Annotated in this window: 54 protein-coding genes, 1 tRNA gene and 1 rRNA gene (2 of these 56 running past the window's edge); 33 read left to right on the forward strand and 23 right to left on the reverse strand. The window is 35.3% G+C overall.

The window, feature by feature from the left end:
- Positions 1 to 248 carry the 5' portion of a hypothetical protein gene (locus QXK50_04580; GenBank protein MEM2008438.1) on the reverse strand. It extends 160 nt beyond the left edge of the window, so the window shows 248 of its 408 coding nt (coding positions 1-248); its start codon is at positions 246 to 248; its stop codon lies beyond the left edge, outside the window.
- A gap of 163 nt (positions 249 to 411) precedes the next feature.
- Between QXK50_04580 and QXK50_04585 the strand changes: the two genes are divergently transcribed.
- Positions 412 to 3,987 carry a hypothetical protein gene (locus tag QXK50_04585; GenBank protein MEM2008439.1) on the forward strand — a complete coding sequence of 1,192 codons (3,576 nt, stop codon included), beginning with the start codon at positions 412 to 414 and terminating at the stop codon, positions 3,985 to 3,987.
- 53 nt (positions 3,988 to 4,040) lie between these two features.
- Here the strand turns inward: QXK50_04585 and QXK50_04590 are convergent, their stop codons facing one another.
- On the reverse strand, positions 4,041 to 5,399 hold the full coding sequence (locus QXK50_04590) for an aspartate aminotransferase family protein (GenBank protein MEM2008440.1): 1,359 nt from the start codon (positions 5,397 to 5,399) through the stop codon (positions 4,041 to 4,043).
- A 250-nt stretch (positions 5,400 to 5,649) separates the two neighbouring features.
- On the opposite strand from QXK50_04590, the gene QXK50_04595 reads away from it, so the two are divergent.
- The 3 genes from QXK50_04595 (at position 5,650) to QXK50_04605 (ending at position 8,534) form a co-directional block, all read left to right on the forward strand.
- A complete protein-coding gene (locus tag QXK50_04595; protein ID MEM2008441.1) occupies positions 5,650 to 6,669 on the forward strand; it encodes an adenylosuccinate synthetase in 1,020 nt (339 codons plus the stop codon).
- 7 nt (positions 6,670 to 6,676) lie between these two features.
- Entirely contained in the window at positions 6,677 to 8,113 is a 1,437-nt protein-coding gene (locus QXK50_04600) for an NAD(P)/FAD-dependent oxidoreductase (GenBank protein ID MEM2008442.1), read from the forward strand.
- Positions 8,114 to 8,246: 133 nt separating this feature from the next.
- Positions 8,247 to 8,534 (forward strand): hypothetical protein, encoded by a 288-nt coding sequence (locus tag QXK50_04605; GenBank protein MEM2008443.1) that lies wholly within the window; start codon positions 8,247 to 8,249, stop codon positions 8,532 to 8,534.
- 119 nt (positions 8,535 to 8,653) lie between these two features.
- On the opposite strand, the gene QXK50_04610 is transcribed toward QXK50_04605, so the two are convergent.
- The 3 genes from QXK50_04610 to QXK50_04620 all read right to left on the reverse strand — a co-directional run bounded on the left by QXK50_04610 (position 8,654) and on the right by QXK50_04620 (position 11,572).
- Positions 8,654 to 9,715, reverse strand: coding sequence for a hypothetical protein (locus tag QXK50_04610; GenBank protein ID MEM2008444.1), 1,062 nt, complete (start codon positions 9,713 to 9,715; stop codon positions 8,654 to 8,656).
- Between the two features lie 136 nt (positions 9,716 to 9,851).
- On the reverse strand, positions 9,852 to 10,757 hold the full coding sequence (locus tag QXK50_04615; GenBank protein MEM2008445.1) for a type II secretion system F family protein: 906 nt from the start codon (positions 10,755 to 10,757) through the stop codon (positions 9,852 to 9,854).
- 2 nt (positions 10,758 to 10,759) lie between these two features.
- Positions 10,760 to 11,572: a type II secretion system F family protein gene (locus QXK50_04620; protein MEM2008446.1), complete on the reverse strand. Its 813-nt coding sequence runs from the start codon at positions 11,570 to 11,572 to the stop codon at positions 10,760 to 10,762.
- Positions 11,573 to 11,857: 285 nt separating this feature from the next.
- Between QXK50_04620 and QXK50_04625 the strand changes: the two genes are divergently transcribed.
- Positions 11,858 to 12,280 (forward strand): archaellin/type IV pilin N-terminal domain-containing protein, encoded by a 423-nt coding sequence (locus tag QXK50_04625; protein MEM2008447.1) that lies wholly within the window; start codon positions 11,858 to 11,860, stop codon positions 12,278 to 12,280.
- 233 nt (positions 12,281 to 12,513) lie between these two features.
- Positions 12,514 to 13,866, forward strand: a complete 1,353-nt coding sequence (locus QXK50_04630; GenBank protein MEM2008448.1) for a glycosyltransferase family 2 protein — start codon at positions 12,514 to 12,516, stop codon at positions 13,864 to 13,866.
- Between the two features lie 34 nt (positions 13,867 to 13,900).
- On the opposite strand, the gene QXK50_04635 is transcribed toward QXK50_04630, so the two are convergent.
- Positions 13,901 to 14,545: a DUF5591 domain-containing protein gene (locus QXK50_04635; protein ID MEM2008449.1), complete on the reverse strand. Its 645-nt coding sequence runs from the start codon at positions 14,543 to 14,545 to the stop codon at positions 13,901 to 13,903.
- Between the two features lie 140 nt (positions 14,546 to 14,685).
- On the opposite strand from QXK50_04635, the gene thiC reads away from it, so the two are divergent.
- Both thiC and moaC read left to right on the forward strand, forming a co-directional pair.
- On the forward strand, positions 14,686 to 16,014 hold the full coding sequence (thiC, locus tag QXK50_04640) for a phosphomethylpyrimidine synthase ThiC (protein ID MEM2008450.1): 1,329 nt from the start codon (positions 14,686 to 14,688) through the stop codon (positions 16,012 to 16,014).
- A 44-nt stretch (positions 16,015 to 16,058) separates the two neighbouring features.
- Positions 16,059 to 16,484, forward strand: a complete 426-nt coding sequence (gene moaC, locus QXK50_04645) for a cyclic pyranopterin monophosphate synthase MoaC (GenBank protein MEM2008451.1) — start codon at positions 16,059 to 16,061, stop codon at positions 16,482 to 16,484.
- Positions 16,485 to 16,800: 316 nt separating this feature from the next.
- Here moaC and QXK50_04650 read toward each other — a convergent pair whose 3' ends face one another.
- The gene (locus QXK50_04650; protein MEM2008452.1) at positions 16,801 to 17,061 is read right to left on the reverse strand and encodes a hypothetical protein; all 261 of its coding nucleotides are present in this window, start codon (positions 17,059 to 17,061) and stop codon (positions 16,801 to 16,803) included.
- 191 nt (positions 17,062 to 17,252) lie between these two features.
- Between QXK50_04650 and QXK50_04655 the strand changes: the two genes are divergently transcribed.
- Both QXK50_04655 and QXK50_04660 read left to right on the forward strand, forming a co-directional pair.
- Positions 17,253 to 19,316 (forward strand): S16 family serine protease, encoded by a 2,064-nt coding sequence (locus tag QXK50_04655; protein ID MEM2008453.1) that lies wholly within the window; start codon positions 17,253 to 17,255, stop codon positions 19,314 to 19,316.
- Between the two features lie 50 nt (positions 19,317 to 19,366).
- Positions 19,367 to 20,416 (forward strand): thioredoxin domain-containing protein, encoded by a 1,050-nt coding sequence (locus tag QXK50_04660; protein ID MEM2008454.1) that lies wholly within the window; start codon positions 19,367 to 19,369, stop codon positions 20,414 to 20,416.
- Between the two features lie 15 nt (positions 20,417 to 20,431).
- Here QXK50_04660 and gatD read toward each other — a convergent pair whose 3' ends face one another.
- From gatD to QXK50_04675, 3 genes are all read right to left on the reverse strand, one after another.
- Positions 20,432 to 21,784 carry a Glu-tRNA(Gln) amidotransferase subunit GatD gene (gatD, locus tag QXK50_04665; GenBank protein MEM2008455.1) on the reverse strand — a complete coding sequence of 451 codons (1,353 nt, stop codon included), beginning with the start codon at positions 21,782 to 21,784 and terminating at the stop codon, positions 20,432 to 20,434.
- A gap of 224 nt (positions 21,785 to 22,008) precedes the next feature.
- Positions 22,009 to 23,826, reverse strand: a complete 1,818-nt coding sequence (locus QXK50_04670) for an ATP-dependent DNA ligase (protein MEM2008456.1) — start codon at positions 23,824 to 23,826, stop codon at positions 22,009 to 22,011.
- Between the two features lie 556 nt (positions 23,827 to 24,382).
- Complete coding sequence (locus tag QXK50_04675; protein ID MEM2008457.1) at positions 24,383 to 25,096, reverse strand: Snf7 family protein; 714 nt, start codon at positions 25,094 to 25,096, stop codon at positions 24,383 to 24,385.
- 107 nt (positions 25,097 to 25,203) lie between these two features.
- Between QXK50_04675 and QXK50_04680 the strand changes: the two genes are divergently transcribed.
- Positions 25,204 to 25,794, forward strand: coding sequence for an adenylate kinase family protein (locus QXK50_04680; GenBank protein ID MEM2008458.1), 591 nt, complete (start codon positions 25,204 to 25,206; stop codon positions 25,792 to 25,794).
- Positions 25,795 to 25,816: 22 nt separating this feature from the next.
- On the opposite strand, the gene QXK50_04685 is transcribed toward QXK50_04680, so the two are convergent.
- Complete coding sequence (locus QXK50_04685; protein ID MEM2008459.1) at positions 25,817 to 26,065, reverse strand: hypothetical protein; 249 nt, start codon at positions 26,063 to 26,065, stop codon at positions 25,817 to 25,819.
- Positions 26,066 to 26,116: 51 nt separating this feature from the next.
- Positions 26,117 to 26,827, reverse strand: a complete 711-nt coding sequence (locus QXK50_04690) for a DUF2258 domain-containing protein (protein ID MEM2008460.1) — start codon at positions 26,825 to 26,827, stop codon at positions 26,117 to 26,119.
- A gap of 222 nt (positions 26,828 to 27,049) precedes the next feature.
- Between QXK50_04690 and QXK50_04695 the strand changes: the two genes are divergently transcribed.
- The 5 genes from QXK50_04695 to QXK50_04715 all read left to right on the forward strand — a co-directional run bounded on the left by QXK50_04695 (position 27,050) and on the right by QXK50_04715 (position 30,999).
- Positions 27,050 to 27,244 (forward strand): hypothetical protein, encoded by a 195-nt coding sequence (locus QXK50_04695; protein ID MEM2008461.1) that lies wholly within the window; start codon positions 27,050 to 27,052, stop codon positions 27,242 to 27,244.
- 44 nt (positions 27,245 to 27,288) lie between these two features.
- Positions 27,289 to 28,692 carry a glycosyltransferase 87 family protein gene (locus QXK50_04700; GenBank protein ID MEM2008462.1) on the forward strand — a complete coding sequence of 468 codons (1,404 nt, stop codon included), beginning with the start codon at positions 27,289 to 27,291 and terminating at the stop codon, positions 28,690 to 28,692.
- Between the two features lie 113 nt (positions 28,693 to 28,805).
- Positions 28,806 to 29,138 carry a hypothetical protein gene (locus QXK50_04705; protein ID MEM2008463.1) on the forward strand — a complete coding sequence of 111 codons (333 nt, stop codon included), beginning with the start codon at positions 28,806 to 28,808 and terminating at the stop codon, positions 29,136 to 29,138.
- A gap of 145 nt (positions 29,139 to 29,283) precedes the next feature.
- Positions 29,284 to 30,258, forward strand: coding sequence for a methionine synthase (locus tag QXK50_04710; GenBank protein MEM2008464.1), 975 nt, complete (start codon positions 29,284 to 29,286; stop codon positions 30,256 to 30,258).
- A 24-nt stretch (positions 30,259 to 30,282) separates the two neighbouring features.
- A complete protein-coding gene (locus tag QXK50_04715) occupies positions 30,283 to 30,999 on the forward strand; it encodes a diphthine--ammonia ligase (GenBank protein ID MEM2008465.1) in 717 nt (238 codons plus the stop codon).
- Between the two features lie 21 nt (positions 31,000 to 31,020).
- On the opposite strand, the gene QXK50_04720 is transcribed toward QXK50_04715, so the two are convergent.
- Positions 31,021 to 32,283: an RsmB/NOP family class I SAM-dependent RNA methyltransferase gene (locus tag QXK50_04720; protein MEM2008466.1), complete on the reverse strand. Its 1,263-nt coding sequence runs from the start codon at positions 32,281 to 32,283 to the stop codon at positions 31,021 to 31,023.
- 314 nt (positions 32,284 to 32,597) lie between these two features.
- On the opposite strand from QXK50_04720, the gene QXK50_04725 reads away from it, so the two are divergent.
- Positions 32,598 to 33,050 (forward strand): Lrp/AsnC family transcriptional regulator, encoded by a 453-nt coding sequence (locus QXK50_04725; GenBank protein ID MEM2008467.1) that lies wholly within the window; start codon positions 32,598 to 32,600, stop codon positions 33,048 to 33,050.
- 71 nt (positions 33,051 to 33,121) lie between these two features.
- Here the strand turns inward: QXK50_04725 and QXK50_04730 are convergent, their stop codons facing one another.
- The 5 genes from QXK50_04730 to map all read right to left on the reverse strand — a co-directional run bounded on the left by QXK50_04730 (position 33,122) and on the right by map (position 36,578).
- Entirely contained in the window at positions 33,122 to 33,700 is a 579-nt protein-coding gene (locus QXK50_04730) for a hypothetical protein (GenBank protein ID MEM2008468.1), read from the reverse strand.
- A 263-nt stretch (positions 33,701 to 33,963) separates the two neighbouring features.
- Positions 33,964 to 34,061: ribosomal RNA gene (gene rrf, locus QXK50_04735) — 5S ribosomal RNA — on the reverse strand.
- Positions 34,062 to 34,115: 54 nt separating this feature from the next.
- Positions 34,116 to 34,427, reverse strand: a complete 312-nt coding sequence (locus QXK50_04740) for a hypothetical protein (GenBank protein ID MEM2008469.1) — start codon at positions 34,425 to 34,427, stop codon at positions 34,116 to 34,118.
- Positions 34,428 to 35,543: a DUF1512 domain-containing protein gene (locus QXK50_04745; protein ID MEM2008470.1), complete on the reverse strand. Its 1,116-nt coding sequence runs from the start codon at positions 35,541 to 35,543 to the stop codon at positions 34,428 to 34,430.
- A 111-nt stretch (positions 35,544 to 35,654) separates the two neighbouring features.
- Positions 35,655 to 36,578 (reverse strand): type II methionyl aminopeptidase, encoded by a 924-nt coding sequence (gene map / locus QXK50_04750; protein MEM2008471.1) that lies wholly within the window; start codon positions 36,576 to 36,578, stop codon positions 35,655 to 35,657.
- A 92-nt stretch (positions 36,579 to 36,670) separates the two neighbouring features.
- Between map and QXK50_04755 the strand changes: the two genes are divergently transcribed.
- The 5 genes from QXK50_04755 to dnaG all read left to right on the forward strand — a co-directional run bounded on the left by QXK50_04755 (position 36,671) and on the right by dnaG (position 43,050).
- On the forward strand, positions 36,671 to 37,363 hold the full coding sequence (locus tag QXK50_04755) for a metal-dependent hydrolase (protein MEM2008472.1): 693 nt from the start codon (positions 36,671 to 36,673) through the stop codon (positions 37,361 to 37,363).
- A gap of 116 nt (positions 37,364 to 37,479) precedes the next feature.
- Complete coding sequence (locus tag QXK50_04760; GenBank protein ID MEM2008473.1) at positions 37,480 to 39,000, forward strand: phenylalanine--tRNA ligase subunit alpha; 1,521 nt, start codon at positions 37,480 to 37,482, stop codon at positions 38,998 to 39,000.
- Positions 39,001 to 39,005: 5 nt separating this feature from the next.
- Positions 39,006 to 40,682 carry a phenylalanine--tRNA ligase subunit beta gene (pheT, locus tag QXK50_04765; GenBank protein ID MEM2008474.1) on the forward strand — a complete coding sequence of 559 codons (1,677 nt, stop codon included), beginning with the start codon at positions 39,006 to 39,008 and terminating at the stop codon, positions 40,680 to 40,682.
- Between the two features lie 45 nt (positions 40,683 to 40,727).
- Positions 40,728 to 41,813, forward strand: a complete 1,086-nt coding sequence (locus QXK50_04770; GenBank protein ID MEM2008475.1) for a tyrosine--tRNA ligase — start codon at positions 40,728 to 40,730, stop codon at positions 41,811 to 41,813.
- Between the two features lie 13 nt (positions 41,814 to 41,826).
- Complete coding sequence (gene dnaG / locus QXK50_04775) at positions 41,827 to 43,050, forward strand: DNA primase DnaG (GenBank protein MEM2008476.1); 1,224 nt, start codon at positions 41,827 to 41,829, stop codon at positions 43,048 to 43,050.
- An 11-nt stretch (positions 43,051 to 43,061) separates the two neighbouring features.
- On the opposite strand, the gene QXK50_04780 is transcribed toward dnaG, so the two are convergent.
- The 3 genes from QXK50_04780 to QXK50_04790 form a co-directional block, all read right to left on the reverse strand.
- On the reverse strand, positions 43,062 to 45,485 hold the full coding sequence (locus QXK50_04780) for a DNA polymerase II (protein ID MEM2008477.1): 2,424 nt from the start codon (positions 45,483 to 45,485) through the stop codon (positions 43,062 to 43,064).
- Positions 45,486 to 45,591: 106 nt separating this feature from the next.
- Positions 45,592 to 46,044, reverse strand: a complete 453-nt coding sequence (rimI, locus tag QXK50_04785; GenBank protein MEM2008478.1) for a ribosomal protein S18-alanine N-acetyltransferase — start codon at positions 46,042 to 46,044, stop codon at positions 45,592 to 45,594.
- Positions 46,045 to 46,051: 7 nt separating this feature from the next.
- Positions 46,052 to 47,272: a site-2 protease family protein gene (locus tag QXK50_04790; protein ID MEM2008479.1), complete on the reverse strand. Its 1,221-nt coding sequence runs from the start codon at positions 47,270 to 47,272 to the stop codon at positions 46,052 to 46,054.
- Positions 47,273 to 47,304: 32 nt separating this feature from the next.
- Between QXK50_04790 and QXK50_04795 the strand changes: the two genes are divergently transcribed.
- The 8 genes from QXK50_04795 (at position 47,305) to QXK50_04830 (ending at position 53,225) form a co-directional block, all read left to right on the forward strand.
- Positions 47,305 to 48,015 (forward strand): nucleotidyltransferase domain-containing protein, encoded by a 711-nt coding sequence (locus QXK50_04795; GenBank protein ID MEM2008480.1) that lies wholly within the window; start codon positions 47,305 to 47,307, stop codon positions 48,013 to 48,015.
- Entirely contained in the window at positions 47,999 to 48,907 is a 909-nt protein-coding gene (locus tag QXK50_04800; GenBank protein ID MEM2008481.1) for a hypothetical protein, read from the forward strand. Before QXK50_04795 ends, QXK50_04800 begins: the two co-directional genes overlap by 17 nt.
- 78 nt (positions 48,908 to 48,985) lie before the next feature.
- A complete protein-coding gene (amrS, locus tag QXK50_04805; GenBank protein MEM2008482.1) occupies positions 48,986 to 50,119 on the forward strand; it encodes an AmmeMemoRadiSam system radical SAM enzyme in 1,134 nt (377 codons plus the stop codon).
- Between the two features lie 14 nt (positions 50,120 to 50,133).
- Positions 50,134 to 50,862: a TatD family hydrolase gene (locus QXK50_04810; protein ID MEM2008483.1), complete on the forward strand. Its 729-nt coding sequence runs from the start codon at positions 50,134 to 50,136 to the stop codon at positions 50,860 to 50,862.
- A 134-nt stretch (positions 50,863 to 50,996) separates the two neighbouring features.
- Positions 50,997 to 51,617 carry a winged helix-turn-helix domain-containing protein gene (locus tag QXK50_04815; protein MEM2008484.1) on the forward strand — a complete coding sequence of 207 codons (621 nt, stop codon included), beginning with the start codon at positions 50,997 to 50,999 and terminating at the stop codon, positions 51,615 to 51,617.
- A gap of 3 nt (positions 51,618 to 51,620) precedes the next feature.
- Complete coding sequence (locus tag QXK50_04820) at positions 51,621 to 51,932, forward strand: ASCH domain-containing protein (GenBank protein ID MEM2008485.1); 312 nt, start codon at positions 51,621 to 51,623, stop codon at positions 51,930 to 51,932.
- Positions 51,933 to 51,991: 59 nt separating this feature from the next.
- Positions 51,992 to 52,079 (forward strand) — tRNA-Leu (locus QXK50_04825).
- 201 nt (positions 52,080 to 52,280) lie between these two features.
- Complete coding sequence (locus QXK50_04830) at positions 52,281 to 53,225, forward strand: cation transporter (protein ID MEM2008486.1); 945 nt, start codon at positions 52,281 to 52,283, stop codon at positions 53,223 to 53,225.
- A gap of 16 nt (positions 53,226 to 53,241) precedes the next feature.
- On the opposite strand, the gene QXK50_04835 is transcribed toward QXK50_04830, so the two are convergent.
- Complete coding sequence (locus QXK50_04835; GenBank protein ID MEM2008487.1) at positions 53,242 to 54,138, reverse strand: radical SAM protein; 897 nt, start codon at positions 54,136 to 54,138, stop codon at positions 53,242 to 53,244.
- Between the two features lie 275 nt (positions 54,139 to 54,413).
- Between QXK50_04835 and QXK50_04840 the strand changes: the two genes are divergently transcribed.
- The gene (locus tag QXK50_04840) at positions 54,414 to 54,866 is read left to right on the forward strand and encodes a hypothetical protein (protein MEM2008488.1); all 453 of its coding nucleotides are present in this window, start codon (positions 54,414 to 54,416) and stop codon (positions 54,864 to 54,866) included.
- A gap of 97 nt (positions 54,867 to 54,963) precedes the next feature.
- Here QXK50_04840 and QXK50_04845 read toward each other — a convergent pair whose 3' ends face one another.
- The gene (locus QXK50_04845; GenBank protein MEM2008489.1) at positions 54,964 to 55,554 is read right to left on the reverse strand and encodes a hypothetical protein; all 591 of its coding nucleotides are present in this window, start codon (positions 55,552 to 55,554) and stop codon (positions 54,964 to 54,966) included.
- A 195-nt stretch (positions 55,555 to 55,749) separates the two neighbouring features.
- On the opposite strand from QXK50_04845, the gene QXK50_04850 reads away from it, so the two are divergent.
- Positions 55,750 to 56,187, forward strand: coding sequence for a DUF120 domain-containing protein (locus QXK50_04850; protein ID MEM2008490.1), 438 nt, complete (start codon positions 55,750 to 55,752; stop codon positions 56,185 to 56,187).
- Positions 56,188 to 56,245: 58 nt separating this feature from the next.
- A protein-coding gene (gene lysS / locus QXK50_04855; GenBank protein MEM2008491.1) for a lysine--tRNA ligase crosses the window boundary here: on the forward strand, positions 56,246 to 57,671 show its 5' portion. 131 nt of this gene lie beyond the right edge of the window; 1,426 of the gene's 1,557 nt are visible here — the first part of the coding sequence; its start codon is at positions 56,246 to 56,248; its stop codon lies beyond the right edge, outside the window.

The raw sequence follows: 57,671 nt of genomic DNA on the forward strand, positions 1-57,671 counted from the left end.
GGTCTATAGAATCTAAATACACAGAAATACCTTGGTGAATCACTATACCTACATACCTCAGCATCATCTACTACAACTCTATAGTTAGACAAATTATAGCATACAGCATGTTCATGAACATGAATAGCTCTAGGTTTAACTACAGTATATATATCAATAGATTTGATGTATATATGTAGAGCAACAACAGTAGCTAAAGCAATCATTACAGCTAGTGCCACAAAGCTAGAGATACCTCTACAAAACACAGACAACCCCAAACAAAAACATAGCTAAAAAAGAGAGAAACACATATAGATACATATGTACACAAATATACACAGATATATACACATGTTTATACATATGTAGACAAATACCTTAAATAGGGATGCCAATACAGTATATACCCAGAATGGGTGAACATAACTCATGTCGAAACCAAGATACATATCCACATATCTAATACTATCACTGCTCATGATATCAGTAATAGCCCCAATAATATCAATACTATACTCACAACAACAAATAATAGTAGCACAAATAATAGATGTAGAGCACAGTATAGTGTATCCAGGAGAAACAGCTAAAGTAAAGGTAGCAGTATTCTTTGGAGGTGTGACAATAACAGTAAGACTAACCAATGCATCAATGGGACCGGCATGGTCTGAAAGATCGTTACACGCATTATCGCCAGGAGAATATGAAGTACTAGTACCACTACCGGAAAAATTACCCGGTGCAAGAGACACTATTGATCCAATTGGGCTTGTGGATTTAGTTGTAGAAGTATGGGCAATAGGTCAGAGACAAGATCATAGAAACATTTCTGTTGGTCCAAAGATAGTTGTTACACCACCTGTTTCAACAATCGTAGATCCCTATGGCAATCCAAGTAATGTGACTGTAAACTTCTATGGATTTGTACCAGGAACCACTATAAGTGAACTAAGATTCATCAACAAGGTATCACAAGAACCTTATGATTATGATATTGAAGATGTTGTCATAGGTGGAGATGCCAGTAGCTCCACAGAAGTATCTCTATATGTTTCAGGATTTCTAGGTTTGCCTAAAGGAGAATACTATGTCAACTGTTTAGCAACCGGAACAAATATTAACTATCTTAGGCCTGGTTCTCTAAGAATTGAGCCACAAGTAGTTATATCACCAACTGAAAGCCATGGTAGATGTGAACTACGTACTGGTGGTGAATGCGAAACTACTGGTCTAACGATTAAGGGTTACGGTTTTGATGCAGGTCTCAGCATAGTTAGCCTAAAGCTGCTTAACATAAACTTCACAAACGTTTACTACAATGTTCCAGTACAAGCACAAGTAGATGATAGAGGTAATTTTGAAGCATCTACAAATGAGTTCAAAACAAATATGACTGCAGGTCTATACATACCCGAAGTCAAGCTAGCTCCAGCACCCCAAGACTTTGCCAACGATACGACCATAAATCTAAACACCAGAGGATGGGTTGCTATAACGCCAGGTGCTACTGAACCAGCTCTAGGCGTTAAAGTACTAATTAATGCAACATCTTATGTTAAAGGAACCCTAGGCTATATACCTAAGTACACAAACGATTCTTTCACATTAACAGAAGTTCTAAAGATCAACATACCTATTGGCAACAAGATCTATCAGCTTGCAGCAAATAGAGACAATGATGGAACAGTATGGTTTGTATTATACAATCTAACGACGCTACCACCAATAGTATTGTCTTTGGTAAATATAACTTCAGATGAGCAAACATACAATGAAACATTAGGTGCATATGTAGCTGATGTTTCGTTCAATATAGCTCCAGATCAAATGCATCCCAACGTGCCTTCCATTCCTGGAGAATATGGTTACTGGGCAACATTCTACACATACCCCAACAAGATAGTGTTACTACTTAGAGAATATGGTCTCTATGTAGAAGATGCAAATCTAACAATAGTATATAGAAGAGATACAGTTATTAAATCATACTACTATGTGTATCCACAAAACATGACTGTCACAGGATTCACGATAAGCATACCTGCAGCTATATCTCTCACAGATACAGATGCAAATATCGATTGGTCCATAAACTGGCGATATAATGCCAGTAATAGAATGGCAATAATTACTGCTAGAGCTACACCTAAAGAAGGTCCTACATATAGATTTACTAATGTATACCACATTGTTAGACCATTACTGGTAATTGTAGCTCCTGTTGGTCAAGTCATTAAACCTGGTGACAAAGTTACTGTAGCTGCCTATGGCTATGGACCTGGATATGACTGGGGTTATGGAGACAATACTTTAACGGTATATTGGGAGAAAGCACAAAAGCTTACTGAAGTTAGTCTAGGAAAAGATGGTAACAAGACCTTCGATATAGTTATACCAAGTGATGCTACATATGGTGTTCACTATCTATGGGGTGTAGATAAGTGGAGCTATGAATACTCATTGGCAATCATAATTGGTGCTAAAGCGTATTGGGAGAAAGTTGTAGATGATCCAAGACTTATAATAGATCCTACAACAAACAAGGTTTCAGCTGGATACAAAGATGAAAGATTTGTTGTATGTCCATGTCCTGAAAGCGAAAATGTTGTTGCTGTAAAGTATTGTGGTGTATGTGCCGTATATGCAGCTAGATGTGACTATCTAGGAGATAAGATTAGAGTTACACTTTCAGGTCTCTATCCAGGTGAAAGAATAGATATATACTTTGCAGACAAGAAAGTCAAAACCATAAAAGCTAATTCATCTGTAGAAACTACAGACTTTGTTGTACCAACTCTACGTGCAGGTACCTACACCATATACGCTGTAGGTAGTGTATCGGGATACATATCTATAGACCTATTCTACAATACAACAGACTTCATATCAGTATCACCAGTAGTTGTGCCTAAGATACTTGTACTCGATCTACAGAGGAACTATGTACCTATACTTGTTGGTCCAGGACTTGTTAGAGTTATTGGAACAGGATTTGCTCCTGGTGTAGCTGTAGAAGCAGTACTATTTAATGGAACTGATGCTATGGTTAAATTCAATGAGCATGTAACCAAATGGTACTCTGATGATAAAGGAGTTTTATCAAGTCCATATACAGATGTACTAGGTATATATGTACCAGCTCTAGAACCTGGAGCATATGAAGTAAAGCTAGTCTATTTTGCAGGTCCTGTAGCTCAAAGAGAATACTCAATGCCGAGTTATGTATTCGTTATAAACAATATGAGTATAGTGTCAACAAAACACGATATAGATAAACTAAGAACAGTACTGATGAATAGATTAGCAGAAATAGAAACAGCTGTAGGAGCAGCACGTGATGCAGCAAGTAGAGCAGAATCAGCTGTAGCTGCTCTACGTAAATGGCTAGAGACTAATATAGATGAGCTAAAGAACTCTATAGCTGATCTTGGTAAGAGTGTTGCTACTAAGAGTGATGTAGATAGTGTATCTAAGAAAGTTGATGCACTTGCTACAAAGATTAGCGAAGTTGGTAGCGTAATTGATAGAATAGATAAGGCTGTAGCTGATCTTGGTAAGAGTGTTGCTACTAAGAGTGATGTAGATAGTGTATCTAAGAAAGTTGATGCACTTGCTACAGCTCTAGATGAAGGTGTAAAGAAACTAGATGAAGTAAGTAGAATAGTTAAAGAACTTAAAGACGTAATACCTGTAGACCAGATAAGTGAGATAAGTGCAAACGTGAAATCGGCTACTGAAGCACTTCAAAAAGCTAGAGACGATATAACGCAAATAAGAAACGATATCAGTAGCTTGAGAACAGATGTCACAGGTCTTAAAACTGATGTAAGTGCAATCAAATCTGATGCAGGAAGGATATCAGCTATTGATTCAAGTGTTAAGAGTCTTGAGGATAGTGTTGGCACAATAAGAACACTAGTCATAATAGCACTAGTATTTGCTGTTGTAGCTGCAGCTGCAGCAATCTATGCAACAATATCTATCTCAAGAGCATTAGCAAAATAAATAAAGCATAAAATATAATATATTTTTATAATCTTTTTACATACTCTATCTATCTAGCTTGATCTTCTGGCTATTATTGATAAGAATTGTTCTAGCATTTCTATGAATCTTGATATCTGTGTTTCGCTATGAGCCATCGACGGTAATAAGTGCGGCATTTTCTCACTTAAGTACACAATATTGTTTGTAACCATGAATAAGTGAAGCGCTTTGTATACTTTTTCACTCCATCTATTCATGTATGCTTCAGCTATATTTCTTGGTTTTTTCGAGGTGAAGTGTATCCCTATCATACTTCCTGTAGAAGTTATCCAGCAAATTCTATTGTATTCTTCACAAATTTTATCCATCTTTTTAGCTACATACCACCATCTATTGTTAAATACTTCATATAGTGATCTATTTCTAGCTAGATATTCTATTGTTGTATAACCTGCAACCATTGTTATAGGGTTACCTACGAAAGTACCTCCATGGAATACCCTTTGCCGAGGGCTTGGATACTTTATATGGTTTAGAAGCTCCATGTACTCTCTTTTGCCTGCAAAAGCACCTGCACCAGGATATCCACCTCCAATAATCTTTCCAAAAACAACAATATCTGCTTTAACGTTAAAGTATTCTTGTGCACCACCTAGCGATAATCTAAATCCTGTTATAACTTCATCGAATATGAGTAGAGCTCCATAGGCATCAGCAATACGTCTAACTTCTTTAAGATAGTTTTCCTCTGGCTCAATACATCCACCTGCACCAGGAACAGGCTCTATAACTATAGCCGCTACATCAAATCTTCTAGCAACTTTCTCTAGATCCTCGATATCGTTGTAGGGAACAGCAACAGTATATTTAACAAAATCATTTGGTATTCCTAGAGATTCTGGTTCCGTGAAAGGAGGTGTGAGAGCTACATGAAGTTGATCTAGAGATCCATGCCAACCACCCTCAATTTTCACGATGTATCTCTTCTTAGTATATGCACGAGCAAGTCTAACAGCATACATGTTAGCTTCTGTACCACTATTACAGAATCTAGTCATCTCTATATTTGGCACTACCTTAGTTAAAAGCTCTGCATATTCAACAGCATAAATATTTTCAAAACCAAAATGAGTACCATCTCTAGAGATCTTGTTAACAGCTTCTACAACAAAATCAGGTGAATGACCGAGGATATGTGCTCCATGGCCCATCCAATAATCATCATATTCATTTCCATCTACATCCCAAACAATAGATCCTTTAGCTCTTGATACATATATTGGGTAAGGCTCTAGATACCTTATATGGTATGTAACACCTCCAGGAAAAATCTTCAAAGCTCTTTCAAACATCTCTCTACTTCTTCTTGTTTTCTCTAAATATCTACTAGACAGTCTCAATATTATATCATCTAGATCACGTAAAATCATGGTTCTTCACAAGCTATAAAGTCGCTACACAGCACATATATGTACTTTGAAGCTTACTTCATGCTGATGAACCATACGACATGTACTCTAGTGTAGCAGGTATATACGAAAACCTTATAACTCTAGTCCAGAAAAGCTTTAAGCAAAGGATATCGTGAAACATATAGAAGAAACAATACCTATAGAAAGCTATAGAAACCTAGTACACATAGATAACATTGATGTGCATTATTCTTGTGGTGAGTAGCCAATGCCTCTAGCTGTTGTTGTTGGCGGATTCTTTGGAGATGAAGGTAAAGGAAAAATAGCAGCATACTTAGGATACATAGATAAACCAGCTATAGCAGTTAGATGTGGTTCTATAAATGCTGGACATACAGTGGTTTTCAATGGAACTGTATGGAAGCTTAGGATAGTGCCATCATTCTTCTTAGGTAAGAACGTAAAACTGTTAATAGCACCAGGAGCTCTAATAAGATTAGATGTATTATTTAAAGAAATTGAGGAGACCAATGTCAAGAACAGATTATATGTGGATAGGAATACAGGTGTGATAGAGGATAAGCATCTAGAGATAGAAAGAAACGATGAGTTTCTTGTCAGAATAGTTGGATCTACACTTCAGGGCGTTGGAGCAGCTATGGTTGATAGAGTTCTTAGAAGACTTAAAGTGGCTAAAGATATAGATGTTCTGAGGGATATGGTTATCGATGTAGCTCTAGAGGTTAATGAAGCCCTAGATAGAGAAGAGCTAGTCTATATAGAAGGTGTCCAAGGGACATACCTAAGTCTCTACCACGGCACCTATCCATACGTAACAAGTAGGGATACCATAGCTTCGGCTTTTCTATCGGAAGTTGGCGTAGGTCCTAAGAGAGTTGATCACGTTATAGTTGTGTTCAAATCTTATGTAACAAGAGTTGGTGGAGGTCCTCTAGAGAACGAAATGAGTGTTGAAGAAGCTCAGAAACTCGGGCTTCTAGAAACAGGTACTGTTACAGGTAGAGTTAGACGTGTAGCTCCATTCAATATAGGTCTAGCTAGAAGAGCTGTAATGCTTAATTCAGCCACACAGATAGCTTTAACCAGATTAGATTCGCTCTTCAGACAAGATAAATGTGTTAAAGAGTGGCATAAGCTTTCACAAGAGGCTAGAAAATGGATAGAAGATATAGAGGATAAGCTAAAGACCCCTATTACTATAGTTGGTACAGGTGAAGATGTTCTATGCACAATAGATAGAAGGAAAGAGCTGGGAATGTTTTGGTGAATCTGATATGGAGAATGATGTGGAGAAGGAATTCGATGTAGCTATTGTTGGAGGTGGAGTAGCAGGTCTATTTGCTGCATATGAACTAGCGATACATAACAAAAAGAAGCTTAAGATAGTGATTATAGAAATGGGTAGTGGGAATCCTTTTAGAACATGCCCTATGCTGAACTTAAAGAAACTTGCAAGAGATAGAGATTGTGTAAACTGTAGCCCATGCCATGTTATGACAGGTATAGGTGGAGCAATAACATTTAGTAGCGGTACAATGAATCTTAGACCAGATATCGGTGGAGATCTAGATAAACTTATAGGTAGTTGGGAAGAAGCGGAAAACATTATCCATTATGCAGATAGTGTACTTGTTAAATTTGGTGCACCACATAACATGTATTCAATAGATGGTGAACAAGCATCAGAGCTAGAACGTCTAGCAGCAAAAGCTGGTGCAAAATTCATACCGACACCTCAGAGGTTGATAGGTTCAGACAATATGCCGAAGGTCATAGCAAACATTGCGAGGTTTTTAGAAGAAGAAGGTGTGTACCTGATAGACATGTGCCAGGTAGAGGATCTACAGCCTTCGACTAAGAGCTACAAGCTCAAGATATGTGAAGGAATTATAGAAAGTAGATACGTGGTTCTTGCGCCAGGGAGAGTAGGAGCTGAGTGGTTCTCAGAATTAGCTAGGAGAAGAGGTATAGAGATAGAGCCAGGTCCCCTGGACATAGGGGTAAGGGTAGAGGTTCCATCATACGTTATGGAACCTTTAACGAAACTTGTTAGAGATCCAAAGATAGTTATGTATACCAAAAGTTATGATGATAAGGTAAGAACGTTTTGCACAAATCCTTATGGGCTTGTGGTTGAAGAGAAGTATCCTGATGGATCTGTTGGTGTGAATGGAGAAAGCTTTACAAACATAAAGACAAAGAGTACAAACTTTGCTCTTCTTGTAACATTAAGGCTCACAGATCCATTTGAAGACACAATAGCTTACGGGAAAAGTATATCCAGATTAGCAACAAAACTTGGTGGAGGTAAACCAATCATCCAGAGATTCGGAGATTTAGAAGCTGGCAGAAGAAGCACATGGGGAAGAATAGAGAGAAGCGTAGTAGATCCAACATTAAAGAGCGTAACTCCTGGAGATATAGCTATGGCTTATCCATACCGAGTAGTAGTAAATATAGTAGAAGCTCTAAGAAGATTGGATACAATAGTTCCTGGTGTAGCATCTCCACAAACACTACTATATGCTCCCGAGATAAAGTTCTATAGTGTGAAAGCCAGAATATCTAGAGAACTCGAAACAAACTTCAGAAACCTGTTTGTAGCTGGAGATGGTGTAGGGCTATCGAGAGGTATGAATGTGGCGGCAGCTACAGGCATAGTCGTGGCTAGAGCTATACTAGAAAGAGAAGGTATAGAAGTAACGGCATAGCTAGAGCTACACGTTTATACTACATTACAGATAATCTGACACGGCATGTTTATGACAATAACATCATCTTTGGTTTTACCGATTCAATATTTATAAACTTTCAGAGGATGTGTAGGTATGTGGGTGTGGATAGATGGTTAAGGTATCGAAAACTATATCCGTGAAAGACGAGGTAGCATTCCTAAGCAAGGGGATTAAGGCTCTTAGATACTCAACTGTTACAAAACTTCTCAAAGTATTCAAGAATCCCCAGCTTGGTGCTGAACTCGGTGAGTACCTCGATAAGGGGCCAGTCTATATAGTCAAGTACGATAAATACACAGTTGTTCTGCTACCAGAGCATTCACATGTTATCGAGGCCAAAGATGTAGCAGAAGCAGAAAAAGTAGTAGAGAATCTAAGCAGAACAATATCGAAGTAACGATCTATCAAGAAAGAGATAGTCCAGAACTGCAGAGACCGTCAATCTAATCAAGTCTAATTAATCAATCAAGTAATTGGATCAAATTAAAAGCACATATCTCTAGGCAAGTTACTATACTATCGCTTTTTTTCTGCATATGTGCATATTGTGGGGAGTGCTTGAGCTAGAACCACGTTGATTCTATTGAGCGTTCCCGCCAGATTCACATACATGTTAACAGTTGATGGATACACAAGTGCTGTATATCCCTGCCCCATGATCTTGATCCTGTTGCCCTGGGAAGAGGCTTTCTCGAATCTAGATAAAGTTTGGAGATTTATCTTGAACGGCATCTTGACTATGACTGTGGCTATCATGGGTAAGGGCTTCGAGAGCTCTACACCCAACCTTCTCGATAGATAGTCCACAGCTTCTGCCACGATACTCTCTTCACCGTACCTCGACGATATATCGATCTTAGTCGATGTTATCTGTACACCTAGTCCACGGGTCTTCACCACGAGATACACAACATTTCTAAGCTTCTTGGGCTCTACGTTAAATACACGTACAGCATAATCCATATCTATGGCATTGTCAATGGGTTTAGAGATCCACCTAATCAAGGCACTTTGCTTCCCAGTCCTAATCGATGTAAACAGATCTCTCACTAGGATGTATGTGTAGCTATCTCTAGGCTCAGAGCTCTCAACAAAGCTTTTTATGGCCTCAACAACAGAGTTTTCATCAAGTCCGGTATTCTTCAAGCATCTGAATACTGTTAAGCCATCTAGTCCCGCCAAATCGTATGCTTGTGACTCCGGTAGAGACATGGTAAGTCTTCTCTCTATAACCCCTCTAACGATCTCTGCACCCACATTACCCCAGAGAGAGGAAAGGAAACGGTACACCTCATCTCTATTAGCACTACACAAGCTCTTCCTCAAGTACACCTTGAGTATCTCGACGAGCCCTGGTATCATCTGTGAAATTATTCTCTCAGCAACTCCGTCGTCTACGCAGAGCCTGTTTTCATATATTTTCTGTAGTGGTTCGTAGTGAGCCTTTCTTTGATATTCTTCATAGCTGTAGGCTCTGTACTCAGGATGCTCAAAATCTATAGCTGTATCATCCAGAACCTCGCCACTCTCTTCATCAACTATAAAGCCTTCTGGGGTTCGCACTTTTTTCTTAGGCATTGCTGTATCCCACTTGCTGTCTACTAAACTTTTCAGCATTAATAAGTTAAACAGGTTGATGAAAGGGATTTTAATATGTAATTGTTTGGAGAACTTTGTAAGCTGTTTGAAGTTATTGAGTATTCATTTGAATGGTTTAGAGAAACAATTTGTAGGCTAGGGCAAATATGATAGATATAGTTGTTATGAATAATGTTATGTATTTTAAAGCTATAGCTGTTTCGTTGTATACTATTCTACTTAAAGCTATTGATGTGAGAGGTGTTAGTACGAGTATGAGTGTATAGTAATAGGATAGAACTCTAGCTATATCTACTCGACTCTGTGGCGTAGTAGATATAGGTATAGGGCTCATCCTAGCAACATAAGACACAAGTACAGTTGTAACTATGGCGCTAACAGTAAACGCCATTAATGCTAGAATCAGTATGGCTTTGTATCCCTCTAAGCGGTTCTTTCTCATTTCTTCCAATCTACTCATTTGGTTTAGATATTTCTCAGCAGTTGAGAGTACATCATGAACACGTCCACCACTAGCCATAGCCACAGCTATGGATAGATACACCGATAGGACATCTCGTGGAATACCCTTAATTATGTTGCGCATTGATTCCTCAGGACTATACCCAAGTTTAACAAGTTCTACAAACCTAGTTAAATACGATTTAGTGGGATCACCAACAAAATTAGTGGCATTCTCTACAGCTGTTAGGATAGGTGTCCCAGTTCTAACATACGAAACCACTAACGGAACCATCGATTGAATCTGTTCTCTAAGTTTCATACGCATGTACACAGAATCTCTATACAGCATATAGAGACAAAAAGCTATAGCCCCATAAACAAAACCAATAAATAGATAGACATCACTAGATCTATAGACAGGTATAGGGAGAACATCATTTGAGATATCTATACATATACCCCATATTCCATTGAAGAGATCTAAACCTAATAATCTAGATATTGTGGGAGCCACGTATATAGGAATGATTAGAATAAATGAGGTACCTAGAGCTATAACCAAAGCCTTCTTTAGCATGGCTAAGGCCTCAATCTAGATACAATAGTATCAGCTAAAACTATTATTACAGCAGACGGTATGGGTATCAATATAAACGTTACTAGAGCCATGAAAGCTTCAAAAGATATTCCTGCTATAGGTGATAGAATGAATAAAACAGCTGTAGATCCAGCCAAAACGGGAACCAGGAGCGATACAGCTACATATACCTCCATATACACATTTAGATTATTTACAGCCTTCTCAATCATAAGCTCGTATCTGGATACATATCTATCAAACATAGATCTAATAAAGGACCCTATATCACCTCCAATAACAGAAATCGATGAAAGACCTAGAAGAAGTTCTCTAAACGATTGTGAAGGGGTTAAATGAGCTACATACCTTAAAGCTTCTTCAAGTGGTACACCTATACGTGTATATGATCTAACTATATCTAGTTCTACAGAGAAGAACCTATAGTCATCACCAAGAAATGTATATATTTTAGAAACTATCTCATGTAGAGATAGACCAGCGGAAGAAAGAAAAGCCATAGCCGATAACAGTATAGGCATCTTAGATTCCACAATAGATCCCCTATTAGAATACATAAACTTAGGTAAAACAATTGAAAATGCAATAGATATAGGTAACGCAATAGATAGATCAAACACAAATGATATAGCTGTAGAGAGATAGAGGTCCAAACCATAAATACTGTATAGAAAAATCGATACAATCAAAGACATAGAAGCTAATATGCAGATAATAAGTTTAAAAACAATAGATACGTATCTCTCTAGACTAGGTGAAAGACCAGAACCAACAACAAATCTATCAACATCCAACCCCCTATAGAAACTATGCAAAAAGCTATACATAACCCCATACAACCTATACAAAAAACTAGAGACAGAACCCAATACCAATTAGCATCACCTACTCTCTACACCAAGCACCTAGATAGTCGAGAAACCTAATAAATACAGAACATAAAGCGAAAACAAATCACAAAAAGATCTCTAGTAGAAACCATATACACGTATATAGAACATTAGGCATCTAGCTCACTAGTCGCTTCTAAAGCCCAACAATAATATCCAGCAACTATAGACATGGATTTGGTGAAACCTATGTGGGTGAAGAAAGGTATCTCACCTATAGTAGCAACAGTAATACTTGTAATGATAGCAGTAGCAGCAGGAGTACTCTTATGGACATGGGTATCAGGGGCAGTAGCTAGAGCACCATCATCAGAACAACAAGCATTACAAGAAAGAATAAGAATAACAGGGATAAATTATTCAAGTACCAGTAAAACTGTTACTGTCTATGTTCTTAATCTCGGTTCAGTAAATGTAGATATAGTTTATGCTGCAGTATTAGATAACAACGGCCAAACAGTATGTTCATCAAGCTCTGGAGCAACACCTGTAAATGCTAAAAATAGTGGTTTACTAACTATCTCTGAATGTTCTTTAACCTCTGGAAATGTTTATGAGGTTATTGTGATTACTGCAAGAGGTACTGAAGCTAGATATACATTTACTGTATAAACATATTATCTGTTTTTAGATCTTTTCAACGCATATTTTTCAATCTCTTATTTATAGAGCTTTATAATAGGAATTTAGCTGTGTAGGTGTTGTTATTTAGATGTGTTTTTGTATTCAATAAAATCTTGTCTTCAATAAGTATGTTATTCTTTGATTTACTCGATGTATTTGTTAAAGCTAGGTTAAATTTTTATGTAGATTTATTGTGTCTACAATATTGGTGATGTATGTTGATGTCGATATCCTTTATTAGCTACTTGTTTTTCTTTTTATCAATATTTCTTTCAACAATTTATCCTGCTTTAATAATACTCCGATGCTCTAGACTTGATACTGTAGATTTTATAGAGAACGAGCAAGATAATTCTAGAAGTCTTTCTGTTGTTGTACCTTCTAGGAATGAGCCTAGAGATCTGGTTGTTAGGGATTTGGTTATTTTATCTGGGATTGAGTGTATTGATGATGTTGTGGTTGTTTTTGATGATAGTATTAATTATGTTGTTAGTGTTGTTTCTTCTATGGATTCTATGTTTTTCTCTAGAGGTATCGTGGTTGCTAGATTCAATAGTTTTGGTGGTAGAAATAGTGCTTTATCTGATGGTGCTAGACTATCTCAAGGCGATGTAGTGTTTATAGCTGATGTAGATACAGTTCCATCGAAAGAGCTTCTGTGTAAAGCTAAGAGATGTATAGATGTGTGTGTAGGTATTTGGAATCCCTACATAGATTCTTATACAAAAGTTGAAGAAGGTATGGCATATATAACTAGATTCGGTAGCTGGATTTACTACGAGCTTAGATTAAGACTTAACCTCTTCATATATCCTCTGGGGTCTGGAACAGCTATAGATAAAGAATTGCTTAAATCTATAGGTTTCTGGAGAATCGATGTGATTCAAGACGATATTTGGCTTGGTTTCGAATTTATGTATAGAGGCATAAGGCCTAGATTAATCAACAGCTATATAGATGTCGGTGTCCCCAAGACACTTAATGCAGCTAGAGTTCAGCAATGTAGATGGAGTTACGGTGCCATGAATATTGTTTCAAGATTTCTCGATAGAGTTGTTGAAGCTCCTATAGATCTTTGGAAGAAGCTAGAAGCTTTACTCTATGTTTTTCAACCCATTTCCAGTATATTTGCGTTACTTGCTTTTTCAATAGCTTTAATATGCTCTATAATGGAGAGAGGTGTTGATGTAAATCCAACATATTTATTGCCTATAGCTGTAACTCTCTCTATCCAATTACTGGTATTTAATACCTATAGCAATAAGGTGCTCAAGATAGATAGATGGAAGAGAATATATTTCTCTGGAAGAGTTGGAGCAATATATACACTTCTATCACCTTTGCTGGGGATATATGCATTAAGAGGTCTATTTAGATTAAGTTATAGGTATAGGGTAACTCCTAAGGTCTTTTCTTCTAGATCTAGATTCGATGTTTCTGAAGTACTAGCCTTATCTTTATCTCTACCAACAGTGGTTATGTCTTTTGTTCATAAAAACTATGTATCACTAGTTATAGCGTTTCCTCTACTTCTATCATCACTCTACAGTTTAATTAGGCTAGAGAAAGGGTAATTCAATTCTCTAGTAGAATACAAAATCAATGGAGTTAACGATAGCTGTATTCATTTATGTATTTTGTAACCATGTCTACTGCTCTTCTTACTGAGCTAAAGCTCTTTCTTCCGTAGTCTAGGATTGCGATATCGGTACTCATTTTCGATTTCTTGAAGCTTTCGAGAAGTATTGCTTTATGGTGTTTTGGGAGTACTGCTACTATCTTCTTATGATACTTTAGCTTAGGTAGAATAATAGATAGAAGTGATATAAATTTTTCTCTATATTCTTCAGAAAGCTCATATATTGGATACTCATAGTTTGCAAAAGGATAGTATATATCTAGTTCTCTAGGTACTATAACCATGGGTTCAGAAAGCACATAGATCTGGGTATAATGATCTAGTCTAAGTCTATATAGTGTGGAATCTACTATTCTGTGTGTTGCAGATAACCTATAGGGTTTAATTGGGGTACATGGCATAAGTATGGCGTAGGGCTTACTGGTGTATTCTGGATTAAAGTACCTTAGTAGAAATTTGTGCCACAAAACTATATGTGGATGATCAAATAGGTTACTTTTTGTGTTGTTCCTAAGTATCTTGAGGCCTGGAGGTATATTCATTACCTCTTCTACAACATCTGGTTCAAGTTCACTATATAAGAAATCTATGTACATTTTTACCAATAGATTCAAAGAGGAGTCACCAAAGGAGATGTAGAGATCGAGAAACACATAAACTATAGAGCTCTACATACAGTAAAATGTGTTTCAATAAGTTATATTAGATAGGGTTATTAAGATACTGAGTATCTTCATTGTAGAGGGCTGTAATTGTGGTTACACAGAATATCGTGGACGAGGAGATCAGATCTATAGCATTGAAAGAGAAAGTTGATGTAGATAAGATCATCAGAGGTATGAAAACTGGTAGAATAGTTGTTCTAAGGAATATAAAGAGGAAAAATGTAACTCCAGTAGCTCTTGGAGAAGGACTGAGCACAAAAGTTAATGTTAATGTTGGGACTAGCGGATCTTATGTAGATTTAGATCTAGAGGTTGAAAAGGTTAAGGTAGCAATGCTCTATGGAGCAGATAGTATTATGGATCTTAGTACAGGTGGAGATATTGATGAAATTAGAAGAAAACTTCTATCTATAGCTAGCTCTATACCTTTTGGTACAGTGCCTACGTATCAAGCATGGATAGATGGTGTAAAAAAATTCAGGTCTACAGCATTTCCTTCTGACTGGTATATATCTATTGTAGAGAAACATCTAAAAGATGGTGTAGACTTCATGACTATACATGCAGGCCTAACCAGAGAGTTGGCTGAAAAATCTATGAGAAGTAATAGACTGATGCCTATAGTTAGTAGAGGAGGCTCTATGCTTGCTGTATGGATGCTTGAGAATTCTGAAGAGAATCCGTATCTAAAGCATTGGGAGTATCTTCTCGAACTCTTCAAAGAATATGAAGCAGCAATAAGTTTGGGAGACGCGCTTAGACCTGGAACAATAGTTGATGCACATGATTATCTTCAGATAGCTGAATTATTAAATAACTCGAGACTTGCACGAGATGCTATCGCTAAAGGTGTTAAAGTCATTATCGAAGGACCTGGTCACATGACATTAGATAAAATTGTTGCAGATATAAAGCTCATGAAGAGCTTAAGCGGGGGTGTTCCATACTTCGTTTTAGGACCTCTTGTAACAGATATAGCTCTAGGGTACGACCATATAGCCACAGCAATAGGTGCAGCTATAGCTGCAGCAGCAGGTGCAGACTTTATATGCTATCTAACACCATCTGAACATCTATCTCTACCAAATGTGGAACAAGTCAAGGAAGGACTTATAGCAACAAAAATAGCTGCACATGCTGGAGACATAATTAAACGTGGTTCTATAGCAGCTCTACATGATATAGAGATGAGCTTAGCTAGAGCAAATCTAGATTGGGAGAAACAGATAGAGCTTAGTCTAGATCCAGAAAAAGCTAGAAGCATACATACACAGTTTAGAGAGAGTGTTAAAAGCTGCACTATGTGTGGACAGTTCTGCGTATTTATTATCATTGAGAGGTACACAAAAGACAGAAATATACCATCTGTTCAAGATCTTCTAAAGAGATTCAATAAAAACACAACACTAAATGTATAGATAAACTATATGGGATAGAACGAGGTGGACCATATATAGCCAGAATGGTTGATGTTAGCAATAAAGAGGAAGTCTATAGGGTTTCAGTAGCCAGAGGATGTATAAAACTTAAACCTGAGACCCTAGGGAAAGTGACAAATGGTAAGGTAGAGAAAGGAGATGTATTTACGGTTACACAGGTAGTAGCCATAGAGGGGGCTAAGAAAACTTCTTTACTATTGCCATTTTGTCACCAAATAAGAATAGACCATGTTGAACCACATATAATGTTGGAAAACAATAGAATATGTGTAGAGGTCACAGTAAAAGCCAGAGAAAGAACAGGCGTTGAGATGGAAGCTCTTACAGCCGTAGCCTTAGCACTTCTAAATATATGGGATATGGTTAAAAAGTATGAAAAAGATGAAAGAGGCCTTTATCCCTATACAGTAATAGAGAATATCATTGTTGTAGATAAACAGAAAACATAGATCCCTAAATGTTAGGGCATATTTTCTTGTTATATGTTCAACAGAATTAACTTGGTATCGAGAAGAATAAAACTTTCTTCTAAAACCAAGTTATATAGAAATTGATATACTATGTGACACATGAGTTAGAGACAATACCTCAATTATTTTATAATCAAAATGCTCAAGAGAACGAATAATTTGGCTCGAGTCAGATAATACGAACACCTTTAGTGGTAGTTCTATACATTTAACGAGATTTAATTCAGACAATTAATACCTTTGATATGGAGACTAGTATTTGTATTAATATTCGTGCTCTAAATATCTTTATAACCTATTCCTCATCTATAAGTTTTTCAAGTTCACACATATGGTTCTTTACTAGATGCGATACCAGAGCTGAAGATCTTAAAAACTTCTTTCTACAGAATGGACATATACGGAGACCTCTATATGGAACAAGTTTCTCGATAGCTTTTTTAGCAGAAGAATATTTTTCAAAGTAGTGTTTATCACCAAAAGAAGGTTTTAGACCTGCAAGCCATCGAGCAATAGACTTAATCACCTTATCGCGATCCCGAGTATTAAGAGCCATGAGTACACCTCTTCTGCTCTTCTTACTATTTACGCTAGGTGCTACTTAAAATCCTTTTTGGAAATAAGTATGAAACAGTTACAATAACATGGGAATAAGGAATATGTACTCATTTTGTGAGCAACATATATAAATTCTTGCAGAAATGAGGACAAATGCTATAACGGAGACGTAAGAGGTGCTGTGATGTTATGGGTATTGATATAAGAGCTCTTCTGTCTCTAATACTTGTATTAGCAATAATCTTTAGCCATGGTTGTGTTGTTACTGATAAATACGAACTAGATGAATTTAGGCATGTTACTGTGGTAGCGGTTTCAACAAATGCAAATGGTAGTTATGTAGGTGTTTCTGCAGATCTCTATGTACGTGTAGTATATCCTGGTAATGGTCATGTGTATGTTGAGACACTTCCATTAAGCCAGCTAGATCTACAAGCATCAACAAGAATAGCTGCGTTAGTAGCTAGTTATGTAGCTGGTGTAAACTTTAATCACTACGATTTCTATGCCTCTATAAAAGCTAATACACCGATAATTGGAGGCCCTAGTGCAAGTGGTGTTACAGCAGTAGCTTTTGCTGCAGCATTACTAAAATTACCTCTCAATAGCTCGATAGTTATGACTGGCATGATCATGCCTGATGGGAGTATAGGTCCTGTAGGTGGAATTAAGTACAAACTTGATGCAGCTTATAGTCGTGGTGCAAAATTGTTTATAGTTCCTTATGGACAAACAGTAGACTATATACAGAAGGTGGTTACAGAAAGAATAGGTCCTCTAATTGTTACCAGAACAGTAACAGAAGCTATTAACTTGAGTGAGTATGGGGCTGGAATTGGTGTAAGGGTAGTTCCTGTAACTAATGTATATGAAGCTCTTGAGATATTTACAGATGGTAGATACAATGTCAGGATAAGTGATTTAGATGCTGATATGATGAATAAGGTATATTCTTCAATTAAGTATATAGTAGAGAACTGGGTGAGGAAATTAAAGGAGGAGGTGATAGATATAATGAATAAGAGTAAAGAAATAGAGGAAGAGGCTCTAGCAAAAGCTAGAGCTATGTACACAACATACACATACAGATACCTTTTGGGGTTTCTGAAATCCATAGATAACAATATATATAATCTAAGTAGAGAAGCTGAGTATATGGTAAATAGAGACAGCCTTTATTCAGCTGCATCTATTTATTTCCAGGTACTTACATATGCATATACAAGGCTTTATCTGCTCAATACAATACTGGATCCAAACTTCGTGAGAAGTTTCAGTTCATCGCTAAACAGATCCATATACGAATTCATAAATAGTGTACGTCAGAAGCCTATTCCCAGTAAAGCAGAGCTCTTAGTGGCTATAAATGTTCTCGATAGAGTATATGAAGCAGCTATATACATTAACAGAAGTCTGAAAGCAAGTGATTTAGAAAACGCTGTAAATTACTTAGCATACGCTTCTGCAAGACTCTATACAGCTAAATTATGGAGCGAATTAGCTAATGTAACAGATATGTATAGCGGTACGATAGATTTACACAATATCAAAGCTATGGCTATGTATATACACACATTAGCTCAAAACGTATACGCATATATAATGGCGTTCTCAGCCTCTTTGGGAAATCTACCCACAGTATTTGATGATGTTGAAGCTAGGTACAACATTCTTCAGAAAACAGATAACGATCTAGATAAACTCACCCTAGGCATAAGCTCCATAAGCTACATGTACTTAACCCTAGTCTCTATGTTCATACAATCTACGGAAGCTACAATATATACATTAAATAGAACTCTACACATAAATTTAAACATGTTAGGTAATTATATACCAATAGATGTCCCTCTCTATATCGAAATTATAGAAAACCTTGAAAACAATCCATATTCACAAATCATTATGTTGTCAAAACTTTCAATGATATTAACAATATACAGATCCATTATTTTGATAACAGAAAACAAATCCATTAACCGCAATACAATAAGTAGTGAAACTGTCACACAAATTCCGATTGGGGGAACAATACAAACAGCAACACAAACAATTATCATAACCCATACTATTACGGTAACACAAGAAAAATCAGGTTACAGTAAAGAATATGTAACAGTAGATAGTACCACAGCCAATTTATTGGATGTTGTTGCTTCTCTCCTTACAATAGTTGTGACAGTCATATTAGCAATACTTGTAGTCATATTCATAAAATTCATCGGTAAAAAGAACTATCAATATGCAATTTAATCAATTTTTATACCTCCTAATTCTAGAGAGTAATCAGCTGTGGTGATTATATGGACAGGACGTTATCCGTCGCAATAGTAATCTTATGTGTTACGGTTGTAGTGGCTGTAACTATATACATGGTTTCAACTAATTTGAAGAGCCAAGAATGGCTATGTGGCTACAAGGATAATGTATTTGTTGTGATTTATAAGAATATAAGGCCTTATGAACAGACATTCAAAGAGATACAATCATTTATAACGTACATTATCCAGTCAAATGCTTCAGATACATTAAAACTTGAGCTATCTTTATGCGTTGTTGATTTCAAGCAAATTCCAAGTAATTTAAAGGAACAATTAGATGGTTATACTATATATCCAGTATTTGTAGTATATTCATCTAAACTTGATCCACAAAAAACAAGAATACTAGATCTGATATTCAATAGATACGGATACACTTATTTTCCAAAACAAGATGCATTGGTGTACATCTACCTGTATCTTTCATCAAGATATGGTTATACATATCTAGATGCTAAAGAAATTTATCCAAATGTCGTGACAACGAAAAGTCCAGCATTAGATTATAATGAGACAACAATCATAGGCTCAATTAATGCAAAATACTATTTATTCATATATGAAGATGCCTACTGTAGTTTTTGTGCAAAAATGTATCAAGAAACTATCCCTAAGCTATTGAATTTAGTTGAAAATGGCACTGTAGCCATAGTTCTAAAGAACATGATCACACATGAAGAAGCTCTAGAGGTTCATAAGAACATAGTATCGCTATATCTCGAGAACAAGAATGGATTTCAAATATTTGAAATAATGAACGATATATATGCTATGGTAGCACAAAATTCAATACCTTCTTTAGAGAAGGTTAAGGACTTAATAACTAGAAGAATAGGTCGTTTGCCAGACCTAGATAGATATGGTGAAAGTGCCGAGAAGTTGATAAATTTCGAAACAATTGAAGCGTACAATCTTACTATATTCGGTACACCAGGTATAGTTATATGGAATAATGAGAGAGAAATAGGTATTGTTATTGTGGGGTTTAGGTCATATGAAACAATATTGAAGGCATTTGAGCTCATTAGTTAATGAGAACTATTTAACTTATCTATTTTTATAGAATTTAAATAGATCTATAGTGTGTCTGGGATTGATTTCGTTAACATAATTAGTAAGCATCATCTCTTTTACTTTATCTAAATCTCTTGTTTGGAATAGGACCCATGATAATTTGACGTAAGCTGTTTCTGGAATCATATCTTCACCAGGTATAACACCTATTTCAAGAAGTTTTCGTCCAGTTGTATACACATTCATATTGATTCTTCCAAATAATGTTTGTGTGGTCATAATAATAGGTATTCCTTCTTCTATAGCACGTTTTAGAGCATCTATGGCATAACTACCTATGTGTCCTAGTCCTGTTCCCTCTATTACTATTCCATGGAATTTCTTGTCAACAAGCATATCTATTATTTCGGTTTGAAAGCCTGGATAAGCTTTAATTAGTGCAACTCTTTCATCAAAGCCTATAGATACAGTTAATTCATCGATACTCTTTCTATGGATATATCTATTATTTATAATATTTATGTTGAGGTTTTGTATATCTACAGATGCTAGTGGTAAATCATTTATCGATTGAAAAGCATCTCGTCTACTACTATGCATTTTCCTAACCTTAACTCCCCTGTGTACATATACCTCTAGATCTGACGAAGAGGAGTGCATAACAACTACAGATTCAGCAAAAGGTGCCTTCAGAGTTGTTATTACTGCCGCCAAAAGATTTAGAGCTGCATCGGTACTAGGTCTATCGCTACTTCTTTGTGCTCCTACAAAAGCTATAGACGTAGGCAAGTTCCTTAAAGCAAACGCTATAGCCGAAGTTGTGTAGCCCATTGTGTCTGTTCCATGTGTAACTATAATTCCGTCAACACCATTAATTAGAGATCTATGAATATGATGAGCTATTGTTTCCCAGTGTTTAGGGGTCATATCCTCACTAAGTATGTTAAAAACGATCTCAAAATCATAGTTTGCAAGTTCTTTTAACTCAGGTATAAGCTCTATTAGTTCGCCAGGACTCATAGCGGGTTTAACAGCACCTGTTTCGTACTCAACCTTACTTGCTATTGTGCCACCACAACCAAGTATCTTAATCCTTGGCGTATCGTATTGACTTAAAGTATCTAAAGAAATACCTTCTGTTCTTTCTCTACATTCAATAGTTTCTATATTTAGAACTCTGTTAATATCTATTCCTATATTATATCCATTATCGAGTTTAACAATAATAGTATCAATGTGACTTAATTCATGTTTAGGCATAAGTATTCCATCTATAAATATATTGTTTCTTAATATGATTCTTATTCTACATCCTACTTTAGCATCTATTTTTTCAAGAAGTTCACGTGTACTACCTCTATATCCCGGTAACTTGTCTTGCTGCAATACAGTAGCACCACTTCATCTGTAGTCTATTAGAGGATTTGAATGAACGGCATTTAAACTTTATACCAGTTTTGCTAGTAGATCATCTAGATATGTGATGTTAAATTATATTAGCGATGGGGAGTTATGAGTAGGAACTCTGAATAGAGTACACATATACTTTATCTGTGAAATAAGGTAGCAGAATTTTAGAACATATTTAATTGTATAGTGTGTATGAATGTTTAATGCTCTATATCAGGCTCTATTTTTGGTGACTGCTGAACTTTCTTTAATTGATTAATATACATTTCATAGATTTCTTTAGTTGTTGTTGCTTCAGTAGGAGACTTATCTTCTCTCCATCTAATAAATCGTGGAAACCTTATTGATATACCTACATTAGGTTTAATCCATCCTTTGCAACATGTATGCACAGGTGATAGAGTGAGTTCTGCTCCAATTACTTCAATAACTACTTGTGGTTCAAACCATACATCGGCATCTATTTCACTATCTACCTTATAATGTTTGCGTGCAATTTTATGGGGTTCAAATATTTTTGGAAGTGTTGCTAGATCTTCATCTGTAAACCCGGAACCAACTTTGCATACTGTTTTAAATATATCTGTTTCAGTATCGTATGCTGCTACTAGTAAAGCTCCATAGCTTCCGGCTCTCTTACCTTTTCCATAGAATGCTCCAACAACAACAAGGTCTACGGTATCCGTCATTTCGCTTTTGTAATCTCTTTTGTATTTTATCCATAGCCATCCCCTTACACCAGCTTGGTAGATAGAATCTGTAGATAATGACTTAACCATAACTCCCTCCATACCGTTTTCGATAGCTTTCAAAAAGAATTCTTCGAGATCTTTTACATCTTTGACTATTACGTGTTCAGCCAATTTAAATTCGTCAGATTCTTCAGCAATTTTCTTCAACCATTCGCGTCTCTCAAGGATAGGTTTTAGTGTTAGATCTAAACCATCTACATATAGGCAATCGAAAAGCCTCACAACTACTGGGTATTCTTTTACGGCTTCAGATATCTCTTTCTTTCTCTTTCTATGCATAAGTTCTTGAAATGGTCTATAATCTCCTGTATCAGGATCTATAGCCACAATCTCGCCTTCAATTATTGCTTCATCAGTTTTGATGTGCTTCAAAGTCATTTCAGCTACGTCTGGATATCTTTGGGTTATCTCTTCGAGTCTTCTTGAGAATATCCATACTTTATTGTCTTTCTTATGTATCTGTGCTCTTTCACCATCATACTTAAACTCGGCTATACATGGAACACCAGATTTAGATAGAATATCTGTAGGATTGCTAGCTCTTTCAGCTAGCATAGGTCTTAAGGGAATACCTGGTGTAGGATGTAGAGATTTAAGTTCCTGATAACCTTTTTCAGCAAGTATCTTAGCTATGGCACCTAGATCTGGATAGATATTGTAAGCTCTCTCTATAGCTTCCCTAGGTGCTCCGAAAGCACCTGCAAGTCCATCCATTATAGTAGCGTCACCAACACCTAGTCTGAGTCTTCCCTCAACGAATCTCACAATAAACTTGGCCTCTTTTACATCAGCTGATGTTAGTAATGATGTTAGAAGCCTAAGCTTCATATCTCTACTTCCCTCACCTTGTAGCATAGCTATTTTCACTAACACGTTATATACATTTTCTACTGTGAGTTTTGATTCAACTACTTTAGCATTTTTTATGAATGCTGTAAGTCCTGTTACCTTATTTTTTTCTTTTAAGTTTTTCAATCTCTCAGCAACTAGACCATAATCACCAAGACTCTTATACAGCCTCTCTACATCGGCCTCAGACACACCTGTAGCTAAAGCAATAGCTTTCTGAATGCCTTTCTCTGCTACACCTAGTTCAGGCATACCCTTCCAATCAGGCCATAGAGTGCCCTGCAAGAGATATACAACTTTATCTATCACACTAGGATCTGACTTCTTAAACAGTGCAGCAAGAGCAGCAGCCTGTTGTATCTTGCTACTAGTCTTTTCAATTATATCTAGTACTTGTGCTACTACCAAGAACTCCACAGCTGTTTACCTAGATTTAATATTAATATTTAGAGAGTAAATATAGTGTAACGATAAACAGATAATACATCTCTAGTTTAAATAGCTACTATGGTAGTTTTGATCCGATGATGATAACTCGGCAAAAAGGCTTCATATGCCTTATCAGAGTTACGCTGAGGTATTACTCTAAGCCTTAAGGAGATAAACATAAAGTCCTATAGCTTGACTAGGTACATTTGATTTAAATTAAGCGATCACTATACAGCTTCTATAGTTATGTACTTTAACTATTTTACCTCTACATATATTGTTGTGAGCGTCCTTTACTACAGCATCAGTCCCGATAAGTCTCGCCACATTCTTAGGATCTGTGAACATCTTTACTAAGTCTTGGTTACAGTGCTGTCTAGCTTTACTCTTTCTCTATATCCTAGAGTGATCTTCTTAATGCTACTTGAGGCATAAAACAAACAAACTTACTCTAGCAATATTATCGCAATCAAGAGAAAATTTAAAGAAATTTGAACTTAAAAACTTATGTATTATAGGAGTATTTAAGTTGTACATTACTGTCTTATGCTGATCCTGTTGCTGGCGCTGATGCTTTTTCTTTTACAGAAGACACCATAGGTAGTTCTGGGAATTTCTCCTTCATTCTCTGCTCTGCCACTATCTTAGCTTCCTCAAGTATTCTTCTTGCTTCTGGTGATGTATATACATCGCCCGTCGGTATTCCTAATGCTTCACCTGTTGATATAACCACATCTCTTAGACCTTCCTCTATTTCTTGAAGTTCTAGCGACATTTCTGGCATTATTCCTCTAACAATATTCCTAAGTTCTTTTATAACTCCTGCCACAGGTACTAGACCACTTAATACATCACCTGTTACGAGTACCGTCTCTATTCTGAGTGCTACTTGTTCTAAAGCTACTTGGGTAATGCTTAGCTGTCTAACCATTTTCCTTATTTCAGCAATCTCATTTGCATACATTGCGGCTCTAGTTTCATCTCCTTGAGTAAGTGAATCAACAACTCTCTCAAATAGAGTTCTGTCTCTATCTCTCAGCCTGTCTATGAATACATCCAACTTGCTTACAATAGATCTTATCTTATAGTTAGCCATAACTAGCTTCTGCTTTATTGGCTCTTTACGCTTGAAGACTTCTTTAACTTTCTCTGCTACTGTTGGTCCACCTGCCCATCTTTTCTCGAAATCTGATATAGCCATATGCTTTCCCACATATAGTTTTGCCGCCATAAACACTATAAAAGGAGTACAGCTCAATACCTATACTATTACATAGTATATATTGTTAAAATACGAATGTCTCGTTTAATATCTTTGGCAATCTATAAAAGCTTTCAAATAGTTACGGATAAGCGGGCATAAAATTGAAGTGCATAGGTATATCTGGTACACCTGGTACGGGAAAAACATCTGTAGCAAGAACTCTTTCACAAATACTAAATATACCTCACATTGATTTAAGCAGTTATGTAGTTAATAACAACCTATATACACACTATGATGAAGAGAGAAGTAGTTACGTAATAGATGAAGATAAAGTTAGGGTTGGGATAATCAACCTATATAGAGAAAAAGGTCCTATGATTATATCAGGACACTATATAGAGATAATACCTAGAGATATATTTGAAATAGTCTTCATACTGAGACGGAATCCTCTTGAACTTATTGGTATACTAATTGATCGTGGGTGGACATATCAAAAGATTGCTGAAAATGTTGAAGCTGAACTTCTGTCCATATGCACATTGAATGCTATAGATGAGTTTGGTGAGGATATTGTTGTAGAGATAGACGTGTCATCAAAATCTTTAGACGAAGTTGTGCAAGAAATCGTGAACATAGTACATAGATCAAAAACATCATCTCGTGGAATAAGCATAGATTGGACTGCAATGCTATCTGAAGAAGATTTGGAGAAAGTGTTAAAATTCATAGAAAAACATAAGGCATGATTATGCATTACTATTATTCCTATCAGAGTTTCTCTAATTTCTTTTTAGTTCTTTCTCTAATTTCTTTTGCTTTTTCCTCAAACTCTTTAATTGTAAGTTTTGCTGCGTTTTCAAGATCTTTTTGATCTAAATACAGAATAAGGCTTTTTAAGAACTTTATAGCACATGATTTTGAATGAAAATTTACTTCTTTTCCTGCAAGACTGAGCCTTATTCCTTGACCCTCATGAAATATTCTTCCACAGACAATACATTCATACACTTTATCCATGATCTTCACTTTCGAACATCCAAATTAGTACAAAATATTGATCTTGGTTAACTACTCTTCTTCAACTTCTTCATACTTGGCTATAGGTTTTGCTAAAACTCTATCTCTTATAGCATTAATTATTTTAGTTGCCTCATCAGCACTTACATGTTTTGCGGATTGAATAACCATTGATAGAACCTCTTGCAATATATCTTCAATTGATTTACCTGGTTCTACGACGAGTTTAACTTTATCAAATATAGCGGGGGTGGGCTCTATAACAGCTCCTCTCTTTAATACACCAATATTTTCGTTAACTACTGTAACTATAGCAGTACCTACTTCACGATCACCTAATTTAATGGTATATACAGTGTCGCCATCAAATGTTTCACCAAGCTTCTCTAGAGTATATACTACAGCTGCTGTTGAAATTTCTACTGCTTTAGTTACTAATTCCTTAGTAACTTTATCTACCTCATCCTGGGGCATTCTCCTAAATGCCTCTATGGTTAATGTGTCCCATAACCAGTTGATGGATTTAGTAGCTTCATCAATATCATAATCTATCCTTATTCTTACCACATCTCCTTTATCTATCTTAATTCGTTCAACAAGCAGTGCATAGAGAAATCTATTCAACTGAGCTACGGCTAAAGCTATTCTTTGACCCCATTCCTTATCTTTTCTGAGGTAATCCCTTAATTGTGCAAATAATGTTCTCCTAATTTTATCAGCATAAGCACCTGCTATAACAAAACCTGAACTAAGCTTAGGCATAGCGTCTCTACCCCTACACCTTTAGAAGTGTGTTAAACAAATAATTAAAGTTTTTGTTACCTAACCATATATAATTCAATACTTGTACAATGTTTATAGATGATTTTGTGCTATACAGTTGTCCAAAGGTTAAATATAGTGTTATTAAGCTCTAAAGACTAGATAAAGTTATAGTATTAGAGGTGTTAGATAAAGCAGCTAATGAGGTTAGTCAGTGAAATTATGTCATTAGAACTAGAACTTGTAGATGTTTACAGATATGAAGGATTTGTCGGTAAGAGGTTTAGATTCAGGATTAAAGGTACTAAGATATATGTAAATGTTCTTGCAACCACCGTAGAAGACGCTGTTGAAAAAGCAAAAGAGTTAATAAAGCAATTGGAGTTAGAGAAATATGTTAAGTTATCAAAGAGCTAATATAGTCCAAAGTACTGAGTTTATGTAGGTAGGGTGTGTGGATGATGTATTTACGGTATTTAAGAATAACAACAGTGCTTGTTATAGTTATAACTGTTTTACTGCTCTCATACTACCTCCATATACCAAATAATCCTCCTCCACTTGATAATGTTGGGCTTATGTATACCGACATTGTGTACGGTCTTTTCAATCCAATATTTCGAGATATAGTTAACCCAGATGGTACACCTAATGGAGAAAAAATAAACAGTAAGTGGTTTAACAATGAGGCAGCAATGAAATTACTATCATCAGAGAAGTTATGTCCTATTCCTTACAGAGACTATAAGTTTGAATATCCACCCATTATAGGTTTAATGTGGTTTATTACGACATGTACATCTATACATATGACATTACCTGAAAGATATACAGGTTCAGATTACTATAGGTTATCTGAAGTAATGGCTGAAAAACATTACATTCTACAATCAGCGATAATAGCACTATTCTTCATTGTTACCACGTTATATATGTACAGAATAGTTTCTGCATACAATTCATCGTTGAAACGGATAATAATATTTGCTATACTTCCATCAACAGTAATATATATGATATACAACTGGGACATCATAACAGTAGCATTCATGGTTATGGCTCTCTACTATCTATTTAACGAAAAATACTTACTCTCAGGTTTGCTATTAGGGCTAAGTATAGCAACAAAACTTCTCCCTATAATGTTTGCATTAATACTGATTTACGATATCCTTCAAAAATATAGATCGAACAATTTCCCTAAACGAAATCTGATCGATATATCTACTGGATTGATTATAACAGGAGCCTTACCCTATCTAGTGATTATGATTGTATCCTACAATGGATTTACATATTTCATAGATCATCATTATAACTGGTACTGCGAAAACTGTATATATTCAATTATTACACAAAATGTGTGGAGCCCCTATAACAGAATATACGCAATGTTTTTAGTTATAGTGTTCTTGCTAATTACAGCCTCGATTGAGATAGACCTTAAGAATCCTAAAGAAGTATTAACTATAGCTCTTATATCAATGATAATCTCTACAACATTGAGCTATGTGTTTTCGCCTCAGATGATGCTTCTAATATCCTCTATAGCTGTTCTTGTCCTTCCATTGAGGCAGCTAATATTCTTAGTAATAGCTGATGTAGCGAATTTTGGTATAATGTATCTATTCTTTAAAGATTTAGAAGCACGGCAATGGCTCTCGAAATACCTTGGTATAAATATAAAATTGGAATACGCTCCCCATGTTTCAGACTCACCCGTGCAGATTGTTGCCATGATAAGGAATGTAATACTCATACTGATACTGCTAGAGTGCATTTATACAGTAGCCAAGACAAAATTCACATCCAGAACTTCAATTATAGAAGAACCTAATAATACATCAGCTGTATTACAATCTTAATATGAATTAATTAGTAAACTAAACGAGTGGCGCGCATACTATGAAATAGATAATATAAAAAGCTTAAATATCACCTACGTCCTTAATTCATTAGAGTAGTTTTCGTGATGATTATGAGTACTTCAGCTGAAGAGCTGAAAGCCTTCATCAGAAGACATATAGCATCAAAAACGCCAGGTCTTTTCGAGATTCTCAATAGTTTCTCTGTGAAACGTTATGGTATTAAGATCCTGGATCTCTTCTTCACTTCTCCTGAAAAACTTGTTGAATTGCTGATGAATTATTATAGAGATAGTTATACAGCGAAATTCACACTTCAATACCTATTTATACGTCCTCTTCTGGTTAAGATCAAGAAACTAGATCTAGAAGAAAAAATAGTAGAAATGTTACTTAATGATCCTAAAGAGTTTAAAAAGTTGTTAGAGGATCTAAATATAGTCTAGTATCCTGTGACTATAGTTTATGTTTAATTGTTTCGAATAATCATTAGTATTGATACAATAAGTTTTAAGTTTGTTGTGTTTCTCTGGTTAAATATGTCTACAGAATTCAATAAAAAGTGAGGTGATAGTCATTAGAACCTCGCATGTGGGGAGCTTTCCCTTAATTTATACCCATGAAAACATTGAGAAAGTGTTACTGGATCTATACAACATAGGTCTAGATGTTCCTCCTTATCCACAACTACGTAGTTTCATAGACATATATCTAAAACCCTTAGAATCTGCTGGACATCTATATAATAGAAATGGGTATTACTATCTCGTCAAAGATAGAGTTGATAATATACCTAAAACAAATGTGGTTATCTATGAAGCAGAAGACACAGTAAATACTATTAAGAAACACAACCTCTTGTTTAAATGGATTAGAGCTCCTATTACAGGTGTTTTCACTCTAGCCTCTAGAATATATGTTACTGATGGTGATAGTAGAAGTCTTGCATCAACATGTTTATCTAATAAAGAGCTAACTTTAGGAGTATTTAGAGAATTTGTTAAGAATATTGTTAAGTATATGATTGAATTAGGATTCAATGTAGTATTTATTGATGAACCTGTGTTTAATTATATCATAGGTAGAAAGAAGATATTGTTTGACTATAGAGATGAAGAAATAATTGATGTAATTGATAGTGTTGCTAAAGTGCATAGCGGTATTGAGTTTGGGATACATATATGTGGTAAGATAAATACAAGGATCATAGACATAATTCTACAAGCTCAGAGAATTAGGTACATAAATATAGAGCTCCATGACTCTCCATCGAATATTGATCTAGTATCAAAAGAAAGCTTAGAGAAGTACGATAAATTTATTGCTCCTGGTGTTGTAAGTGCACAGAAACCTTATGTTGAGAGTGTTGATGATGTTTTCAATATTTTGAGAACTATATACACTAAAATTGGGGATAGAATTGATCTTGTTTCAGGTGATTGTGGTTTTGGAGGATTTAAAGGTATGTTAGGCAATCAAGAGAAAGAATATAGTATAGCTCTCAATAAGCTTCGAGTAGTTGTAGAGGGTGTTAAAAAATTCAAGAATTTATCATCTAGTAAATGATATAGCCTGTGTTTGGTATGATAGATGAGGATATGTGCATTATTGTCGGGTGGTAAGGACAGCAACTATGCACTTTATAGAGCTCTACAAGAGGGTCTAGATATAGGATGTATTATTGTGGTTAAGTCTGCTGGAAATGACAGCTGGCTGTTCCATACAGTATATCCTGAGCTAGCTGTTCTTCAAGCAGAAGCTATGGGATTAAGAGATAGAGCGTACATAGTTGAAGTTAGTGGAGAAAAAGATAAAGAATTCATAGAGTTTAAAGAAGCTTTAAGTAAGCTGAAAAATACTATAGATTTTGACGGACTTATTTGTGGAGCTATTGCGAGTCAATATCAATTGTCTAGGTTTAAGAAAGTTTCAGAAGCTCTTGGATTAGAGCTTTATGCACCTCTATGGGGTATAGATCAAGTAGAGTATATGAGAAAGTTGGTAGAGGAGGGCTTTGTATTCATTATATCTAAGATATCGACTATGGGGTTACCTAGAACTTTCTTAGGTGTATCTGTAGATAAATCTATAGTTGAAAAAATTATAGTATTAGCTCAGAAATATGGATTTAATCCATCATTTGAAGGAGGTGAAGCTGAAACACTAGTTGTTACAGCTCCTCATTATGCTAACGATATATGTATTGAAGGTTCAAGAAAATCTTTATCAGAATTCGAACATATCATTGAAATACATAGATATTGGCTTGGGAAGAAAGGTTCGAACTGTTTATCTATTTCTGGATAAACTTTCACTATATTTATTTATCTATTCTATGGATTTTATGCGCGATATAAAAAAGCCTTCACATTCGTCAATATGTGGGTATGTTCTATAAACTTTATTCCATATATTATAGACTTTGTATCCTCTTGATGCTGGTATAGTTATATTCTCTAGCTCTATATCATGTAAATGGAGGATTTTTTGAATTATTTCTTCTCCTTCTTCTGGAAGTATTGAGCATGTAGCATATACTATTCTTTCGCTATGTTTTATGGCATTTTTGAGTATAGCAAACTGAATATACTGCATTTTCTTAGGTATGTCTTGATTCATAAGCATAATCTTTATAGAAGGATCTTTTGGTATAGCACCACTACTGCTACATGGTGCATCAACTAATGCTAAATCAGCACGTCTAGAGAGAGTCACGATCCTACTATCAGTTAAGGCTAAGTCAACTCTATCTACATTAACACCGTATTTTTTAAGTAACACCTTCATAGACATCAATCTTCTCGGAGATCTATCTAATGCAACAACTCTAGCTTTATTTTCAGTCAGTTGCATTATTAAGGAGGTTTTTATTCCAGGCGCAGCAGCAAAATCATATATTAAGTCGTCAGGCTTAGGATCCATAGCTATAACTGTCAACACACTAGCTTTATCTTGAATAATAGCGGCACCTTCTTTAACGATCTTTAAACTTCTCACAGGTATTGGTGAACGTAATACTCGTACTATAAATGGTATGGATTTGTCTACATTAAATTCTATTCCATCACTATCTATAAGATGTAGAGCTTTATCTATATTGATTTTAAGTGTATTTATCCTTAACCATATTATTCTCCTATTCATGTGCTCCAGCATTTCTTCTACATCATTTTTATCCATAATTTCCAAAAGTCTATAATAAATCCACTTAGGGTACGAAAGACGTTGCCAAGGCTCTAGACTAGTTATATTATCCTCTAATTCACCAAAATCTCTAGCCATAACCTTGCTTAATTTTGATGGTATGGTTAAACCAAGCTCCTTTAATTTTATGTATAGATAAAGCTTAGCAAGAGCTCTATAACTCACATTTCTTCTGCCACTCTTTTCAGCTACACTTCTGAGAAATATGTATCGGGAAACAAAATCATGAACAATATTAAACAAGTCTTCACGTGTAAACTGAGGCGAATGACAGCTATATTTTCTGCATGTATACGTGAAAGCTCTATCTATATTTAGATTCTGTTTTTCTACCAAATATATAGTATTTGAGATAACGGCTACAATATTGTCAACGTTTATACCCATCAATATCACTTCTAGATATCTAGAAACTTTCTAGTATAATATAAGGTTTAACTATACTATGTTCCAAATATGGACGTAAAGTATACTTGTGTATTTGATATTATATAGTGCTCCAGATATATGGAGTTTAATAATGATTAGATGTGATGCGCTATTAAACTCCATACATGATTTATGATAAATTTTATAAATTTTCCGATAACTTTTATACTCGAGTACTTAATATAGCAAAATTCGTTAAATCAGAACTTAAATATGGTATATTAACTAGTTAACCTCATTAGATTAAGTACAGATAAATTAGGTATCAAGATATGCAAGATATAGATGAAAAAGATCTATCTATAATAAATATATTGTCCCGAAATGCCAGAATAACTTTTACCGAGTTGGCTAAGCATGTCAATCTTAGTGATGTAGCTGTAATAAAGAGGATTAAGAAACTGGAAAATAAAGTCATAAAAAGATATACAATAGAAGTTGATCCTCGAATGCTTACATATAAAGTTGTATCTATTACAGGTATTGATGTAGATCCAGATAAGCTGTTCTCTATGGTAGATTACCTAAAGGTGAAAGATTATGTCAAAGGCTTATGGCTCGCAACCGGAGATCATGCATTAATAGCTGTTATATGGGCTCAAGATGAAAACGAGATTTCGTATATTCACAAAGAAATCTCAAGTATTGAAGGAGTTAAGAGAGTTTGTCCCGCGATAATTCTCAGAACTGTAAAGGATGTAGATATGTTATTCAAATTAGACTAATATTTATAAGCATTGTATCGAACTTTAGAGTTTTATTATGGTACAGATACATTAGCATTGTTTTTAATTGTCTACTGCTCTTTACCTCCTTTCTCAAATATAGATCTTAAGATCTGGAGGACAATATCTTCTATCACATTACTACTGCTTTTCTTTTCTATAGGTGGAGATACTTTCTCTCCCTTTACAGCTTTCATAGCTCTTTCTTCAAAATTCTCTAGTATTAACTTAAGTTCGAATTCATATAGAACTCCCTCATACTTCTCTTGGTATTTTATTTCACCACTCTCATCAACATAGAGCACGATTGTTGTTGGTGATGCATGTACATCATAATGTTTAAAGCTCTCTGACGCAGCTTTAGACGTACAATCTCTAGCGAACCAGTTACATAATATTACAACAAAATACAAATTGTTTTTTGTGTTGGCATTATTTTGAACAAATGGAAACCATATATTGTCGTATTTTCTACAAGCAGAACATTTAGCGTTATCGAAATACAGCACATATATACCTTTTTTATCAGGTTTATAGGAATCTCCATCAGATCTTAGGAATATCCATACGCTATTCTTGGGGTCATAAAGATATATACCATTCTGTGACGTTTCATTAACAATCTTGAGCGTTGAACTACTATCGCTCATCAACTATACCTCTATACTGTTACTACAATCTAACTTAGCTCTAATAGATATTTCAGAAGCTATATAAGTGTAACTATGTAAAAACATAACAGATATGTTAAAACATATCATGGCTTAACTCGGAGAAATATTGACAATGATAGCATCCTTGGAATCGGTTTCAGTAAGTTACATCATACAGAAATTTTCATGATGTTGTACAAGTATGGTTTAATGTGGGTGTGTTGTGTTAATTAGTAACCCGGTCCCGGCTTAGGTGGGCTACGGCCCCTTTCGGAAGCCACAGCCACACCTAACACGGCTGGCTTAACTTCCGGGATCGAACGAGTCCGGGTGTTACCCAGCCGCTATGGCCGGGCCGGGCTATAGTCATCTTTGTATGTCCTGATTTATAAGCTTTAATAAGCCTATGATGTTATAATTGTTGTTTTTTCTGTGTATATAATGCGTATATGTAGTCTATTACCATATTGTTTCCACATTTAGGACATGAACCCTCAATTTTTCCAACGAAATCTCCTTCTCGAAATTCTCGTTCGGCACTATAATCTTTGTTTAGACACTTGATTACTGTTGTGAATTTGTGTGGAATTTCTTCTTGATATATGTGCTGTCTTTTCTTCATATAGCTGAAACCAGCATGAATCATATAAACAATCATGCCTAAGACAGCTATTATGAGTATAAGGGTTAGCGGTGTATCTGTCTGTAGATGTATGATCATCATTTAATATACACCGACTGTGTTTCCTATTCCCACAACTATAACGTTGTCTCCAGGCTTCGTTCTATTTTTGATAATATCTAGAACTATTTCGTAAGCTTTTTCAACTCCATCAATAATTTCTCGCTTTATGGGCTTAATGGCTTCATCATTACTCATCTTTACTATAACGGCATCAAGTGGTGCATTACATTTTACTGCTATTCTCTCTATCTCTATTTTTTCAGGTCCAGGATCTCCTATGGCTGCTCCAACACCTTCGGCTACTAAACCTGTTTTTTCACCTTCAAGTTTAAGGGCTGCATCTATTGTTATAATTCGTGCTACTTTATAGGAAAGCATTTCAGCTATTTTGGCAACAGCCTTTCCTGGTCGTCCTACTGTAGAGCCAGGTCCTTTTGCTTTAATTACATATACATTTCTGTTCTCGATATTAACGACGCTATATACGGTATCATCCTCTATATCTATTCTAGATGCGTTTCCAATTAGTTTGTATGCAACTAAAGGACCTACACTATCACCTATGGGGATGCCTTTGACTATACCATCAATAGCCTTAGCGTAAGGTATAAGCTCTCTAAGTAATTGAGGTAACATTAAGTATAGTTGCATTAATAGAACCCAGTTTTCGTACTTTCTACCTAGTAAATAGTAGTGTCTCAATATTTTATATACTGTATATAGAGCTGATGCTATAGATAATGATATGGCAATATTGTTTCGTGTATGTATACTGAGTTCTGGAGCAAGTTTTTCTAGATCATTTTTAAACTTCTGCTCATTTACCGTAATGACATGGTCTAATCTCCTTATGATATCAGTAGGCTCTATAGAGACAGGCTCTATAACGAAATAGTTCTCCAGAGTGGTATCAACAAACTTACTGTTATCCTTTATACCTAATCTAGAGAGATACGATTTAACTTTATTAATACTCTCAACAATAAGTCCCTCTATTAGTGATAATCTAGAGGCTACGCCTCGCTCATATCTAACGAATTGTGCTTTCTGTGGCAAATCCGTGAACAGATATAGAAAGAACATTATATAAAATAGTATTGAAAGTATCATACTCCAGTTATCGCTTCCTAACTGTTGTAGTACAGTAGCATTCATATCGTATAGCCCCAATATGTCTAGCTAGTTCTGTTATCTCTGAGTTATTAAATATCTATAGTTTGTTATCAAAATTTAATTCATTTATGAGATACAAAACACCATAGAAAATCAGCATTGATCTGTTGTAACTATTACGTTGCCTTGTTTATCGATAACTAATGTATGTTCGAATTGAGTTACTATTCCATAATTTCTTTCAACTAGAACAGGATATCTAGTCAAAAGCCCCTTTAAAGCAAGCTCTTGAAGTATTTTCTCGATTAAGGTTTCTGAGAAAATATCTGTATACCATCTTATTGCGAAAGGAAGTGTCCTTCTAAGTGAATATATGTATGAATAGAACTTGTGTGATTCGTTGCTAAGCTTACTTATTTTTTTGGGATTGTACACCAAAGCATATATGGTCACACTTTTTTTGTCTTCAACAAAACCAGCACCGTTTGTAGCAAATGGCTCTATAGCATATGTGTTTCCTGGGCGGAATTTCCCCAAGTTTAATTGGTCATTGAAGTTAGGGATGGTTTCACCTGCATGAATATCATATCTATCAATCCTATGGCCACTAAGGTTATATATGGGCTTGAATCCGTAATTCTTTATGGTTTTCTCTATAATGACGCCAATATCACTAAACCTCTTGCCAATAGCTACTGCGGCTAAAGCTTTCTCGAGAGCTTGTTGAGTAGCTTCAACAAGCGGTCTATGCATATCCGATAAAGATATTGTTGTAGCTGTATCAGCTATATAGCCATCTATATGGACGCCTATATCTATTTTCACAGCAGATCCATAGTTAATTGACGTAGCATCATTAGGTATTGGTGTGTAATGAGCAGCTATGCTGTCTATCGAAATATTTACAGGAAATGCAGGTTGACCTCCGAGTTCCATTATCCTTTGTTCAATAAAGTTAGCTATATCAATAAGCTTTAAGCCAGGTCTCACATACTTTTCAGCATCTTTTCTAACAGTACAGGCTATTTTTCCTGCACGTATGTATAGTTCTAGTTCAGCATTTTCCAAGTCTTTCACCATCTATCGGAATAAGAGGAGATAACCTAGTTTTATCAGATTCACAGAAACAGATTAAAACTAGATCTATATAGATCTCTTTGGGACGTTATATGGGTAGACTTAGATGGTTAGGTCATGCAGCTTTTGTTATAGAGTTATCGAGGTTAACTATGCTAATAGATCCTTGGATAACAAATCCATTATCTCACTACAGAAGTATTGAAGGGTTCTTAAAGGATTATAGCAAGGTAGATCTGATCATCGTTACACATGATCATGGAGACCATGTGGGTGAAGCCATCGAACTACTTAGTAAGTATAGAGAATCTAGAGTTGTGGCATTATATGAATTAGCTGAATACATAGCAAAAGAGGCAAGAGCTGTTGATAGAGCTATAGCTGCTAATATGGGCGGTCCTATAAAGATAGACGATATAGTTCTAGTTTTCACGGAAGCCACCCATAGCTCAACAAGATCCCACCCCAGCGGAGTAGTAATCATGTCGGATGAAGGTACCATATATCATGCTGGAGATACGGGTTTATTTATGGACATGGTGCTTATAGGAGAACTCTATAAACCAACAATAGCTTTGCTCCCTATTGGTGGACATTTCACTATGGGCATAAAGGAGGCAGTTAAAGCTGTAGAACTGATAAAACCTAGGTATGCCATACCTATGCATTACAACACTTTTGAGCTAATAAAAGCAGATCCTGAAGAATTTGCAAAATTAGTAAGAGATAGATTATCCTCAGTAGTCCCCATAGTATTAAAGCCAAATGATGTATGGAGTTTCTAACATCGATAGGCCGAGATCAATGATGTAGCAAGATATGGTGCTATATCGATTATTTGGCGATAAAAATATAATCCTAAGTCGTCAGATCTTCATATTGATAGATACGTACACTATGTATGCGGGGATGTATAATTGTTTTGAGTACAGAACCGCTAAGTAGAGGAGAACTAGAAATACTTTTAGTGCTTGTTAGAGTATCCCAACAACTATCAGTAGAAGAAATAGCGAGCAAGGCCGGGATACCTATATCAACTGTATTCTCAATATCAGAATTAATGAAGGAGAAAGGTTTAGTCGAGATTTTAGAAAACGAAGTTATGTATGCTAAGACTACCGATGAAGGCAGAAAATATCTAGAAGGATTACCTGAAGAAATATTGGTAAACGTTATTAGAGAGCATGGCGAAGAAATCGATATACATTCTGTGGAAGAAATTATGGGTAAAGATCTAGTAACAATAGCTGTGGGTTGGGCCCGAAGAAGGGGATGGATAGAAATAGTAAAGGAGAGGAATATAATAAGATTTGTACGTTATGAACCCTTAGTGAAACATCGCGAACTCTTGAAACAATTCCTAGAGGATAGAGAATTACCTAACGATATAGAAAACGACAGCATCTTTATAGAGCTTGTAAAAAGGAAATTGATAAATGTGTATAAGAAGAAAATCAAGATTGTTAAACTAGCTATACCTTTGGAGAAAGCGAAAGAGATTCTGAGCTATGGTGAAGGAATTTCTAGGCTCACTCATGAGGTTATAGTCAAAGAACTCTGGAGAAATTATACGATCAAATCCTACAATCTAGCGGCCTTACCTCCTATAAAGTATTTGGGTAAGAGGCATTTCTTCAAAGAATTCATAAAATTCATTAGCGAAATTATGGAGACTTTGGGTTTTGTTGAGGTAAGAGACGACTATGTTATTCCTGAGCTATGGAATTTCGACATACTGTTTCAAGCACAAGATCATCCTTCTAGAGATATACATGATATCCTTATGGTTGATGGTTCAGCCGATTTGTCGATGTTCAATGATATTGTTGATAGAGTGAAGAGAGTTCATGAAAAAGGTGGTTATTCTGGTAGTACAGGTTGGGGCTATGTATGGTCTCATCAAAAGGCAGCTAAACTAATATTAAGGTCCCATACCACAGCTGTAACTGCTAGAGCATTAACAGTATATAGAGAGCCTCCAGTTAGGCTTTACTCTATAGCCAGAGTCTTTAGGAGAGATAATCCGGATGCAAGACATTCGCCAGAGTTTACGAATTTTGATGGTGTTATAATGGAGAAGGATTTCAACTTTAGAAAGCTTTTGGGTTTACTGACACAGATACTCATGTCTCTAGGTATAGAAAAGATTAAATTTAAACCAGCATACTTTCCCTTTACAGAACCTAGTGTTGAAGGATACGGATATGTTCCAGGATATGGATGGATTGAGATCTTTGGTGCTGGTATGTTTAGACCAGAAGTACTCGAAATGCTGGGTGTAGAACATCCTGTAGGTGCATGGGGTATGGGTGTCGAAAGACTAGCCATGGTTGTTTATGGTATAGACGATATACGTCTTCTTTTCTCTAGGGACATAGAGTTTACACGTAAGTTCCCTATAATAAAGATCATTAAAGGATGAGAGTTATGCCTGTTGTAAGAACATCGTTAAGCAGGATGCTAAGGTTGATTGGAATAAATGATATAGAAAAGTTAAGGGATACACTATTTAATCTAAAATGTGAAACAGAAGTAGATGAAGATGGTACAATAGCGATAGAGGTTCAGAGTGATAGAATAGATATGTTTTCAGTTGAGGGTATAGCTTACGCAGCAAGGCTTTATCTGGGTTTGACAATACCTAAATCTATCGATTCTAAATCATTTTTTAGAGTCTTTGTAGAACCACCATTAAGGAGACCATATATAGGAATAGCAGCTGTAAAAAACGTTGAATTAGATGAAGAAGCTCTCAAAGATTTAATAGAATTCCAGGAGAGATTACACATAACGTACGGTAGACATAGAAGGAAGATTGCGATAGGCTTACATGATTTATCTAGAGTTTCGTCTAACACTATAGTGTATAAAGATGTCGATATAGATAGAGTAGAAATGGTACCGCTTTTCTCGGAAAGAAGAATTAGTATAAGAGAGGTATTAAATTCAACAGAACAGGGAAGTTTATACGGTAGTATAGCGATACATGGAAATATGCACCCAGCCATTATTGTTAGCGATGAAGTTATATCGCTTCCACCAGTAATAAATAGTGATATAACCAGGCTCGAACCTTCATCTAGAGATATACTTATTGATGTAACAGGGACAGATTTCAACTCTGTTATCAATGTGCTAAACGTTATAGTTCATGCATTGTCATTCTATGGAGGTGAAGTTTTAGGTGCCGAAATTTACTATCCTGATAGAACTACAGTTACACCAGACCTTAAGTGGAGAGAGATTGAGATTGACATAAACTTTGTTGCAAGGTGGCTGGGTCTAGAGGTGAGGAAAGTAATAGAAGAAAGTAATAAAGCTCTACAAAAAATGGGCTATATGTTCAAAGAAATAACTAACGAGAAGATGTCAGTTCTAGTTCCACCATATAGATGCGACATAATGCATCCTGTAGACGTAGTAGAAGATATAGCTATAGGGTTCAGATACAATAACTTGGGTATAGAACTTGTAGAACCAGTAAAGTCGGTAAAGCTAAGGGTAATGAGGAAAATCGATGTAAAGTCCTTAGCGGAAGTGTTAAGTGAGGTACTTGTAGGTTTAGGCTACACAGAGGTTAATGTTCTTTCCCTATCATCATCTAAGACTATTGAGCTCGTATCTGATGAACCTTATCTAAAAATCATGAATGCATTATCTAAGGAACTTGATGCATTGAGGAACTCGTTAATACCATCTATGCTTACAGTTTTGCGGGATTCACAATATGTAGCTCAACCAGTAAAAATATTTGAGATAGGTGAAGTAGTAGAAAAGTGTGATACATGTTATACAGGTTGGCGTAACTCTCTTAATGTATTGTTAGCTGTAATGGATAGCGAGATTAGGTTTGAAGATATACATGCAGATCTATATGCAGTTTTAAGGGAACTCGGTCTAGAGGGTAATTTGACTATAAGAGCTTGTAGGAAAAAGACCTTTATCGATGGTAGATGTGGATGTATATTATATGGTGATAAAGAGGTAGGGGTTATAGGAGAAGTCCACCCTGAGATACTCAAATCTATGGGTATAGAATATCCGATAGCTATGGCAGAATTAAAACTAGATACGCTAGCTAAGGTTATCAGAGGTTTAAAATGATCGGTATCAATTAATTATGTAGAAGATTAAACAGGTATGTAGGCCATGGATATAGATAAAAGAATAGAAATAATCAAGAGAAACACTGTCGAAATTGTAACAGAAGAGGAGTTACGCGAAATGTTAATCACAGGCAAAAAACTTAGAGGCTATATAGGTTTTGAACCTAGCGGCATAATGCATATTGGGTGGCTTATATGGATGTACAAATTTAAGGACCTTGTAAATGCTGGTATAGAAATGACGCTTTTTGTTGCTACATGGCATGCGTGGATTAACGATAAATTAGGCGGTAATATGGAATTGATTAAAGCTTCAGCTAATCATGTTATCAAAGTTTTAGAAACATTAGGAATCGAGGTCCCAGGGTTCAATGTCGTATATGCTGGTGAACTTGTTGAGAGATCCAGCTATTGGGAAAGGATATTGAGAATGTCTAAAAGAGTAAGTTTGAGCAGGGCTAAGAGAGCTTTAACTATAATGGGTAGAAGAGCTGAAGAAGCAGAACTAGATTTCTCGAAGCTACTGTACCCGTTTATGCAAGTGGCAGACATATTTGAAATGGATTTGGATATAGCTTTAGGTGGAATTGATCAAAGGAAAGCACATATGCTAGCGAGAGATATTGCTGAAAAAATGGGATTGAAGAAGACTATAGCTATACATACACCATTACTTCCATCGTTAAGAGGTACAACGAAAATGGTTGGTGTTGAGGGTGAGGTAGACGATATATTATCTCAAGTAAAAATGAGTAAATCTAGACCTGAGGAAGCAATACTTGTTACAGATAGTGATGAAAACATCCGAATCAAAATCAGATCAGCTCACTGTCCTCCTCGCGATGTTTCGGATAACCCTGTGATGGCTATAGCTAAGTATATAATATTTGCTGAAGAGCCTAAGAGATTCATTATAGAGCGTCAAGCTAAATATGGTGGAACAATAGAAATATACACATATAGAGAACTAGAAGAACTATACACTGGTGGGGATCTTCATCCTCTAGACCTAAAGAATGCTGTGGCAGAAGAACTTATAAAGATTATTAAGCCTATAAGAGAATCGTTACAAAAAGAACTTGAGCTTTGGAAAAACTTGACTGAAATAGAAAGATCAATAACTAGGTAAGGGATTGATAAAGATGGTAAAGTATGTTATAAGAGCGAAAATAGAAGTTGATGGTAGTGTAGATAAATCTGATATCATAGGAGCTATATTTGGCTATACTGAAGGTATTTTTGGTGAAGAATTCGATCTCAGAGACCTACAGGATAAAGGAAGATTGGGAAGAATAAGTGTTGAAGTAAAGTCACAAGATGGTAAAACTGTTGGGGAAATACTTGTACCATCAAATCTAGATAGAATAGAAACAGCATTACTAGCTGCATTACTTGAAAGCGTTGAACGCGTAGGTCCATATCAAGCAAAGATACAGATAATAGACATAGTCGATATTCGTGCAGAAAGACTTAAAAAAATAATGGATAGGGCTTCAGAAATAGCGAAAAAATTCTTTCTAGAAAAAGCACCAGACATTAAAGAGGTACTGATCAAAATCTCTGAAAATGTAAGAACAGGAGAGGTGATTCTCTACGGACCTGAGAAACTGCCAGCGGGGCCCGATATCGATAGAAGTGATATCATTATCATAGTTGAAGGAAGAGCCGATGTGTTAAACCTTCTTAAGTATGGCTATAGAAACGTTATAGCACTAGAGGGTGCTCATGGATCAAAGATACCGGAAACAATAATTAAATTGGCATCTAAAAAGAATGCTATATTATTTGTCGATGGTGACAGAGGAGGAGAGCTCATAGCTAGAGATGTTCTTAAGGTTGCCGACATAGATTTTATAGCTAGAGCACCTTCAGGAAAAGAAGTTGAGGAACTTACTGGTAAAGAGATTGCTAAAGCTCTAAAGAATGTTATACCAGCTAAACAATTTCTGGAACAGATAGAGAAGAAGTCTACAGAGGATATTATTGAGGAAGTTAAGCCAGTTGAAGAAGCTACGGTTCAGCAACAAGTAATTGAGAAATCCGAAGAGATATCTATGGAAATACCTGTAGCAGTAATAGAAGAAGGTAGGAAACTTGTTGGAACATTAGAGGCTATACTTTTTGACTCTAAATGGAATGTAATAGAACGTTTACCTGTAAGAGACTTGGTTGAAAGACTGGGTCAAATAGATTATGGAAAAGTGCATACAATAGTTTTTGACGGTATAATAACGCAAAGACTGCTTGATGTTGCTTCAAGCAAGGGTATCAAACTCATTATAGGCGTTAGATTGGGTAACATATTAAGAAAACCTGAAAACATAATGGCTATGACTTTTAACGACATATTTGGAACATTTTCATAAACATGTTATTTTTACTCCTTCCTACTATAATCGAAAAGCGATTTACTACTTCTCGCCACTCCTTTTAAGTGATTTTCGGTGACCCCAAAGTATCCAAGTATTCTTATGACAGCGGGTATTATCTGATGTTCAATGTAATAATCTATGTCAATATCTCGCACATCAGTAGAGATATATGGTCTAGCTCTCTCGGAAATCTTTCCGTTTCCTCTACATATCACATACCCTATTTTATCTCCTACCTCAACCTTATAGCCCATATTGATGAGTTGTTTAGCTACAGCAATATGAGGTTGCATCGCTTCATACTCTGGTATAGGTTTTGTGATGGTTTTCCAAATAATGAATGAGTCTATTAATACCTTTCCTTCAGCTATACTCCTCTTTAAATCTTCAAGCTCTTTTCTAACATAATCTACAGCTTTTTTGTAATCTCCGGTCTTCAGAACTATTTCAGCAACCTTCTCTTGAATATTTTTAGCTATATCTGCCCAATCACCTCTAACAGCCTCAAATCCAACTATATCTATGAATCCTTCTGAGGTAAGACCTACATACCTCTTCTTAGCTTCTGTGAAGAACACTCTTTTATACACTTTATCGATCTTTATCTCAAGCCCCAGTTCACGCTCTATCTCATCTATAAACATATTTATCTTTTCGGGCTCATATTTAACAAAGATAGAATCTGTATCTCCATATATTATTTCCAAATTATACTTCTTGGCTAAATTAAACGCCATCTTGATTATCTGTCTACCATAAGCTGCAACAGCTTCTGCACATTCTTTACAATACCATCTAGCACCAGTCCAACCCATATAACCATAACAAGCATTTGCTAAAACTTTTAATGCTTTTTGTCTAGCATCAAGAAGTCTATATTCATATTCATTGTTTTTATATAATTTCATCTGTTCTCTAACGCTTTTTCTAGCTGTTATTAATGATTCAAGTGCAGATTTAAGGAAGGAGGTTGGCTGATTCAGGAATCTGTATCCAATTTCTGGAACTTCATAACAATCATTGTTTTTACATAAATACGGATCACGTACATAAGTATCTGGACCTATGTTGTATTTTATCATTATATTCGGATACATTGAAGAAAAATCAAGAACAGCAATATTTTCATGAATACCTTTTCTTGGTTCTAGAACTATGGCTCCTCTATAAGGTTCATATGGTCTTTCAGCTCTATTTGGAATCAATTCTCCATAATGATATGCTACCCGCATCAAATACCATTCAAGTCTAAAACCTACACTTGCGGTACCTACTTGATCTAATGGTATGCCGGTTACGCTAGAGAGTTGTATTGCGAATGGCAAGAATTTTTCAGCTATACCATACGTAGAAACAATATCATCTTCAGAGTACTTGAGTAATATCTCACGTAGTTTTTCGTCATCCCAATATCTGTGTATTTCATACCAAGGTACAGTAGTTCTCTTGCTTTTCTTCATAACCCCAAGATAATCCGCTACTTCATCTAGACTCTTAACTTTTATTTCAGCTATCTCTTCAGCAAAATCAAATAAGTCTACGTTTACACGTCCAGGAATAGATATATGACCATAGATGCTTCTGGAAGGTTCTGAACCTATTTTTCTAGATACATCAAGCTTTATACCTAAATGTCTACATCGATCGATAAGATAAGGCCAGTCAAATTGGTTAGAATTATAGCCAACAATTATATCTGGATCATATTTGCGAACATATTCTATGAACTCTTTTATTAAATTTCTATCATCTTTATCTCTTGCCGTAATCTTTACTATTTCTTTTTCAGAATTCATAAGTGATATTATGATTATAGGATCTCTATCAGGTCTTGGAGTTCCACGAGGATTATAGACCTCTATATCTATAGCTAGGATTCTGAGAGTAGGCAAAGATATTCTGTCTATGCGGCCAAGCACATCAACGATTTCAAATTTTTCATCTACTCTATAGCCTGAAGATACACCCTGTCTCATAACTTTAAATCTATTCCATGTACATGGATAAATATCATTGTCTATCAAATACCTCATTGAGAATCTTATATCAGCTTCAACTACAGCCCTAATTCCTAATAATCTAGAGACATGATTTCGATACTCACGTACATACTCCGGTAGCAATGTTGTTATTTTTAGTGCTGTAGCATGTTCACCATTGAAGCGTTTTTCCATAACCTCTATAGATAGTATAGGTGACTTAGGTATAGAGAGTTTCTTAATCTGAGTTATTATGGCCTCAAGCTTTTCTTTATTCGAGTAACTATATTCAACAATATCATAGAAATAAGGTCTAAACCTTCTATCTCTAAGTAGTACACGTTTATTATCTTCAGTCACCCCCCATATAACTACATGGGGTTCGTTGCCCAAAACCTCGTAAGATACATCAAGTATAAATACATCAATGGCATCTTCTTTATTGATCATTACGACTCCTACCTAAATATTGAATGTTTTAAGAAACTTATATGGATTTACGGACAAATCATGACATAACCAATATGCTAAATCTTATATACCTATAAACGAATTGTTAACAATTATGCTGACAAACATATTTAATCATTATATATGCATCTTCTCCATCTGGATAATAGTTTGAGATCCTGTTGATAATACTATAACCTAATTTTTTGTAAAGAGATATGGCGTCGATATTGGAGGTTCTAACCTCTAAACGATATTGACAAACATTAAAATTCTCTTTAAATACTTTCTCTATGTGTGCTACAAGTTGTTTACCTAATCCTTTTCTTCTGTATGCTGGATGGATACACAGAGAGATTATATGTCCAAAATTATCTTTTCTCACAATTCCAGCCACATATCCTATGATATTTGATTCTTGTTCTATCACTAAAAATAATTCTGGATAAAGTGTTAACAACATATACAGAAGTTCTTTAGGATAAGGATCCTTAAAACATAATGTTTCAAGACGATAAATGTTATCTAGGTCTTCTATTCTAGCTTGCCTAATATGCAATTTATATCTACCCTGAAAGCAATATATATGATGAAAGACTAGTGGCTACAATAATTATCAATGCATTCAATATATCGATAATTTTCATGGACACGATCTTGCTAAATTTTGAAGATTGATCAATTGAATATTTTAGAAATAAAGCACCATCAGTTATGAATAACGGTATAGCATTTACCACGAAGAGGCTGAAGTTTATTACCAATATAGTTGTTAGTAAAAATACTAAATTCTCAAACCATGGCAATCTATATAGCTTACCATTTTTTATAAATACAGTAGCAGAATCAAAAACAGCTCCTATACATGGTATTGTTTCACTATCTTTCTTATGAGCATTCAAGTATATGTTTAAAGATTCACAGAATCCATTATAGTCACAGATATCTATTGATATATTTGAACCTATGGGAAGCTCTTGTACTACTGATACAAATTTGTTAATACTATCTATGGAGATATTATTGATTGCCACTATTATGGTATTCGGTTTCAGATTTGCTACTCTAGCTGGACATAGTGATGTATTACAGATAGAGCAATTAATAGATGTTATCGCTACGGTTATAGATGGTATGCCAATGATCATAGGTGTAAGTGTATTTATTGTTAATAAAATTAAGAAGATAATTAGCGTGGTTATAGCATTACCAAAAATGCCTGCAGAAACTATATTTATTTTCGATCTTCTTGAAGAATTGTTAAAACTATTTTCATCTAGCTCAACAAAAGCTAACGGCATAAAGAACATTAGTCCAATACCCCAGCTCTTAATTGATACTCCTTCCATAATTGCTATAAATGCATGCATAAATTCATGCACTATTACTGCTATGCCTATAGCTATAAATAGGTATGGAACTATATCTTGAAACTTAAAGAGTAGTGGCACCGGCACCATTACTGGTTGAGGCGCTATAGAGGAAGTTCCAGTTGCATATTCTAAAAATGATTTCACAAACTTTACTATCTCTGGAACAAATACAGAATAGAATAAAATTATGCCGAGGAGTGTCACAATTACGAATAATATGTGGAATTTTCTATCTATTGGTCTAGAGAAGTGGGGAGTTCTTTTCTTACCTATAAACAGGAGAACACCTCCTACAATAAATTGTAGTCTCAATCTATGTAAAGTTAATTGCTTACCTCGTGTATAAACATTTAATAATGTTGTAACAACAGTAAATATTGCGAAAAATACCAGTATATCCAATGCGTTATTCAATATCATACACCATACTGTTTGATGATCATGTTATGGTTAGCTATGTGAAAGAGGTTATATATTCAGATGAACATTGGCAGACTCTTAGAGATAAGCGAGCTAAGGGTTTAAAGCTACTTGAGGTACTTATGAACTGTGGCTATATGTTACCCATTATCCATGGCAGTGTAGCACGTGGAGATGTTTCCAAGGACAGCGATGTTGATGTGGCTTTACTTTATCCCTATCCTATCGGTATGATTAAAATGTGTCTAGAAGAGAACGATATTAATGTACATAACATTAGGATTGTTCAGCCTACACCTAGACATACACCTAAAGTATACGTATATCTAGATCCATATGAAGAAGAATCCATATCAATACCTTTAGCACCTCTTGAGAATCTTGAGATCGAGTACTACAGATTTAGCGGATATATCGTTAGAGACGATATTATAGCAGAAAGAAGGGTTAATGGGGTTAACAAGAACCTGTTACTCATAATACCAACTGATAGAGGTCATGTAGAGATACCTGTTCTAGGTAATGAGGGTTATGTCTGTAAGATATTGGGAGTATCCATAGATATTGTTAAAGATCGTACTGAAGCACTGATTAGAAGATCTCGTGAAGGTCATACAGGTTTATTTATTGATATAGATGTACCGTATTTTGAAGAAGTAGAACAATTTATAGAAAAACTCTGCATAAATAATATGATCTTCAGGAGAGCTGTGGCAAGATATGGGCTCTGCGCATAAGGTATATAGTTATGGTATTTTAGGGACATGGTATGGTGAAGTTCCTAATGGATGTAGGTACTGTATCAAGGGATCTAAATCGGTTATATTTGTTTCTGGTACTTGTGGTGTTGATTGTTTTTATTGTCCTATAAGCTTTGAGCGTAGAAAACCTAATGCATTCTATGTCGATGAAGAGAGATTTGCGAATATGATGGATATTGTAGATGAAATTGTCTTTATAAAAGCAGAAGGAGCGTCTATAACAGGTGGTGAACCCTTCCAGGTCTACTACATTGTTGCAAATATTATTAAGACTCTTAAGGATGTATTGGGAGAAAAGTTCCATATCCATTTGTATTCCTCAGGCTTCGGAACAACTAAGGAAGCCATAAAACATCTCGCATCTCTAGGACTAGATGAAATAAGGTTTCATATAGTTGATAGTAGTGTAATGAAACTTGTTGAATTTACTGTTAGAGAGACGAGCATGGACGTAGGTATCGAGGTTCCAGCTTTACTGGATTTTGATTGGCTATGGAGGATAGTTATAGATGCTGAAAAAAGTGGCGCAAAATTTGTTAACATAAATGAACTCGAGGTTAGTGAAACAAATATAGAAGACGTACTTATTCGAGGATTTAAACTTAGTGATGATGGTAGAAGCGTTCGTGGTAGTGCTGAAGTAGCAAAAAAAGTAATAGAGAAAGCTTCTCAAGAAGGATTGAACATCTCTGTGCACTTTTGTTCAGCATTATACAAGGATGTTATTCAGCATAGGAATAGGCTTAAGAGAAAATCATGGATATGTTCTCAACCTACAGATGAGCTTAATGATGATGGAACGATTAGGAGGAGGGATAGAGACATAGTACCCCTCATGCATTTATGTAGCAACTATATAAAGATATAAGTATTGTATACAGTATTACCCTAAGGTTACTGTAGATCTGTGTATAGCAACATTGATAATAGATAGAGGGGAAGATATGTGCCTAAAGAAGCATTACTCTACAGAATCATAGATCCTGCCAAAAAACTTGTTGAATGTACGGCTTGTCCCAGAAGATGTAAGATAGGTGATTCTCTGTATGGTTTCTGTGGAATAAGATGGAATTTCAATGGAAAGCTTTACCTAGTTTCACATGGAATCTCTATAGCTGTTGCTATAGACCCTATAGAGAAGAAGCCCCTCTATCATTTCCATCCAGGTTCAATGGTTTACTCGATGTCTACAACAGGATGTAGTTGGGCATGCCAATTTTGTCAAAATTGGGATATATCGCAAAGGAAAGTGATAACCGGCTGGAAGGTTTCACCAGAACTTGCAGTCGAGTTAGCTTTAGCTTATGGTGCACAAGGCATTACTTATACCTATAACGAACCTGTGGTATTCATAGAATATGCATACGATGTGGGTATACTGGCAAAAAAGAATAATCTGTTTAATACCATGGTTACAAACGGTTATATGACTGATGAAACTATAGATCTTGTTTCTAAATTTGTGGATGCTGTTACAGTAGATCTTAAAGGTCATGGCGATCCAGAACTTGCTAAAAAGATTTGTTATGTACCTAATGTGGAACATGTATTTAATACTTTAATTGAATTGAAAAGAAAAGGAATATTTATTGAAATAACAGATCTAGTAATACCTAGATATGGTGAAGACCTAGATAAGGTACGTAAACTAGCTATATGGATAACAGAAAACCTAGGTCCAGAGACACCAGTACATTTCTTGAGGTTTCACCCAGATTACAAAATGATTGATGTTCCAGCATCATCAGTAAAGATTCTTGAAAAACATATAGAGATAGCTAGAAACGAGGGCTTAAAGCATGTGTATATAGGAAACGTACCTGGTCATAATTATGAACATACCTACTGTCCAAACTGCGGAAGACCAGTAATAAAAAGGATAGGGTTCGATATAGTTGAATCAAATATACAAAATGATTCGAGATGTGGTTTCTGTGGATATAAACTCAACATAGTTGGTGGTGTAAATCCTGTGTATAAAACAGACAGATTTGTTTATCTACCGTTAGATACATATACAGAGTTCATACACATACCGTTCAATAATATAAAGAATTTTGTGTTAGGTGGGAAACAATAGAAATTAGTAGCAATATCGTTGATGCTCACTGTCACATCCATGAGTTTCCTAATGAGGAAATCAAAGATATAGGAAAGCTGGTAACATATCTTATAGCTGTGAGTGATGATCATCGATCATCTATAAGAACACTAGACCTTGCGAAAAGATATAGATGGATCATACCATCTGTGGGCTTGCATCCCTGGTCTGTAGATGCAGACTCTATTGATGAAGCAAAAAAGATATCAGATCTAGCTAGAGAAAAAGGTAACGAAATTAGAATTCTAGGTGAAGTAGGTTTAGACAAGAGGTTTAAGCAGGATACGTATCACCATCAATTAAAAGTTTTCGAGATATTTATCGAGTTAGCCAAAGAAATGAATATGATTTTAAATATTCATGCAGCGGGTGCTTGGAGGGAGGTACTTAATATACTTGCTAAAAATGATATACCTATGGCTATAATTCATTGGTATACAGGTCCCTTAGAACTTATTAAAGAGATAAACGATAGAGGTTATTTAATAACGGTAAATCCTACAATAGCTATTCAACAAAAGCAGAGAGATGTAATAGCACAGGCCCCTATAGACCTAATATTGGTTGAAAGCGATGCTCCCTATAAATACAAAGGCCTAGAGTTACATCCAAAACACATACCTAATGTCATTAAACACATAGCTATGATTAAAAAAATTAGTGAAGAAGAGGTACATGAAGCTATTTCAAGAAACATTTACAAGTTGCTGAAACACATATAGATAAATACAAGGCGTAATTATCGAGTTCATTGAAGTACCGTAAGGTTAACCAAGTATAAAAGTTAACTATTTTCTAGGTTTCCAGAAAGATATTAAATGTTCAAAATAAAATATATTCAACCCGGTGGTAAATTGTGTTGGAATCGCTGAAGAGGATGAAGGCATTATCTTTACCCAAAGAATATCCAGAAAATATAGACCTAATTAGATTAATCAACTATAGAACGTTTCTAGGATGTATCTTAAATGATGTTAGATGCGCGATAATGTCATTAATGGCAAAAGGTTATACTTCGGCTCTCGATATAGCTACAGCCTTAGGTTTTTCTAGAACAGCGATATATAGACATCTACATAGTCTTCGTAAAAATGGCCTAGTAATTTATAGGAATGGTAGATTCTATATAGCGGCCAGATTCTTCTTAGTATATGATGTAGAGCTAGATAGTGAAGAAAGCATTAAACTGAAAATATATGCTGACAAAGGCGGCTTTGCTGACGAAGATGTAGGGTTTGTTCTTGTCAAAGGTGAATCATGTAGATGTGATGTATGTAGTATTGCTGAAAGTTGTCTTAAGGCTGTCAAGAATTTGGCTCGAAAACTTGAAATAAAAGTAAGATCTGAAATACCTTTAGAAGCATTTACAGAGATAGCTCGAGAGGTAACATATAGAGATATCGTGAGTATAATAAAGAGTGGCTATCTGATAGTAAAGTCGCCATTTGATGAAGAAGGGCATGAGGAAAAGGAATAAAAGATGAAAAAACTAGTGTTCAAGCTTGATTATGCTGGAAAAATACTATCTGGCGAGAAAACCACCACAATAAGACTTTCTACAAATCTTAGGGAAGGAGATACAGTAGAAGTCTATGTAGGTCATGTTAGAATAGGTAAGGCATTAATAAAGAGAATCTATAGAAAAAAATTGAATGAACTTAGTGCTGAAGAGATAAGAAGCGATGGGTTTAAAAGTATAGAGGACTTGATAAAAACATTAGCTAAAATATATGGTAGCAGAAGAATAAATACGGATTCAGAAGTATATATAATTGAGTTTCAGTTATATTAAAGATATTTAAGAGATATAAACTCTAGCTTAAATAAAAATTTATGGAGTTTCATATTAGTGCGGGGGTGCCCGAGCCAGGTCAAAGGGGTCGGGCTTAGGACCCGATGGCGTAGGCCTGCGTGGGTTCAAATCCCACCCCCCGCACCAATTAATTGTTAATAGCTGTATGAATATACATTAAATATTGAATAAGATCATGTACTAATATCTAGATCCAGAGACACTAGATCTCTGTGCAAGAAACAAAATCAATAATTATACTGAATTCAAGGATATCATTTGTACAGATGGTGTCCTTGAATTCAGTATAATTTAAGTAGATACAAGTTGGTTGAGTGTGAGGTATTAATGAATGCAAGCATGAAAGAAATTAGGTATAGATTTAGAGAAACGTATAGGATGCTCATAGTAGTTGTTCTTCTCTCTATCGCGGGCCTGGTTATAGAGTTTGTTTTTGCCTACATGTATTCTTCAATGATACTTTATACAGATGTTGTTCACTGGATTGTAGATACAGCTCTGGAAATTATTTCACTAATAATGTTTTTCATTATATCCAAAATCTATAGAAAGTTTGATTGGAGTGTATTCATATTAGAGTACATGATATCCATTTTCGTGATCCTTGTTGTTTTTGGTTTCTATATACTGTCATTGATAGAGTATGTATCAGCACATTCTACTTCAATGATGGAACCCTCAACAACTAATATCTATCTAGCAATAATTACAGTTATTGGGGGCATCATAACATTTATTACGTTTTCTATTGAAAAGAAAGCGTACAGAAGGTTAAAGACAGAGATATTGAAAATAGACTCAACACATGCTATAATAGATGTTATAGTGTCGATAATAGTCTCTATAGGGATAGTATTAACTGCATTAACGAAGAACTTGATTATAGAACTCGTTGTAGTATTATTCGTGTTTTTTGTCGCTTTACAGACACTCCTAAGCTTAGCTAAGGATATACTAAAATCTATCCTGGGTTTTGAATCCAATCCTCATCTTAAGATAGAACTTGTATCGAGACTCAATAAGATTGTTAGTGACAAGGTGGTCTTAGGTAATGTTGAACTCAAGAAGATCGGATCGATTTACATAGCTAAGGTCGAGATATACCTAGACCCCAAGACAACAATAGGTGAAGCTCATAAACTTAGGGAGACAGTAAACATAATATGTAGAGAAGTATCTGAACTCATATATCATGTTGATGTAGTGTTTTATCCAAAGAAAAGATATAGAAAAGTTAGAAAATCTGAGAAACAATATTCAAGGAAGTACTAACTAGACATGAAGGCATCTAGCTCGAATTCATATACATAAGTGTTGAACCATCACATGCAAACCCAGGTGTATTAAGATTCTTGAAACCCTCTCTACATGTTCCAAAGACTAATCCTTCTTCTGTCACAATTTCTCTAATCATGGCCATATAGTGAAACCTTATGCTAGATTTTAGATAGCGATAACCATGGATGTACTCCGAAGAGTCTTTGTTATACATTTCAATCAGCTTATCCTTGATATTAGGAAAAGCTTTAAGAATTCTCGTTAAGCTATCGTTTCTTGCCTTATATGTTGATGTAGTTATCTGTTTAACCCCAACAGTATTCAGCATTTTAATCAAGTTCCTTAAATCGTTATAGTCATCATTTATGTATGGTATTATTGGGTCTATTCTAACAACAACATTTAAACCATTTTTTGTGAGGATTTCTATAGCTTTAATTCTTTCATTAGGTAAGGGAGCACCGGGCTCTAATTTACTAGATATAGAACTATCTAGTGTTGTAATAGTTATTGATACAACTACGCTATCCCTATATCTTCTCAATATGTCTAGATCTCGTGTAACCATAGAGCTCTTGGTTACGATAAGAGTCTTAAACCCATGACTGAGCAGTATCTCTAAAACGCTTCTAGTTAATCGATACCTAGTCTCTATTGATGGATAAGGATCACTGCTAGAGGATATCTCTATTAATGAATTCTTAGGAAGTTTCACAACATCCTTTCTTAACCTATCTATGAATCTTTCTTTAGGTCTTACATTACTATGTTTAGGGATATAGCTTGTTGCATAACAGTACAAACAGTTATGGCTACATCCAGTATATGGATGTAGTACCCATTTGTATGGACATGTACAGAGCCCAGATTTCCAAGGATTAAAAGGTTTAATAACACGTAGGTACATTATACTCATTCCGTTTAATTCAATATCTTAGTTTTTAACCAGTTATAAAGATTGTCCCAAAACATTTGATATCTGGATCATATTAAGTAATTCAATAAGTGTTTTTATTAATTTGTAAGTCACAAACATACGGTTTACATTGCTAGCATTGATAGAGGTCTTAACGATATGTAGCATTTTAATAGAATAACGTTAACTCTATTTAGAGACAATACGTATTTATCATCAATATTTTTATTTGTTTCCTAAACCATTTGAATAAGGTGAAAACGTTAATGAACATGATAAGACTAGGTATAATGTTGATACTTATTTTCATTGTAATAAATGTTAACTTGATATGTTACAGTAAAGCCTATGGTTATAATGATTTATTGTTAACGAAGACAAAGATCAATGCTAATACAGTTACTAATGAAGTTACGATCCAGGCACTTGATACGGAGACAACCGCTACAGAGACACAGATTAGTGAAGCTCAAAACATCACTACACTAACTGTAATCCAATCAACGGTTACGATAACTAAAGAACTTGTCATATTTCATACGTTCACAGTAACAAATGTTGTGAGTATAGGCGCATCAATGAATCCTCAGCTAGTTACAAGTATAGTAATGTTTGTGGCAATAATAGCTGTCGTAATAGGGTACTACATAGGATATAAATCAGCTGAAAAACATGGTAGTAAGTCAGTATCGGTTTATGTCACCAAGGGTAAAAAATAGTATGTATTATTTATGTTTATGTACTTTTTGGTTGTTTAGATTTAGATCATAGGTATAGCTTATCGACTTCAAGTCCATTTTTATATTGAAGAGCTTGTTACTCAATTTGAATCTCCGTAGAATAGCACATAATCAAAGCTTTTCTGATATTGTCTGTATGTATATCTAATAGAAATGCAAAGATCAGGGAAGCCAATGATGAAGCTATTTTACCACTTAAATTCATAGACATGTTATTAATTTTAGCTAAAGCGGCTAAGGCTAAAATACTAAATGTTACACTAATTGTACCAATTATATTGCTAACTTCATTTAACTTTCTTGAGATATCGTTACAGAATTTTATTGAAGATTCTTCAAGCAGTTCTCTTACAATATTTCTCAACTCAATGATGTTGTTGGCCAGGTTACAGAATGTATTTACATATGGTTCGATGTTGATATTATTTTTATCACTCTTTATATGATTGATTAACGCTAAAAATCTTTCTGTAGAATTGATTGAAAGATTCTTGAGCGTTTCAAGTTTATCGATAAGTTTCGGGTTAAGAGAGCATTTGGATAGTTCTTTCTGGATTAAGATCTTCGATATAGTATCCGTAATAGAGGTAAAATTGTCTATAGAGATACAGCAGCTTCCCATGCATAGAGACCGAGATCTTTCAGAGTGAGCTTTTAGGCTCTTCATCCTTTAGACCGTGATCTGTTGCTGCCCACATCATCATCTAGATTTCTATAGATTTTCATAACTTATAACTTTTCAAAATCACTTCGCTATGTACAAAATGAAAAGATGTCATATTAAAGCTAATGGGTAGAGATATGAAAAATATTTTTGTTGTAGTATCATGAAATTAACTACATGGCTTTCTAGGTGTTAGTAATGGTCGAGAAACCCTGTGATGATAGCTACATCATTATCAAGGGTAAAGTTATTGATGGATTAGGTGAAGGTGCTAGATACGTTCAGCTATACAGTAACAATATATCAAGAGTTTTGGGAATAAAGCCTTATCCAGGAACACTGAATATTCTTGTAGATAGAGAGTACACGAAAATTATTGAATTGGTTTTTAGCGTCGATAAACCAATGTATACACTTCCTCCACCTATGGAAGGTTTCGGCAAAGTTTACGTATGGAAAGCATATATAGACTGTTTACAGGTATATATAGTAAGACCTGAAATAACATTGTATAGCAGTCAAGTTCTTGAAATAATATCCAATGTATTTCTTAGAAAAACATTAGGTAAAAGATCTGGAGACAGTATAGATATTGTTGTTACTCATAGTGGAATTGCACCATGCTTCTGTCTATAAGGCTACAACAATACTTATTTTCTTTAGAGTACAAACAGCAAAGTGATGTGTGAATAGTATGGCTATCGAGAAGCATAGGTTTTGGAAATTTATGGATCTAGGTATAGATCCATATATAAATGAATACAGATATGATGTTGATACAGATGTTAGAACGTTAAAGAAGGTTTATAGCAATCTTAGTAATGGCGAGATATCTCCAGATATGTACAGTATTGCTGGTAGACTTATGGGTATAAGAAGGCATGGCAAGATAGTTTTCGGTGTACTAGATGATTCAACTGACACTATTCAGCTTGTTTTTCGTCATGATGTGCTAGGGGGGGAACAGTGGAAAGTTGTTGAATTGATCAATGTTGGCGATATTATTGGTGTAAAAGGAAAACCTATGAGAACACTTAGAGGGGAATTTTCATTATTAGTTGAAGAGATGAAGATTCTTTCTATAGCTTGGAGAGAGTACCCGGAGAAATGGCATGGTTTAGCAGATCCTGATAAGAGGTATAGAATGAGATACCTAGATATAATGCTAAATTCTAAATCAAGAAAAGCTATTATTGTTACTCATAGAATTGAGAAGAGCTTCAGGGATTTCCTAGACAACAGAGGATTTATAGAGGTTCATACACCAAAGCTTCAACCCATATATGGAGGTGCATTAGCTAGACCCTTCATAACGAAAATGTATGCTCTAGATAGAACAGTATACTTAAGTATAGCTCCTGAAACATACCTAAAGAGATGTGTCGTAGGGAATTTGTTCAAAGTATATGAGATATCTGTATGTTTCAGAAACGAAGATATAGATGCACAACACTATCCTGAGTTCATTCAAATAGAAATATACCAAGCATTTGCTGATTGGAACGATATGATGAAACTTGTAGAAGAAATGGTTTCAAATGCGATTAAAGAGGTTTTCGGAGACTATGTTATTGAGATAGAGAAGAACGATGAAAAAATTGAATTGAATTTCAAACCACCATGGACGAGAATAGGGCTTGAAGATTCCATAGAAATTTATGGGGGTATTAAGGTTAAAGATAAATCAATTGAGGAACTTATAGATGTAGCTAAATCTCTCGAAATAAACATTGAAGATGCAAGAAGAGGGAAAATAATCGAGAAAATATTCGAAAAAATAGTGGAGCCAAAATTAATTCAACCTACATATGTCACGCTATACCCAAGAGATATTTCACCTCTGGCTAGACCCTATAGAGAAGATCCAAGATATGCAGAAAGATTTGAAATATTCATAAATGGTCTAGAGATTGGAAATGGCTATAGCGAGTTAAACAATCCCATAGTCCAGTACTACTTCTTCAAAAAAGAAGAAGAACTCAGATCAAGACATACAGAGAAAATGGGTAAAGAAATTGAATATCATCCACTAGATAAAGACTACGTAAGAACTCTCGAATATGGCATGCCTCCTACTGCTGGAGTAGGGATAGGGATATATAGACTCGTTATGGTTACGC

It is taken from the genome of Ignisphaera sp. (assembly GCA_038831005.1).
GTDB lineage: Archaea > Thermoproteota > Thermoprotei_A > Sulfolobales > Ignisphaeraceae > Ignisphaera.

Bases quoted from the DNA above. Each gene is read 5' to 3' on its own strand.
- pheT (MEM2008474.1), top strand. From the start codon at position 39,006: ATGCCTGTTGTAAGAACATCGTTAAGCAGGATGCTAAGGTTGATTGGA.
- QXK50_04660 (MEM2008454.1), top strand. From the start codon at position 19,367: ATGGACAGGACGTTATCCGTCGCAATAGTAATCTTATGTGTTACGGTT.
- QXK50_04760 (MEM2008473.1), top strand. From the start codon at position 37,480: ATGCGGGGATGTATAATTGTTTTGAGTACAGAACCGCTAAGTAGAGGA.
- QXK50_04730 (MEM2008468.1), bottom strand. From the start codon at position 33,700: ATGAGCGATAGTAGTTCAACGCTCAAGATTGTTAATGAAACGTCACAG.
- QXK50_04595 (MEM2008441.1), top strand. From the start codon at position 5,650: ATGCCTCTAGCTGTTGTTGTTGGCGGATTCTTTGGAGATGAAGGTAAA.
- QXK50_04720 (MEM2008466.1), bottom strand. From the start codon at position 32,283: ATGGGTATAAACGTTGACAATATTGTAGCCGTTATCTCAAATACTATA.
- QXK50_04700 (MEM2008462.1), top strand. From the start codon at position 27,289: ATGTATTTACGGTATTTAAGAATAACAACAGTGCTTGTTATAGTTATA.
- QXK50_04830 (MEM2008486.1), top strand. From the start codon at position 52,281: ATGAATGCAAGCATGAAAGAAATTAGGTATAGATTTAGAGAAACGTAT.
- QXK50_04590 (MEM2008440.1), bottom strand. From the start codon at position 5,399: ATGATTTTACGTGATCTAGATGATATAATATTGAGACTGTCTAGTAGA.
- QXK50_04650 (MEM2008452.1), bottom strand. From the start codon at position 17,061: ATGGCTCTTAATACTCGGGATCGCGATAAGGTGATTAAGTCTATTGCT.
- QXK50_04755 (MEM2008472.1), top strand. From the start codon at position 36,671: ATGGGTAGACTTAGATGGTTAGGTCATGCAGCTTTTGTTATAGAGTTA.
- QXK50_04800 (MEM2008481.1), top strand. From the start codon at position 47,999: ATGGGCTCTGCGCATAAGGTATATAGTTATGGTATTTTAGGGACATGG.
- QXK50_04615 (MEM2008445.1), bottom strand. From the start codon at position 10,757: ATGCTAAAGAAGGCTTTGGTTATAGCTCTAGGTACCTCATTTATTCTA.
- QXK50_04685 (MEM2008459.1), bottom strand. From the start codon at position 26,065: ATGGATAAAGTGTATGAATGTATTGTCTGTGGAAGAATATTTCATGAG.
- QXK50_04770 (MEM2008475.1), top strand. From the start codon at position 40,728: ATGGATATAGATAAAAGAATAGAAATAATCAAGAGAAACACTGTCGAA.
- moaC (MEM2008451.1), top strand. From the start codon at position 16,059: ATGGTTGATGTTAGCAATAAAGAGGAAGTCTATAGGGTTTCAGTAGCC.
- QXK50_04840 (MEM2008488.1), top strand. From the start codon at position 54,414: ATGAACATGATAAGACTAGGTATAATGTTGATACTTATTTTCATTGTA.
- QXK50_04715 (MEM2008465.1), top strand. From the start codon at position 30,283: ATGAGGATATGTGCATTATTGTCGGGTGGTAAGGACAGCAACTATGCA.
- QXK50_04745 (MEM2008470.1), bottom strand. From the start codon at position 35,543: ATGAATGCTACTGTACTACAACAGTTAGGAAGCGATAACTGGAGTATG.
- QXK50_04690 (MEM2008460.1), bottom strand. From the start codon at position 26,827: ATGCCTAAGCTTAGTTCAGGTTTTGTTATAGCAGGTGCTTATGCTGAT.
- QXK50_04725 (MEM2008467.1), top strand. From the start codon at position 32,598: ATGCAAGATATAGATGAAAAAGATCTATCTATAATAAATATATTGTCC.
- QXK50_04795 (MEM2008480.1), top strand. From the start codon at position 47,305: ATGGTTAGCTATGTGAAAGAGGTTATATATTCAGATGAACATTGGCAG.
- QXK50_04740 (MEM2008469.1), bottom strand. From the start codon at position 34,427: ATGATGATCATACATCTACAGACAGATACACCGCTAACCCTTATACTC.
- QXK50_04605 (MEM2008443.1), top strand. From the start codon at position 8,247: ATGGTTAAGGTATCGAAAACTATATCCGTGAAAGACGAGGTAGCATTC.
- QXK50_04835 (MEM2008487.1), bottom strand. From the start codon at position 54,138: ATGTACCTACGTGTTATTAAACCTTTTAATCCTTGGAAATCTGGGCTC.
- QXK50_04695 (MEM2008461.1), top strand. From the start codon at position 27,050: ATGTCATTAGAACTAGAACTTGTAGATGTTTACAGATATGAAGGATTT.
- QXK50_04850 (MEM2008490.1), top strand. From the start codon at position 55,750: ATGGTCGAGAAACCCTGTGATGATAGCTACATCATTATCAAGGGTAAA.
- QXK50_04655 (MEM2008453.1), top strand. From the start codon at position 17,253: ATGGGTATTGATATAAGAGCTCTTCTGTCTCTAATACTTGTATTAGCA.
- QXK50_04625 (MEM2008447.1), top strand. From the start codon at position 11,858: ATGTGGGTGAAGAAAGGTATCTCACCTATAGTAGCAACAGTAATACTT.
- QXK50_04705 (MEM2008463.1), top strand. From the start codon at position 28,806: ATGAGTACTTCAGCTGAAGAGCTGAAAGCCTTCATCAGAAGACATATA.
- QXK50_04600 (MEM2008442.1), top strand. From the start codon at position 6,677: ATGGAGAATGATGTGGAGAAGGAATTCGATGTAGCTATTGTTGGAGGT.
- QXK50_04820 (MEM2008485.1), top strand. From the start codon at position 51,621: ATGAAAAAACTAGTGTTCAAGCTTGATTATGCTGGAAAAATACTATCT.
- QXK50_04610 (MEM2008444.1), bottom strand. From the start codon at position 9,715: ATGCCTAAGAAAAAAGTGCGAACCCCAGAAGGCTTTATAGTTGATGAA.
- QXK50_04845 (MEM2008489.1), bottom strand. From the start codon at position 55,554: ATGAAGAGCCTAAAAGCTCACTCTGAAAGATCTCGGTCTCTATGCATG.
- QXK50_04585 (MEM2008439.1), top strand. From the start codon at position 412: ATGTCGAAACCAAGATACATATCCACATATCTAATACTATCACTGCTC.
- dnaG (MEM2008476.1), top strand. From the start codon at position 41,827: ATGGTAAAGTATGTTATAAGAGCGAAAATAGAAGTTGATGGTAGTGTA.
- QXK50_04630 (MEM2008448.1), top strand. From the start codon at position 12,514: ATGTCGATATCCTTTATTAGCTACTTGTTTTTCTTTTTATCAATATTT.
- QXK50_04780 (MEM2008477.1), bottom strand. From the start codon at position 45,485: ATGATCAATAAAGAAGATGCCATTGATGTATTTATACTTGATGTATCT.